This is a genomic window from Mesorhizobium sp. LNJC391B00 (assembly GCF_000502535.1).
GTDB lineage: Bacteria > Pseudomonadota > Alphaproteobacteria > Rhizobiales > Rhizobiaceae > Mesorhizobium.
Genome location: NZ_AYWI01000020.1, coordinates 1 through 56,998, shown reverse-complemented (window position 1 = coordinate 56,998; position 56,998 = coordinate 1). Strand labels below are relative to the sequence as shown.

55 protein-coding genes, 1 tRNA gene and 1 pseudogene (1 of these 57 cut by a window edge) are annotated in these 56,998 nt (G+C 62.3%); 29 read left to right on the top strand and 28 right to left on the bottom strand.

Going from position 1 to position 56,998, the window contains the following annotated elements; translation table 11 throughout:
* The 3 genes from X750_RS135825 to X750_RS135835 all read right to left on the bottom strand — a co-directional run.
* Positions 1–203 carry the 5' portion of an SMP-30/gluconolactonase/LRE family protein gene (locus X750_RS135825; RefSeq protein WP_023748842.1) on the bottom strand. Its footprint begins 703 nt before the window's first position, so 203 of the gene's 906 nt are visible here — the first part of the coding sequence; its start codon is at positions 201–203; its stop codon lies beyond the left edge, outside the window.
* Between the two features lie 142 nt (positions 204–345).
* Complete coding sequence (locus X750_RS135830) at positions 346–750, bottom strand: MAPEG family protein (protein ID WP_023748841.1); 405 nt, start codon at positions 748–750, stop codon at positions 346–348.
* Positions 751–944: 194 nt separating this feature from the next.
* Positions 945–1,877 carry a LysR family transcriptional regulator gene (locus X750_RS135835; RefSeq protein ID WP_023742812.1) on the bottom strand — a complete coding sequence of 311 codons (933 nt, stop codon included), beginning with the start codon at positions 1,875–1,877 and terminating at the stop codon, positions 945–947.
* Between the two features lie 91 nt (positions 1,878–1,968).
* Between X750_RS135835 and X750_RS135840 the strand changes: the two genes are divergently transcribed.
* Positions 1,969–2,982: an NADP-dependent oxidoreductase gene (locus X750_RS135840; RefSeq protein ID WP_023748840.1), complete on the top strand. Its 1,014-nt coding sequence runs from the start codon at positions 1,969–1,971 to the stop codon at positions 2,980–2,982.
* Between the two features lie 61 nt (positions 2,983–3,043).
* Here X750_RS135840 and X750_RS135845 read toward each other — a convergent pair whose 3' ends face one another.
* From X750_RS135845 to ugpC, 5 genes are all read right to left on the bottom strand, one after another.
* On the bottom strand, positions 3,044–3,679 hold the full coding sequence (locus tag X750_RS135845; RefSeq protein WP_023748839.1) for an SGNH/GDSL hydrolase family protein: 636 nt from the start codon (positions 3,677–3,679) through the stop codon (positions 3,044–3,046).
* 130 nt (positions 3,680–3,809) lie between these two features.
* Complete coding sequence (locus X750_RS1000000167215; RefSeq protein WP_198023180.1) at positions 3,810–4,406, bottom strand: alpha/beta hydrolase; 597 nt, start codon at positions 4,404–4,406, stop codon at positions 3,810–3,812.
* Positions 4,407–4,886: 480 nt separating this feature from the next.
* Positions 4,887–5,816, bottom strand: coding sequence for a ribokinase (rbsK, locus tag X750_RS135850; RefSeq protein WP_023705028.1), 930 nt, complete (start codon positions 5,814–5,816; stop codon positions 4,887–4,889).
* Positions 5,817–5,820: 4 nt separating this feature from the next.
* The gene (locus tag X750_RS135855; protein WP_023705029.1) at positions 5,821–6,273 is read right to left on the bottom strand and encodes an RbsD/FucU family protein; all 453 of its coding nucleotides are present in this window, start codon (positions 6,271–6,273) and stop codon (positions 5,821–5,823) included.
* Between the two features lie 42 nt (positions 6,274–6,315).
* Positions 6,316–7,368, bottom strand: a complete 1,053-nt coding sequence (gene ugpC, locus X750_RS135860) for a sn-glycerol-3-phosphate ABC transporter ATP-binding protein UgpC (protein WP_023705030.1) — start codon at positions 7,366–7,368, stop codon at positions 6,316–6,318.
* 273 nt (positions 7,369–7,641) lie between these two features.
* Here ugpC and X750_RS135865 point away from each other — a divergent pair, with 273 nt between their 5' ends.
* The 3 genes from X750_RS135865 to X750_RS135875 all read left to right on the top strand — a co-directional run bounded on the left by X750_RS135865 (position 7,642) and on the right by X750_RS135875 (position 11,447).
* Entirely contained in the window at positions 7,642–9,306 is a 1,665-nt protein-coding gene (locus X750_RS135865) for a sugar ABC transporter substrate-binding protein (protein ID WP_023705031.1), read from the top strand.
* A 98-nt stretch (positions 9,307–9,404) separates the two neighbouring features.
* Positions 9,405–10,520, top strand: a complete 1,116-nt coding sequence (locus X750_RS135870; RefSeq protein ID WP_023705032.1) for a sugar ABC transporter permease — start codon at positions 9,405–9,407, stop codon at positions 10,518–10,520.
* A 9-nt stretch (positions 10,521–10,529) separates the two neighbouring features.
* The gene (locus X750_RS135875) at positions 10,530–11,447 is read left to right on the top strand and encodes a carbohydrate ABC transporter permease (RefSeq protein WP_023669427.1); all 918 of its coding nucleotides are present in this window, start codon (positions 10,530–10,532) and stop codon (positions 11,445–11,447) included.
* A gap of 112 nt (positions 11,448–11,559) precedes the next feature.
* Here X750_RS135875 and X750_RS135880 read toward each other — a convergent pair whose 3' ends face one another.
* A complete protein-coding gene (locus X750_RS135880; protein ID WP_023748838.1) occupies positions 11,560–12,303 on the bottom strand; it encodes a creatininase family protein in 744 nt (247 codons plus the stop codon).
* Between the two features lie 3 nt (positions 12,304–12,306).
* On the bottom strand, positions 12,307–12,873 hold the full coding sequence (locus tag X750_RS135885) for an SIS domain-containing protein (RefSeq protein WP_023669425.1): 567 nt from the start codon (positions 12,871–12,873) through the stop codon (positions 12,307–12,309).
* A gap of 184 nt (positions 12,874–13,057) precedes the next feature.
* On the opposite strand from X750_RS135885, the gene X750_RS135890 reads away from it, so the two are divergent.
* Positions 13,058–14,080 carry an aldo/keto reductase gene (locus tag X750_RS135890; RefSeq protein ID WP_023705034.1) on the top strand — a complete coding sequence of 341 codons (1,023 nt, stop codon included), beginning with the start codon at positions 13,058–13,060 and terminating at the stop codon, positions 14,078–14,080.
* Positions 14,081–14,171: 91 nt separating this feature from the next.
* On the opposite strand, the gene X750_RS135895 is transcribed toward X750_RS135890, so the two are convergent.
* From X750_RS135895 to clpP, 4 genes are all read right to left on the bottom strand, one after another.
* On the bottom strand, positions 14,172–14,444 hold the full coding sequence (locus tag X750_RS135895) for an HU family DNA-binding protein (protein WP_023669423.1): 273 nt from the start codon (positions 14,442–14,444) through the stop codon (positions 14,172–14,174).
* Positions 14,445–14,640: 196 nt separating this feature from the next.
* Complete coding sequence (gene lon, locus X750_RS135900; protein WP_023748837.1) at positions 14,641–17,052, bottom strand: endopeptidase La; 2,412 nt, start codon at positions 17,050–17,052, stop codon at positions 14,641–14,643.
* A 274-nt stretch (positions 17,053–17,326) separates the two neighbouring features.
* Entirely contained in the window at positions 17,327–18,601 is a 1,275-nt protein-coding gene (clpX, locus tag X750_RS135905; protein ID WP_023682305.1) for an ATP-dependent Clp protease ATP-binding subunit ClpX, read from the bottom strand.
* 295 nt (positions 18,602–18,896) lie between these two features.
* Complete coding sequence (gene clpP, locus X750_RS135910) at positions 18,897–19,526, bottom strand: ATP-dependent Clp endopeptidase proteolytic subunit ClpP (protein ID WP_023682306.1); 630 nt, start codon at positions 19,524–19,526, stop codon at positions 18,897–18,899.
* Between the two features lie 310 nt (positions 19,527–19,836).
* Here clpP and X750_RS135915 point away from each other — a divergent pair, with 310 nt between their 5' ends.
* The 3 genes from X750_RS135915 to X750_RS135925 all read left to right on the top strand — a co-directional run bounded on the left by X750_RS135915 (position 19,837) and on the right by X750_RS135925 (position 22,517).
* A complete protein-coding gene (locus X750_RS135915) occupies positions 19,837–20,427 on the top strand; it encodes a hypothetical protein (RefSeq protein ID WP_023705035.1) in 591 nt (196 codons plus the stop codon).
* A gap of 107 nt (positions 20,428–20,534) precedes the next feature.
* Positions 20,535–21,782 (top strand): cytochrome P450, encoded by a 1,248-nt coding sequence (locus tag X750_RS135920; RefSeq protein WP_023708655.1) that lies wholly within the window; start codon positions 20,535–20,537, stop codon positions 21,780–21,782.
* Positions 21,783–21,800: 18 nt separating this feature from the next.
* Positions 21,801–22,517, top strand: coding sequence for a transporter substrate-binding domain-containing protein (locus X750_RS135925; RefSeq protein ID WP_023705037.1), 717 nt, complete (start codon positions 21,801–21,803; stop codon positions 22,515–22,517).
* A 20-nt stretch (positions 22,518–22,537) separates the two neighbouring features.
* On the opposite strand, the gene X750_RS135930 is transcribed toward X750_RS135925, so the two are convergent.
* The 6 genes from X750_RS135930 to X750_RS135955 form a co-directional block, all read right to left on the bottom strand.
* Entirely contained in the window at positions 22,538–22,861 is a 324-nt protein-coding gene (locus tag X750_RS135930) for a cupin domain-containing protein (protein ID WP_245260450.1), read from the bottom strand.
* A 183-nt stretch (positions 22,862–23,044) separates the two neighbouring features.
* The gene (locus tag X750_RS135935; protein WP_023708656.1) at positions 23,045–24,325 is read right to left on the bottom strand and encodes an O-acetylhomoserine aminocarboxypropyltransferase; all 1,281 of its coding nucleotides are present in this window, start codon (positions 24,323–24,325) and stop codon (positions 23,045–23,047) included.
* Positions 24,326–24,499: 174 nt separating this feature from the next.
* Complete coding sequence (locus X750_RS135940) at positions 24,500–25,021, bottom strand: CoA-binding protein (protein ID WP_023705040.1); 522 nt, start codon at positions 25,019–25,021, stop codon at positions 24,500–24,502.
* A complete protein-coding gene (locus X750_RS135945; protein WP_023689471.1) occupies positions 25,018–25,800 on the bottom strand; it encodes an AAA family ATPase in 783 nt (260 codons plus the stop codon). The genes X750_RS135940 and X750_RS135945 overlap by 4 nt, the downstream gene beginning before the upstream one ends.
* Positions 25,801–25,808: 8 nt before the next feature.
* Positions 25,809–26,231: a VOC family protein gene (locus tag X750_RS135950; RefSeq protein WP_023705041.1), complete on the bottom strand. Its 423-nt coding sequence runs from the start codon at positions 26,229–26,231 to the stop codon at positions 25,809–25,811.
* A gap of 11 nt (positions 26,232–26,242) precedes the next feature.
* Positions 26,243–27,064, bottom strand: a complete 822-nt coding sequence (locus X750_RS135955) for an enoyl-CoA hydratase (RefSeq protein WP_023689473.1) — start codon at positions 27,062–27,064, stop codon at positions 26,243–26,245.
* Between the two features lie 145 nt (positions 27,065–27,209).
* Here X750_RS135955 and X750_RS135960 point away from each other — a divergent pair, with 145 nt between their 5' ends.
* The 3 genes from X750_RS135960 to rpsI all read left to right on the top strand — a co-directional run bounded on the left by X750_RS135960 (position 27,210) and on the right by rpsI (position 28,838).
* Positions 27,210–27,674 carry a PaaI family thioesterase gene (locus X750_RS135960; RefSeq protein WP_023689474.1) on the top strand — a complete coding sequence of 155 codons (465 nt, stop codon included), beginning with the start codon at positions 27,210–27,212 and terminating at the stop codon, positions 27,672–27,674.
* A 215-nt stretch (positions 27,675–27,889) separates the two neighbouring features.
* Positions 27,890–28,354, top strand: coding sequence for a 50S ribosomal protein L13 (rplM, locus tag X750_RS135965; RefSeq protein WP_023669409.1), 465 nt, complete (start codon positions 27,890–27,892; stop codon positions 28,352–28,354).
* Between the two features lies 1 nt (position 28,355).
* The gene (gene rpsI, locus X750_RS135970) at positions 28,356–28,838 is read left to right on the top strand and encodes a 30S ribosomal protein S9 (protein ID WP_023669408.1); all 483 of its coding nucleotides are present in this window, start codon (positions 28,356–28,358) and stop codon (positions 28,836–28,838) included.
* A gap of 267 nt (positions 28,839–29,105) precedes the next feature.
* Here the strand turns inward: rpsI and X750_RS135975 are convergent, their stop codons facing one another.
* Positions 29,106–30,005 (bottom strand): LysR family transcriptional regulator, encoded by a 900-nt coding sequence (locus X750_RS135975; protein WP_023693291.1) that lies wholly within the window; start codon positions 30,003–30,005, stop codon positions 29,106–29,108.
* Between the two features lie 91 nt (positions 30,006–30,096).
* On the opposite strand from X750_RS135975, the gene X750_RS135980 reads away from it, so the two are divergent.
* Positions 30,097–30,969: an aldo/keto reductase family oxidoreductase gene (locus tag X750_RS135980; RefSeq protein ID WP_023705042.1), complete on the top strand. Its 873-nt coding sequence runs from the start codon at positions 30,097–30,099 to the stop codon at positions 30,967–30,969.
* Between the two features lie 200 nt (positions 30,970–31,169).
* Here the strand turns inward: X750_RS135980 and X750_RS1000000167210 are convergent.
* Positions 31,170–31,389: pseudogene (locus X750_RS1000000167210) on the bottom strand (glycerophosphodiester phosphodiesterase); the annotation flags it as partial.
* 98 nt (positions 31,390–31,487) lie between these two features.
* On the opposite strand from X750_RS1000000167210, the gene speB reads away from it, so the two are divergent.
* The 3 genes from speB to X750_RS01000000163435 are packed head-to-tail and all read left to right on the top strand — an operon-like array spanning position 31,488 to position 34,345.
* Positions 31,488–32,489: an agmatinase gene (gene speB / locus X750_RS135985; RefSeq protein WP_023669405.1), complete on the top strand. Its 1,002-nt coding sequence runs from the start codon at positions 31,488–31,490 to the stop codon at positions 32,487–32,489.
* A 29-nt stretch (positions 32,490–32,518) separates the two neighbouring features.
* Complete coding sequence (argC, locus tag X750_RS135990) at positions 32,519–33,445, top strand: N-acetyl-gamma-glutamyl-phosphate reductase (RefSeq protein ID WP_023669404.1); 927 nt, start codon at positions 32,519–32,521, stop codon at positions 33,443–33,445.
* A 57-nt stretch (positions 33,446–33,502) separates the two neighbouring features.
* Complete coding sequence (locus X750_RS01000000163435; protein ID WP_156932475.1) at positions 33,503–34,345, top strand: aminoglycoside phosphotransferase family protein; 843 nt, start codon at positions 33,503–33,505, stop codon at positions 34,343–34,345.
* Positions 34,346–34,398: 53 nt separating this feature from the next.
* Here the strand turns inward: X750_RS01000000163435 and X750_RS135995 are convergent, their stop codons facing one another.
* On the bottom strand, positions 34,399–35,523 hold the full coding sequence (locus X750_RS135995) for a COX15/CtaA family protein (RefSeq protein WP_023748836.1): 1,125 nt from the start codon (positions 35,521–35,523) through the stop codon (positions 34,399–34,401).
* A 151-nt stretch (positions 35,524–35,674) separates the two neighbouring features.
* Here X750_RS135995 and X750_RS136000 point away from each other — a divergent pair, with 151 nt between their 5' ends.
* Entirely contained in the window at positions 35,675–35,890 is a 216-nt protein-coding gene (locus X750_RS136000) for a DUF2842 domain-containing protein (protein WP_023669401.1), read from the top strand.
* A 15-nt stretch (positions 35,891–35,905) separates the two neighbouring features.
* Here the strand turns inward: X750_RS136000 and X750_RS136005 are convergent, their stop codons facing one another.
* Positions 35,906–36,964: a polysaccharide deacetylase family protein gene (locus X750_RS136005; protein WP_023748835.1), complete on the bottom strand. Its 1,059-nt coding sequence runs from the start codon at positions 36,962–36,964 to the stop codon at positions 35,906–35,908.
* 91 nt (positions 36,965–37,055) lie between these two features.
* Here X750_RS136005 and X750_RS136010 point away from each other — a divergent pair, with 91 nt between their 5' ends.
* Entirely contained in the window at positions 37,056–38,285 is a 1,230-nt protein-coding gene (locus tag X750_RS136010; RefSeq protein ID WP_023669399.1) for a GNAT family N-acetyltransferase, read from the top strand.
* A 3-nt stretch (positions 38,286–38,288) separates the two neighbouring features.
* Here the strand turns inward: X750_RS136010 and X750_RS136015 are convergent, their stop codons facing one another.
* On the bottom strand, positions 38,289–38,999 hold the full coding sequence (locus X750_RS136015; RefSeq protein ID WP_023697427.1) for a GntR family transcriptional regulator: 711 nt from the start codon (positions 38,997–38,999) through the stop codon (positions 38,289–38,291).
* Between the two features lie 264 nt (positions 39,000–39,263).
* Between X750_RS136015 and X750_RS136020 the strand changes: the two genes are divergently transcribed.
* From X750_RS136020 to X750_RS136045, 6 genes are all read left to right on the top strand, one after another.
* Positions 39,264–40,364: an ABC transporter ATP-binding protein gene (locus X750_RS136020; protein WP_023689478.1), complete on the top strand. Its 1,101-nt coding sequence runs from the start codon at positions 39,264–39,266 to the stop codon at positions 40,362–40,364.
* 34 nt (positions 40,365–40,398) lie between these two features.
* A complete protein-coding gene (locus X750_RS136025) occupies positions 40,399–41,688 on the top strand; it encodes a PotD/PotF family extracellular solute-binding protein (protein WP_023689479.1) in 1,290 nt (429 codons plus the stop codon).
* 237 nt (positions 41,689–41,925) lie between these two features.
* Positions 41,926–42,837 carry an ABC transporter permease gene (locus X750_RS136030; RefSeq protein ID WP_023697429.1) on the top strand — a complete coding sequence of 304 codons (912 nt, stop codon included), beginning with the start codon at positions 41,926–41,928 and terminating at the stop codon, positions 42,835–42,837.
* A 1-nt stretch (position 42,838) separates the two neighbouring features.
* Positions 42,839–43,657: an ABC transporter permease gene (locus X750_RS136035; RefSeq protein ID WP_023669394.1), complete on the top strand. Its 819-nt coding sequence runs from the start codon at positions 42,839–42,841 to the stop codon at positions 43,655–43,657.
* A 2-nt stretch (positions 43,658–43,659) separates the two neighbouring features.
* Positions 43,660–44,406 (top strand): aspartate/glutamate racemase family protein, encoded by a 747-nt coding sequence (locus tag X750_RS136040; protein WP_023748834.1) that lies wholly within the window; start codon positions 43,660–43,662, stop codon positions 44,404–44,406.
* A 5-nt stretch (positions 44,407–44,411) separates the two neighbouring features.
* On the top strand, positions 44,412–45,248 hold the full coding sequence (locus X750_RS136045; RefSeq protein WP_023748833.1) for a GNAT family N-acetyltransferase: 837 nt from the start codon (positions 44,412–44,414) through the stop codon (positions 45,246–45,248).
* A 98-nt stretch (positions 45,249–45,346) separates the two neighbouring features.
* Here X750_RS136045 and X750_RS136050 read toward each other — a convergent pair whose 3' ends face one another.
* Positions 45,347–47,572: an exopolysaccharide transport family protein gene (locus X750_RS136050; protein ID WP_023748832.1), complete on the bottom strand. Its 2,226-nt coding sequence runs from the start codon at positions 47,570–47,572 to the stop codon at positions 45,347–45,349.
* A gap of 264 nt (positions 47,573–47,836) precedes the next feature.
* Here X750_RS136050 and X750_RS136055 point away from each other — a divergent pair, with 264 nt between their 5' ends.
* From X750_RS136055 to X750_RS136070, 4 genes are all read left to right on the top strand, one after another.
* Positions 47,837–48,400 (top strand): polysaccharide biosynthesis/export family protein, encoded by a 564-nt coding sequence (locus X750_RS136055; protein WP_023682330.1) that lies wholly within the window; start codon positions 47,837–47,839, stop codon positions 48,398–48,400.
* A 7-nt stretch (positions 48,401–48,407) separates the two neighbouring features.
* The gene (locus X750_RS136060; RefSeq protein WP_023748831.1) at positions 48,408–49,538 is read left to right on the top strand and encodes a glycosyltransferase; all 1,131 of its coding nucleotides are present in this window, start codon (positions 48,408–48,410) and stop codon (positions 49,536–49,538) included.
* A gap of 85 nt (positions 49,539–49,623) precedes the next feature.
* Positions 49,624–51,159 carry an undecaprenyl-phosphate glucose phosphotransferase gene (locus X750_RS136065; RefSeq protein WP_023748830.1) on the top strand — a complete coding sequence of 512 codons (1,536 nt, stop codon included), beginning with the start codon at positions 49,624–49,626 and terminating at the stop codon, positions 51,157–51,159.
* Positions 51,156–52,397, top strand: a complete 1,242-nt coding sequence (locus tag X750_RS136070) for an O-antigen ligase family protein (RefSeq protein ID WP_023748829.1) — start codon at positions 51,156–51,158, stop codon at positions 52,395–52,397. Before X750_RS136065 ends, X750_RS136070 begins: the two co-directional genes overlap by 4 nt.
* Positions 52,398–52,460: 63 nt before the next feature.
* On the opposite strand, the gene X750_RS136075 is transcribed toward X750_RS136070, so the two are convergent.
* Positions 52,461–53,444, bottom strand: a complete 984-nt coding sequence (locus tag X750_RS136075; protein ID WP_023705052.1) for a glycosyltransferase — start codon at positions 53,442–53,444, stop codon at positions 52,461–52,463.
* A 48-nt stretch (positions 53,445–53,492) separates the two neighbouring features.
* Positions 53,493–54,461 (bottom strand): glycosyltransferase, encoded by a 969-nt coding sequence (locus X750_RS1000000165230; RefSeq protein ID WP_084013644.1) that lies wholly within the window; start codon positions 54,459–54,461, stop codon positions 53,493–53,495.
* Between the two features lie 170 nt (positions 54,462–54,631).
* On the opposite strand from X750_RS1000000165230, the gene X750_RS136090 reads away from it, so the two are divergent.
* Positions 54,632–54,708 (top strand) — tRNA-Pro (locus tag X750_RS136090).
* A gap of 449 nt (positions 54,709–55,157) precedes the next feature.
* The gene (locus X750_RS0133925) at positions 55,158–56,819 is read left to right on the top strand and encodes an AAA family ATPase (protein ID WP_023748827.1); all 1,662 of its coding nucleotides are present in this window, start codon (positions 55,158–55,160) and stop codon (positions 56,817–56,819) included.
* Positions 56,820–56,998 lie beyond the last annotated feature (179 nt).

The window sequence follows — 56,998 nt, the reverse complement described above, 5'->3', positions numbered from 1 at the left end:
TCATCCGATCCAAGAACACAGGCGTTGGGCGCTCCGGCAACATACGCTAATTGGCGAGCACTTCCGTCGCGATCTATGGCCGTCAGCTGGCTTCGATAGCTTTCGACGATGACAATTCGGCCATCGGGCAGCACCGTCGGGCCCTCGGGCCAGCCAAGGCCGGTCGCGACAACCTCGACGGCCATCTTTTCAACCTCGTTCATCGTGCGACCCCCAGAACGGCAGCCTATCAAGATTTGTTGAGCATAATCCAGCCTGGCGGTCACATGACCCGGCGACTCGAAAGATAACTAGACTGACGTGCGCGTTAGGTGGCCCACTTTTGCGTCGGGGCTCCGCCACTCTTCAGATCAACAGCAACCAGCACCAATACGCACCAATCACCATTTGCACAGCGAACGCGGTGAACCTGAGACTGACCGCGAGTTGGCTGGTTGAGACGAGGTGGATCACCGACTGCACCATACGTGCGCCTAACATCGTGGAGGCCAAGGGATCCGTGACATCTGTCTTTGAAATGATGATCGCGACTCCGAGCAGACCTCCGAAGATTGGAAGCCCTTCAATGCAGTTGGCGTGGGCACGGGCTAACCTCCGCATAAACGGGGAGAGGGCTCCGTTATCTGGCGTAAAGCCGTTTGCCGGGACTTGCCCAGAGATCACCAGGTAGCTCCGGATAACTTCCATCACGATCAGCAGGGCCAGCGCCCACGAGATGAAGCCAGTCAATGCGTAAGCACTCGCCGACATGTGCCCTCCCCGTTGCTAGCACTCTAGGTCGTTGTAGCCGATCAACTAGTCTAATGCTATTCGACGAGGAGGGGCGGCCTGTAGTGGGGCCGAAACGGAATAGCAGCTTTTGGACGTTGTGCCCGGAATAGCTGCCGTTCAGCCAATCAGCAGGATTGACCGCTTTCGCCCTTTAGCGACCCTTCCGCGCCAGATCAGTCGATGCTTGAAGCTGCCATTCGCAGAGTGAAAGCGGCGTCGAGCATGGTCAGAAAGGCGCGCACGGCGGGGTTGGCGCGTCGGCTTGCCGGCCAGAGCACGGTGACATTGTTTCGCTCGACCGCGAACGTGGACAGCACTGGGACCAGTTCGCCGCGCTTCACATAGGGAGCCGCCATGAAGGAGGCGCCTATGCCTATCCCACCGCCGGCTGCCAGCATGATGAGCACGGCATCGCTGGCATCGGCGACCACACCGGAATTGGGCACGATCTCGATTTCACGGTCGCCAATCCGGAAGGGCCAGCGAAAGGCCTGGCCTGTGCTCTGATATCGAAGGTTGACGGTGTCGTGCCCTTCCAGGTGATCGGGATGGGTCGGTGTGCCGCGTTCCTCGAGATAGGCTGGCGAGGCGAAGCAGCAAAGCCGATGGGGTGCGATCTTGCGTGATAGTAGCCGGGTGTCAGCCAGATCACCGATGCGTATGGCGACATCGATCCCTTCCTCGATCATGTCCACCATCTGGTCACCCAGCCTGAGATCGACGATCAGGTTCGGATGGAGCCGACGGAAAGCCGGCAAAGCCGGAGCGATCAGATGCAGTCCGATCGGCAGCGACGCGGCCACGCGCAACGTGCCCGATGGTTCGGAGCGCGCGGTCATTGCCGCCTGCTCTATTTCCTCCGCCTCGCGTAGCAGACGCAGCGCGCGCTCATGCAGGTCGCGCCCTTCGGGCGTGAAGGTGAGCGAGCGCGTTGTACGGGTAAACAGCGACACTCCTAAATGCCGCTCGAGCCGCTGGACGCTCTTGCTGACCGCCGACGGGGAAATCGACAGCGCGCGCGCCGCTGCCGTGTAGCTGCCCAGCGATCCCGCACGCGCGAAGGCGATGATGCCAGTGAGCCGATCCAAAGTGATATGTTCCGCCATGGCATTACTTAACCGCCATCGGCACCGATTATCAACCGGCGGTCATGCCGCTAGATTCGCTCCAATGACATGGATGAGCGGAGATTTCACCATGAGCGATAAGATGAAGGCAGTCCGTCTGCACGCATTCGGTGGTCCCGAGATGCTGGTGTACGAAGACGCGCCTAGGCCGGGTGTGAAGCCCGGCGAGGTGCTTGTCCGAGTCCAGGCGGCCGGGCTTAATCCGCCCGACTGGTATCTGCGGGATGGCTATCGCGCACTGCCGCCAGAATGGCGACCCAACGCGTCCTTCCCACTGATTCTCGGCACGGACGTGTCGGGCGTCATTGAAGCGGTTGGCGCTGACGTCGCTGAGTTCAGCATCGGTGACGAGGTCTACGCAATGGTTCACTTCCCCGATAACTTGATGACGGGTAGCAATGCCTACGCGCATTATGTCAGTGTGCCGGCATCGCATGTTGCGTTGAAACCAGCCGGCATCGACCATATTCATGCGGCTGGTGCGCCGATGTCGCTTCTGACGGCATGGCAGTTCTTGATCGAACTTGGCCACGACGAGCCGAATCCGTTCCAGCCCTTACCGCATGAGCCGGTGCCCCTCGACGGCAAGACGGTGCTCATCAATGGTGCCGGAGGCGGTGTCGGGCATCTGGCCGTCCAGTTGGCGAAATGGCGGGGCGCGCGCGTCATCGCGGTGACATCGGCCAAGAACGAGGCGCTGATGCGCGATCTTGGCGTGGATCAATTCATCGACTACAAGACAACCGCGGCGGAAGATGTCGTTCGAGACGTCGACCTTGTCCTCGACGCGGTGGGCGGCGCGGACATGGAGCGCTTCTTCCATGTTCTGAAGCCGGGCGGCGCGCTGTTCCTGGTCAACCCACTGGGCTTCGCTGGTCACGAAGAGACAGAGAGGCTGGGGATCACGGTCTCATCCACACAGGTTCGATCCAATGGCGCGCAGTTGGCAAAAGCCGCCCGCCTGCTCGACGACGGCCTTGTGCGTGTCGTCATCGACAGCACATTCCCGCTGGCCGAGGCATCGCGCGCACACGAGCGCGCCGCCGACGGCAGTATTCAAGGCAAGATCGTGCTGGCCGTCTGAATTGTTGCTTTCAGTCCGACCGACCATCGGGAGTGCAGACGATCGGGCGCAATTACGCCGTTTAGCCGACGAAGACCACCGACCGACGTCCGGCTGAATCGTGCTCGACTACAAGTGCCGCGATGGCTGCCGCGATCTTCGCGCTGCCTTGCACTGACGGTTCGATAGGATTGGCGAAGTCCGCGTCATCATTCGATACCAAGCGCAGGTCGACGAGCGGCAAACCGCGCGAGAACGCCGCCCGGGTGATGACGTCGTTGAGGACCGTCAGGGCAGTTGCGGCAAGTCTACGACGCTGTGGGTCGGGAAAGCGCGCCTCGTAGATCGTGCAGACAGCGGTGGGTAGGTTTTGGCCCAGCGCCCCCTCGAGCATCGTACAGTAGTCGTGCTCGAATTCCTCCCGGATATCGCTGATCCTGTCCAGAACCTCGGCCACCGAACAGGCCCCCTGCTCCAGAATCCCTGCATGACGAAGAGCATCATTGCCACCGACGCTGACGACAAGATGGCTAGCATCCTGGGGGAGCCGTTCAAGCTGCCGCTCGACGCCGCTTGTGACGGCGCCGTCGACGGCGTTTAGCGTTGCACGCCACCCCTCCGGCAACCGCTCCCGCAGCTGCCGCACTACGTCGGGCCCGTGCGCGACATAGGCAGCGTTGTCAAAGATCGAATCCCCGAGAAGGACGACGTGTGGCATCGGATGCTCCGTTGAGGCCTCTGCCAATGCTGCATCAGCAGAGGAGGTAAGGTGGTGGGTTGTGACCGCGGCAGCGAGCACGGTCAGGAGATCACGGCGAGTCAGGCCACCTACAGAACGGAACGGCATCTCAGCCGTCCAGGAACGCCAGAAGCGCGGCATTCACCGCGCTGGCCTCTTCGCGCTGTTCCCAATGCGTCGCCTTCTCGAACGTCTGCAGGCCCCGATCGTTGCAAAGGGCCAGACTGCGCTCGGCCAGGCCATATTCCAGAGCTTGGTCCTGCATCCCCCACAGTACAAGGGTCGGCGTCGTGATCCGCTCATTCAGGCTTGGGCGGAAGCGCAGCGCCCGATACCAGTTGAGCATGCCTGTCAGCGCCCCCGGCCGTTCCCAGGCCTGCCGATACTCTGCGATTTCCTCCGCCGTGAAGGCATCTGTTCGGCTGGATTTGATGAGCGCCCGTGCCAGCAGAGCCGAGCGCCCCGCCCCCAGAAAAGCCTCCGGCAGCAAGGGGAACTGGAAGAAGGCCGCATAGCTGCTCCGCAGGAACTGGGTCGGAGATCGCAAGGAATGGGCAAGCAGCACCTCGGGATGGGGCGCGTTCAGGATGACGAGCCTTTCCAGGCGGTGCGGCAGCTTTGCGCCTGCGGCCCAGGCGACGATACCGCCCCAGTAAATGACCGACGAGGTGAAACCTTCCGATGCCGAGCGCGTCGGCGATGGCAACGACATCGCCGACGAGCTTGGGGAGCGTGTATTCACGGATGGCTTTCGGCTTGTCACTGGTGTTGTAGCCCCTCTGGTCGGGAACGATGACCCGGAACCGGCGGTAGCGAGCGCATCGATCTGCCGTCTCCAGCCGATCCAGAAGTCGCCGGGAGCAGTCTGTCCCGGTCCAGCCGCTAGGCTGGCAGCAGCGGAGGCGTCGATCAAAGTGAATACCTCGCGGAGTTGACGAGGAGTTCTGATAGGCAAGTTTCAATTTCGCGCTTTTTCCCGAAAATTCGAGAGCGTGAGGAATTGAAACCATTCGTTGATTAATCAGGGGTTTTCGCCGGCCTGTCACGCCGGAGGTCGCGGGTTCGCGCCCCGTCACTCGCGCCATTTCTCCTCAGGAGAAATGTGACATAATCGTCTAGAATCATGGTCTTGCATGTGGAAATTCAGATCCGGTCGGATCTGAATTCGGTCTCTCCCGCAACGACGTCACCCCTTGGCCAGCAGCGCCTCGACCTCCTGCAGCGTCGGCATGGATGGCGCCGTACCCGGCCTTGTCACCGAAATGCCGGCGACGGCGCAGGCGAAGCGGACGGCTTGCAGCGGCTCCACGCCTTTGGCGAGTGCTGCGGCCAGGCCACCATTGAAGGCATCACCCGCACCAGTGGTTTCAACCACCGGGCCAGCACTGACCACGGGAACATGGTCGGAACGGTTCGCCGTGTGCAGCAGCGCGCCTTTTTCGCCGAGCGTGATGATGACCGAGCCGACGCCCTTTTTGAGCAGGCTGTCGGCGGCGCGGCGAGCCTCGTCGATCGAAGAAACCTTGATGCCGGTCAGCTCTTCGGCCTCGGTCTCGTTGGGGGTGACATAGTCGCAAAGCGTATAGATGCGGTCCGGCAGCTTGGCCGCCGGCGCCGGATTGAGGATGGTGGTCACCCCTGCACCGCGCGCGATTTCGAGTGCGCGCAGTGCCGCGTCGATCGGCTGTTCGAGCTGGGTGACGAAGACGCCGGCGCCGCCGATCAGGCCGGCGTTGGCCTCGATGTCTTCAGGCGAGATCAGCATCGCCGCACCCGGGCTGACGATGATGGCGTTGTTGCCGGTTGTCTCCTCGATGAAGATATAGGCCGCGCCGGTATAGCTTTGCGGCGTCTCGATGACGGCGGATTTGACGCTCGCCTCTGCCCAGGTCGCCTTGGCCATGTCGGCGAAAGCATCGACGCCAAGCCGGGTCAGGAAGGTGACGTCCGCGCCGAGCTTGCCTGCCGCCACCGCCTGGTTCGAGCCCTTGCCGCCCGGTCCCAGCTTGAAGGAATTACCAAGAATGGTTTCACCCATGCGCGGCTGTCGATCGGCGCGGTAGGCGGTGTCGGCGACGAAAACGCCCAGAATGACGACAGGTTTGCCCGACGCCATGGCCCTACTCGGCGTCGGGCGGCACGACGCCCTTGCGAAAGGCGAAGCAGCCATAGAAGCGGCGCTCGCCGGTCTGGATGACGCAATAGGCTTTCTTGGCGCGCTCGTAGAAGGCATAGCGCTCGACCGAGATCATCGGCCAGGCCTTGCCTTCCGCCTTGTCGATCTCCTTCTGCACCTCTTTTTGCACCGGCGGGATCTCCTCCGGCTTGCCGACGATCTCCATGCGCGCGGCCGCATCGTCGACGAAAGTGTCCAGCGGATAGAGCGACAGCACCGCCTTGACCACATCGGCCGCCGAGGCGTCGATGTGCAGCAGCTTGCCGAGCACGGTCTGCTTTGCCACCGAATCGGCGGGGAAATTGGTGTCGGCGATGACCAGATCGTCGCCGTGTCCCATTGCCCTGAGCGCCTGGAGCACATCGGCATTGAGCAATGGGTTGATCCCTTTGAGCATGGCAGTCCTCGTCAAACAGGTTTGGTCAAAGTCGATTGGAAATCAGAGCCGGTTGCCGGTCTCGGCGTCGAAGAGATGGACCTGGTCGAGGCGCGGCTTGAGATTGAGCGTGTCGCCGGGCTTGAAGTCGTGGCGCTCGCGAAACAGCGCCACCATCTCGCCCTCGCCGAAACGCACGAAGACCAGCGTTTCGGAACCGGTCGGCTCGACCACCGAGATCTTTGCTGGCACGCCGTCGGCATGGATTTCGAGATGCTCGGGCCGCACGCCATAGACCACGGCCTGGCCCTCCTTGGCGGCGCTGCCGGCCGCGATCGGGAACAGCGTGCCCGCTACCTCGACCTTGTCGCCCTTGCGCACCACGCCCTTGAGCAGGTTCATCGACGGCGAGCCGATGAAGCCGGCGACAAACAGATTGGCCGGCCGGTCGAACAATTCCAATGGCGCGCCGACTTGCTCGATGCGGCCGTCGCGCATGACGACGATCTTGTCGGCCATGGTCATGGCCTCGATCTGATCGTGGGTGACGTAGATGGTGGTGGTCTTCAGCCGCTGGTGCAGTTCCTTGATCTCGGTGCGCATCTGCACGCGCAGCTTGGCGTCGAGATTGGAGAGCGGCTCATCGAACAGGAAGACCTGCGGGTTGCGCACGATGGCGCGGCCCATGGCGACGCGCTGGCGCTGGCCGCCGGAGAGCTGGCGCGGATAGCGTTTCAGGTACGGATTGAGGTCGAGAATGTCGGCGGCGCGCTTGACCCGCTCGGCGACCACGGCCGGATCGGTCTTGCGCAGCTTCAGCGCAAACGCCATGTTCTGCTCCACCGTCTTGTGCGGATAGAGCGCGTAGTTCTGGAACACCATGGCGATGTCGCGCTTGGCCGGCGGCAGATTGTTGACGATGCGCTCGCCAATGGCGATCGTGCCGCCGGAGACGGTCTCCAGCCCGGCCACCATCCTGAGCAGCGTGGACTTGCCGCAGCCCGACGGGCCGACCAGCACCACGAACTGGCCATCGGCGATGTCGACGCTGACCTCGTGCAGGACCTTGACGGTTCCGAACGCCTTGGCCACATTGCTGATCGCGACTTGAGCCATCGTCCCCCCTTTTCTCGCGGTGAAGCTAGCCATTGCCAACGGCAAGGGCAAGTCGGTATGTTATCGATAAAAAGCCATTCGTGTTGACAAGGTAATCGATTACGCAAATATTAGCTGTTGCCAATCCGGCAGTCGGATTTTTATCCGAAAATCGGAGCTCCAGGCGACGCAGGGTGGGGTCCCACGTCCCCGTATGATAAAGGAGAACCGCCGACGTTTCGGCGTCGGAGGGATTGGCATTTCAATTCACGACTGTTGTTCTGGGAGGAATAGATGAGAGTCGGTCTTTACGAAAAACTCGTCCGCGCGGGTGCCACCCGGCGTGACATACTCAAGGGCGCGGCCTCAATGGCCGCGATCGCCGCCGCATCGGGCGCTGGGCTCGGCGCTTTCACCCGCCCGGCTGAAGCCGCCAGCGAGCTACGCTCCAAAATTCTGCAGATCCCCGGCGTCGGCAAGGGTCAGCCGACGGATGCCGATTTCCAGAAGGTCGGCGAACTCTGCCTGGAAGCCACCAAGGCCAACGTCAAGGAAGGCGAATTCGCCGGCGTCGAGCTCACCTTCATGGGCCTCAACAACCAGAACCTGCACAATGTGCTGTTCCGCGGCTTCCTGAAGCCGTGGGAGGCCTATACCGGCGCCAAGATCAGCTGGATCGACCTGGCGCAGGCCGACTACAATGCCCGCCTGCAGCAGTCGATCGCCACCGGCACCGTCGACTTCGACATCATCGAGATGGGCGCGCCCTTCGAAGGCGATGTCTGCGGCAAGGGCCTGACCTCCGAGATGCCCGACTGGGTCAAAGAGCAGATCGACATGAAGGATGTCGTGGCCTACCTGCAGCCGCCAGTCGGCACCTGGGACGGCAAGCAGTACCGGATCACCGTCGATGGCGATGCGCACAACTTCAACTACCGCACCGACGTTTTTGCCGATGCCGACCTCGCCAAGGCGTGGAAGGACGGCGGTGCGACCACCGAATGGGGTGTGCCGAAGACCTGGCAGGAAGTCCAGGCCGTCACAAAATTCCTCAAGGGCAAGAAGTTCAAGGACCAGGACGTCTTCGGCTATCTCGATGCGCCCAAGGCCTGGGGCGGTTTCGGCTTCTACTTCCTCGGCAGCCGCGCCACCGCCTATGCCAAGCATCCCGACGACAAGGCCTGGCTGTTCGATGCCGACACGATGAAGCCGCGCATCAACAATCCGGCCTGGGTGCGCGCCATCCAGGACGTCATCGACGCGCTGCCGTCGGAGCCCGCCGACCAGATCAACGCCGACCCGAACACGACAGCCTTCCAGCAGTTCCTGGCCGGCACCGGTTCAATGGTCACCTGGTGGGGCGACGTCGGCTCCAACGTCAAGACCAACGATAGCTCGGTCATCGGCGACGTCACCGGCTTCTCGATCCTGCCGGGATCCGACGACGTCTACAATGCCAAGACCGGCGCCTGGGACAAACTCGCCAGCGGCCCGAACTATGCGCCAAACTGTGCCTATCTCGGCTGGGGCGTCTATGTCATGGCCCGCGTCGATACGGACGAAAAGAAGAAAAAAGCGGCATGGTCGGCCGCCGCTCATCTCGGCGGCAAGGACCTGTCAATCTGGACGGCGATGTATCCGTCCGGCTTCCAGCCCTACCGCAACTCGCATTTCGACATTCCCGAATGGGTGGCGGCAGGCTACGACGAGGCGTTCATCACCTCGTATCTGAAGTCGGAAGCCGACAGCTACAACCATCCGAACGCGGCGATCGAACCGCGCATCCCCGGCATCTTCCAGTACTATTCGGCTGCCGAGGACATTCTGGCCAACACATTCGCCGGCAAGATGAAGGCGCAGGAAGGCGCCGACGCCATTGCCGCGGCCTGGGAGAAGCTGACCGACCAGATCGGCCGCGAAAACCAGATCAAGCTCTACAAGGCCTCGCTCGGCGTGTAGGCTGATCCTATCGTGACAACAGGTCCGGCGGTGCAAGCCGCCGGACCTGACCGGCTCGGGCCGGTCGCAGGCTTGATTTTTTAAACGGACGGGGACGCGTGGCTGACCAGACCACCAATGTATGGCCGGCCAACGCCGGCCCAGCCGATCTGATCTCGCCGGCCCGCAAGCGGGCGGGTTTTGCCCTGATGGCGGCCGCCACGCTTGGCCTGCTGGCGGTGATCGCGTTTGAGATCCTCTACAAGAACGAGATCACCACGCTCGGCTTCGAGACCTGGCGTCCGATCGTCTACGCCTATGTTCTGTGGGGCGTGACGCTTGGCATCGGCCAGGTGCTGACGCGCGGCGAGGACGGCCAGCGCGCGCTGTTCCTGCTGCCGGCGCTGCTGTTCACCATCGCCATGGTGATCTTCCCGACGCTGTTCGGCTTCTATATCGCGCTGACCGACTGGAACCTGTCGTCCTTTTCCGGCCGCAAGTTCAACGGGCTCGACAATTTCTGGCAGATGCTGGCCGATCCCTACTACCGCAACGCGCTGTTCAACATGGTGCTTTATGTGCTCGCCGTGCTGGTTGAGTATGTGATTGCCTTCGGCCTGGCGCTGCTGCTCAACGCGCAGATCCGGGCGCGCAAATTCTTCCGAGTCGTCTTCCTGATGCCGCTGATGCTGTCGCCGGTCGCGGTGTCGTGGATGATCGGCAAATCGCTGATGGAGTACCGTTTCGGGCCGGCGGCGACGCTGGCGCGCCATTTCGGCTGGGAAAACCCCGCCTTCTTCTCCAACCCGATCACCGCCCGCATCTCGATCATGGTGCTCGACGCCTGGACCTTCATCCCGTTCATGATGATCATGCTGCTTGCCGGCCTGCAGGCGATGTCGCGCGACGTGCTGGAAGCGGCGCGCGTCGATGGCGCCACGCCCTGGCAGACTTTCTGGCAGGTCACCTTCCCGCTGATGCTGCCGGTGTCGGTCACGGCGGTGATCCTGCGCATCATCTTCAAGCTGAAGCTTGCCGACATCATCATTACCGTCACCTCCGGCGGCCCCGGCGGCGCCACGGATTCAGTGTCGAGCTTCATCTACCGCGAATACCGCGACCGTTCGAATGTCGGCTACGGCACCATGCTGGCGATGGCCTATCTCGTCATCATCGTCGTGTTCGTGACCTGGCTGTTGAAATTCGCCAATCGCTTCGTGCGCAACGTGAACTGACGAGGCACAATGAGCGTCCAGACCACCGACTATGCTGCCTCGGAAATCCGCTCACCGCTGGGTTTTCTGGCCAATCGCATCTTCATCTATGGCGCGCTGGCGTTCTGGGCCTTCATCTGCCTGTTCCCGATCTACTGGACCATCACCACCTCGTTCAAGACCGCGGTCGACGTCACGCAAGGACACCTCATCCCGTTCGTCGACTTCCAGCCGGACTGGAAGGGCTGGCGCTCGCTCGGCCTGTCGCCGGATTCGATCTTCCAGACCTCGACGGTGCGGGAGGAGTTTTTCAAGCGCTTCATGAATTCGGTCATCACCTCGGTCGGTGCGTCGAGCCTCGCCATCGTCATTGGCAGCCTCGCCGCCTATGGGCTGACCCGCTACCGCTATCAGTTCGCCTGGTTCAAGAACGAGGACATCTCCTTCTTCTTCCTGTCGCAGCTGATCCTACCGCCGGTGGTGCTGGCCCTGCCCTTCCTGGTGCTCTACCGCGAGGTCGGCCTGCTCGACACACGCATCGGCCTGATCCTGCTCTACACGCTGATGGTGCTGCCGATCGTCATCTGGATCATGCGCGACCAGTTCAACTCGATCCCGGTCGAGCTCGAGGAGGCAGCGCTGGTCGACGGCCTGTCGATCTGGGGCGCTTTTTTCCGCATCGTCATGCCGATTGCGCTGCCGGGCATGGTCGCCGCTTTCATCCTGGCGATGGTGCTGTGCTGGAACGAGTATTTTTTCGCCGCGCTGCTGACCTCGACCGACGCCAAGACCATCCCGGTCATGGTGGCGAGCCAGACCGGCTCGCAAGGCATCAACTGGTGGTCGATGGCGGCTCTTGCCACCGCCGCGATCGCACCGCTGGCGGTCATCGGGATTGCGCTTGAGCGGTATCTGATCATGGGCATGACGGCTGGGGCGGTGAAGTAGGCGAGAGGCAGCCCCCCATCGCTTCGTCATCCTAGGGCGAAGCAAGGAGCGAAGCGACGCGGCGCACACCCTAAGATAACGAAAATACGAAAGCCGCCCGACAGTCTCGTAGCTAGCGCCTCAGGATTTCCGTGAGATGATCCATGATCATCGCGACGCCCTTCTGCCCAAGCTCCGCCGAGGCGTCCTTGGCACTCGCCGTGTACCAGCTTGTATTGTCCGCAAAACGCCCGGGATCGACCGCTTCCGGACACAGCGCCAGCATCAGCGACGTCTCGCCGATGCCGGCATGATCGAACGGATACTTCCCGTTCATGGCAGCCGACATTAGCGGGTGCACCTGCACCCAGTTGAAGAAATTCTCGCCGGCGGCGTGCCCGGCATAATAATCGGCCATCCCGTCTGAGCCCCACCAGCCCTCGCCGCGCTGCTTCTCGAGGAAGCGGAAGATCGCCTGGCGGCCGGCGGCCTTGAAGGCGAGATCGGTCGGCATGCCGGCGGCAAAGTTCTCGGTCTGGTGGTGGATGATGGCGTTGATGTTACGAAAGCCGATGCGCAGCAGGCTGTAGAACAATTCTTCGGCGAACGGCGCCAGCTGGTTGCCGCCGACCTGCACCGAGCCGTTGCCTTCGGGTGCTGCCACCACATAGCTCGCCGCACCGTAGTAGAAAGCCGGCAGGATGACGATGTCGGCCTCCTTCTCGTAGAGCTCCAGCGTCTTGATGACGGCCAGCGTGTCCATGCCGACAGCCATGTGCTCGCCGTGATATTCGAGCACGCCGAGCGGGAGAGCGACCGGCCAGTTCTCGGCGATCGCCTTGCGGATCTGGTGCGGCAGCATCAGTTCGTAGCGCATGATCTATTCCATGTTGGTGTGGCGGGCGCGCATGGCCTCGGACGACTGGCCGGTCAGCGCCTTGAGCTTCAGCACCATGACCTCGAACAGCAGGAACAGCGCCCCTTCGAAGACCGAGCCCATCGGCAGCAGCGATGTCTTTTGCGGCCCCTGGTCGCGCGCCATGGTCTGCGCCGGGATAAGCAAGGTGAAGTCGGCAAGCGCGACCGCACTGCTGCCTGCCTCGGCGGTGAGCAAAAGCACGGTGGCGCCGGCCTTGCGGGCGACTTGCATCAAGGTGAGCACCGTCGTCGTCTCGCCCGGGCCGGAACTGACCAGGAAGACATCGGCTGCGCCAAGCGGTGGCGTGTTCATGTCGCCGACCACCGACACCTCAAGCCCGAGGTGATAGAGGCGCATGGCGAAACCCTTGAGCTGCAAGGCCTCGCGGCCGCAGCCATAGACGACGATCTTTTGCGCGCGGGCCAGGGTTTCGCAGGCGGTGTCGATGCCGGCTTCGTCGACGCGCGCCAGTACGGCGCCCAGCTCTTGCAGGGCGGTCGAAAACATATCCGAGCCGGCATTCGTCATGAGAGTCCCATCTGTCCGGCTGGGTTTGTGGCCGGTGATTTCGGTTGCGCGCTTTCGGAGAAAGGCTTGTTTTTGTTCATGCTATCACCGCGAAAATGCCTGTCCAACGGCCATGGCGGCTTTTGCTGAGCCAGCGGCGTGATAGTGTCATGTCAGACAAATCAATCCAGGAAATCAGCACGACATGAAGACACGGCATTTCGACCGCATCGGCAATGGCGGCCTCGACTTCACCGAGCTTGGCTTCGGCAGCGCGCCGCTCGGCAACCTTTACCGCGCCGTCCCTGACGCGGATGCCAACGCAACGCTGGAGGCGGCGTGGGCGACCGGCTGCCGTTACTACGACACCGCGCCGCTCTATGGCCTGGGTCTCGCCGAAACGCGGCTCAATGCTTTCCTGCGCGGCAAAAGCCGGGACGACTACGTGCTGTCGAGCAAGGTCGGCCGGCTGCTGCGCGCCTGCCCGCCGGAGGAGCGAACCGGCATCGGCAAGTTCTTCGACACACCGACGCGCAAGGAGGTCTACGACTACAGCTATGACGGCGTCATGCGCTCGTTCGAGGCGTCGCTGGAACGGCTTGGCGTCGACCGCATCGACATCCTTTTCGTCCATGACCTCGACATCTTCACCCATGGCAGCAAGGAGGCGTCAGACCAGCGCATCGAGGAATTCATGGCCTCGGGCTACAACGGACTGGTTGCGCTGCGCGACCAGGGCGTGATCAAGGCCTTCGGCGGCGGCATCAACGAATGGGAGGTTTGCCAGACGCTGGCGGAGCGTGGCGACTTCGACCTGTTCCTGCTGGCCGGGCGCTACACGCTGCTGGAACAGGAAGCGCTTGCCACCTTCCTGCCGCTCTGTGAGCAACGCGGCATCGGCATCGTTCTCGGCGGTCCTTACAATTCCGGCATCCTGGCGACCGGGCCGAAGCCAGGCGCCTATTACAATTACTCCGAGGCGCCAAGGGACATCATGGATCGCGTCGGGCGCATCGAGGCCGTCTGCGAGCGCCATGGCGTCAGGCTGATCGAGGCGGCGCTGCAGTTTCCGCTGCTGCACCCTTCCGTGGTGTCGGTCATCCCCGGCGGCCAGCGGCCGAGCGAAGTCGAAAGCAACCGCGCCCTGCTCGATGCCAAGCTGCCCGCGGCGCTGTGGGCGGACCTCAAGCAGGAAGGCCTGATGCGCGCGGATGCGCCGGTGGGCTGAAGGCGCGCCTCAGCGGGCTGACGGCTTGCCGCGATCGAGGCAAAAGAAAAGCCGGGCGAACCCGGCTTTCCAACATTCTCTGAAAAAATTTTTAGTTGACCGCGTCCTTGAGGCCTTTGCCGGCCGAGAACTTCGGCACGGTACGCGCCGGAATCTTCACTTCCGCGCCAGTCTGCGGGTTGCGGCCAGTCGATGCCGCACGCTTGGAGACGGTGAAATTTCCGAAGCCGACGAGCCGTACATCGCCGCCCTTCTTCAGTTCGCCAGTGATGACGGAGAACACCGCCTCAACCGCCGACTGTGCGTCACCCTTCGAAATGCTCGCGGATTCAGCGACAGCCGAAACCAGTTCGTTCTTGTTCATAAAAATTCCCTTCCATGAGAAAACCGGAACTTTCGACTCATCCGGCAGGAGAGGGACTTTAGAAAGAAGCGCTCGCAAACCCAAGTCAAAAAGCCGGAAATAAGTTGAAAAAAGCCCGGAAAAGGTGGGTTTTTCACATGAAAAAGCCGGGCTCAAGGCCCGGCTCTCTCTTTGTGCACTGCAACTTTAGTAGTTTCTAATGTGCAAGCGACTTTCCAGCATCGTCAACGGTATCGGTGGAAGCCGGCGGATTGACCGGCTCGACCCACTCGATCGGCTCCGGCATGCGCACCAGCGCGTGCCTCAGAACCTCGCCGACACGTGAGACCGGAATGATCTCCATACCGTTCTTCACATTGTCCGGAATCTCCGCCAGATCCTTGGCATTGTCTTCCGGGATCAGCACCTTCTTGATGCCGCCGCGCAATGCGGCGAGCAGCTTCTCCTTGAGGCCGCCGATCGGCAAGATGCGGCCGCGAAGCGTTATCTCGCCAGTCATCGCCACATCGGCCCGGACCGGAATCCCCGTCATGACAGACACGATGGCTGTCGCCATGGCAGCACCTGCAGACGGACCGTCCTTCGGCGTGGCGCCTTCGGGCAAGTGGACGTGGATGTCACGCTTGTCGAACAGCGGCGGCTCGATGCCGAAATCGATGGCCCGCGAGCGGACATAAGAGGCCGCCGCCGAGATCGATTCCTTCATCACGTCGCGCAGATTGCCGGTCACCGTCATGCGGCCCTTGCCGGGCATCATGACGCCTTCGACCGTCAGCAGCTCGCCGCCGACTTCCGTCCAGGCAAGACCGGTGACGACACCGACCTGATCGTCAGCCTCGACCTGGCCGAAGCGGAAGCGCGGAACACCGAGGTAATCGGCGAGGTTCGCCGCCGTGATGCTCACCGTCTTCTTCTTCGTCTTCAGGATCTCGGTCACCGCCTTGCGCCCGAGCTTCATCAGCTCGCGCTCCAGGCTTCTGACGCCCGCTTCACGGGTGTAGGTCTGGATGATGCCGCGGATCGCGTCTTCGCCGACGGAGAATTCCTTCGGCTGCAGGGCATGGTCGCGGATCACCTTGGGCATCAGGTGACGCTTGGCGATCTCGATCTTCTCGTCCTCGGTGTAGCCGGCGATGCGGATGATCTCCATGCGGTCCATCAGGGGCGCAGGGATGTTCAGCGTGTTCGCCGTCGTCACGAACATCACGCTCGACAGGTCGTATTCGACCTCGAGGTAATGGTCCATGAACGTCGAGTTCTGCTCGGGATCGAGCACCTCGAGCAAGGCCGATGACGGATCGCCGCGGAAGTCCTGGCCCATCTTGTCGATCTCGTCGAGCAGGAAGAGCGGGTTGGACTTCTTGGCCTTCTTCATCGACTGGATGACCTTGCCGGGCATCGAACCGATATAGGTGCGGCGGTGGCCACGGATCTCGGCCTCGTCACGCACGCCGCCAAGCGCCATGCGGATGAATTCGCGGCCGGTCGCCTTGGCGATCGATTTGCCGAGCGAGGTCTTGCCGACGCCGGGAGGGCCGACGAGGCACAGGATCGGCCCCTTCAGCTTCTTCTGGCGGCTTTGCACGGCGAGATACTCGACGATGCGGTCCTTGACCTTGTCGAGGCCGAAATGATCGGTGTCGAGCACGTTCTGCGCAAACGCCAGGTCCTGCTTGACCTTGGAGTTCTTGCCCCACGGGATCGACAGGATCCAGTCGAGGTAGTTGCGCACCACGGTCGATTCCGCCGACATCGGCGACATCGTCCGCAGCTTCTTCAACTCGGCTTCCGCCTTTTCGCGGGCCTCCTTGGAGAGCTTGGTCTTCTTGATGCGCGCCTCGATCTCGGCGGCCTCGTCGCGGCCGTCCTCGCCTTCGCCGAGCTCCTTCTGGATCGCCTTCATCTGCTCGTTGAGGTAGTATTCGCGCTGCGTCTTCTCCATCTGGCGCTTGACGCGCGAGCGGATGCGCTTCTCCACCTGCAGGACGGAGATTTCGGCCTCCATGAAGCCCATCGCCTTTTCCAGCCGTTCCTTGACGGACAGCGTGGCAAGCATCTCCTGCTTCTCGGGGATCTTGATGGCGAGGTGCGAAGCAACCGTATCGGCGAGCTTGGAATAGTCGTCGATCTGGCTGGCGGCGCCCACCACTTCAGGCGAGATCTTCTTGTTCAGCTTGACGTAGTTTTCGAAGTCGGTGACGACCGAACGGGCGAGCGCCTCGACCTCGACCTCTTCCTCCTCCGGCTCGACCAGCGCCGTGGCGGTAGCTTCGTGGAAGTCCGGACGGTCGGTGAACGAGACGATCTTGGCACGCGAAGCGCCTTCGACCAGCACCTTGACGGTGCCGTCGGGCAGCTTCAGCAATTGCAGCACATTGGCGAGCGTGCCGATGTCGAAGATCGCATCGGGCTCGGGATCGTCATCGGCGGCATTCATCTGGGTGGCAAGCAGGATCTGCTTTTCCTGACCCATAACCTCTTCCAGCGCCTTGATCGACTTTTCACGCCCGACAAAGAGCGGAACGATCATGTGCGGGAACACCACGATGTCGCGCAGTGGGAGGACTGCGAAGACGCCGTCGCTGGGAGCCTTGGATATTTCGGCCATTGTCCAACCTTTCATGTCGCGGCCGCTAATCGAGCCAACCGCGAATCTCATATTAACGACCGGGGATCGTTCCGCCTACCACCGTTTGTGACGGGAGTTTTACAGCACAGAATTCGGCACCTCGGCCTTCCAGTGTTAGTTGGATGCACGGTGGGCAAAGATCAAGGGTCAACACGGTCCGTTCATCCACTCCGTTACAAGGATCGGTACCTCACCACAGCAAAACGGCGCCCCGCGGGCGCCGTTCCATAAAAAGGTTAGGCCAGATGCCAGATCAGGCGCTGACGTTGCCCTTCTTTTCCTTCTGCTCGGAATAGATGTAGAGCGGCCGGGCGCTGCCGGTCACCACTTCTTCCGAAATCACCACTTCGCGCACGCCTTCCAGGGCGGGCAGTTCGAACATGGTGTCGAGCAGGATCGCTTCCATGATCGAGCGGAGGCCACGGGCGCCGGTCTTCCGCTCGATGGCGCGCTTGGCGATCGCCGACAGCGCATTCTCATGGAAGGTCAGGTCGACACTCTCCATCTCGAACAGCCGCTGATACTGCTTGACCAGCGCGTTTTTCGGCTCGGTCAGGATCTGGATCAGCGCTGGCTCGTCGAGGTCTTCCAGCGTCGCCAGGACCGGCAGACGGCCGACAAACTCGGGGATGAGGCCGAACTTCAAGAGATCCTCGGGCTCGACCAGGCGGAACACGTCACCGGTGCGGCGATCCTCGGGCGAAGCGACGATGGCGCCGAAGCCGATGGAAGTCTTCCTGCCGCGATCCGAGATGATCTTGTCCAGCCCGGCGAAGGCGCCGCCGCAGATGAACAGGATGTTGGCGGTGTCGACCTGCAGGAACTCCTGCTGCGGATGCTTGCGGCCGCCCTGCGGCGGCACGGAGGCAACGGTGCCTTCCATGATCTTCAGAAGCGCCTGCTGCACGCCCTCGCCCGACACGTCGCGGGTGATCGATGGGTTGTCGGACTTGCGCGAGATCTTGTCGATTTCATCGATGTAGACGATGCCGCGCTGGGCGCGCTCGACATTGTAGTCGGCCGACTGCAGCAACTTCAGGATGATGTTTTCGACGTCCTCGCCGACGTAACCGGCTTCGGTCAGCGTCGTCGCGTCGGCCATGGTGAAGGGCACGTCGATGATGCGGGCCAGCGTCTGGGCAAGCAGCGTCTTGCCGCAGCCGGTCGGGCCGATCAGCAGGATGTTGGACTTCGCCAATTCGACGTCGTTGTTCTTGCCGGCATGCGCGAGGCGCTTGTAGTGGTTGTGGACAGCCACCGACAGCACGCGCTTGGCGTAGGGCTGGCCGATGACATAGTCGTCGAGAACCTTCAGGATCTCCTGCGGGGTCGGCACGCCCTCGCGCGACTTCACCATCGAGGTCTTGTTCTCCTCGCGGATGATGTCCATGCACAACTCGACGCACTCGTCGCAGATGAACACCGTTGGGCCGGCGATCAGCTTGCGCACCTCATGCTGGCTTTTGCCGCAAAACGAGCAATAAAGCGTGTTCTTCGAATCACCGCTGTTGTTGCCGACTTTGCTCATTTTCCTGTCCTTTCATGGCCGCCCGCCGATGGTCTGGCTGAAAGGGCGCATATTCTATCTATCGCGGGAATTCGCCGCCGCCAGTGTCCCGGCTCCCGCAACGCATTCCGTACGAAACACAAATCAGAAAACGTCGCAATGATTCGCGCCAACCCTGCACAAAGCTAAGCCGTCGAAAATCAACATAGCCTTAACGTAGGCAATCCCATCCACCGAGGGAACAGCCAATTGTGGCCGAAATGCCGCAAATCCCAGCAAAAGCGCGTTATCCCGCCATCCAACTGCCATGCAGCGCTTATGCCGCAGCGCCTTCGACCGGCTCGCGCGACGAAATGACCTTGTCGATGAGGCCGAAATCCTTGGCTTCGTCGGCGGTCATGAAATGGTCGCGGTCAAGCGTCTTTTCAATGTCTTCGTAGCTCTTGCCGGTGTGTTTGACGTAGACCTCGTTGAGGCGGCGCTTCAGCTTGATGATGTCCTGCGCGTGCCGCTCGATGTCGGAGGCCTGGCCCTGGAAACCGCCGGAAGGCTGGTGAACCATGATACGGGCGTTCGGCGTGGCAAAACGCATGTCCTTGTGGCCGGCGGTCAGAAGCAGCGAGCCCATCGACGCCGCCTGGCCGATGCACAGCGTCGACACTGCCGGCTTGATGAACTGCATGGTGTCGTAGATCGCCATGCCCGAGGTCACCACGCCGCCCGGCGAGTTGATGTAGAGATTGATCTCTTTCTTCGGGTTCTCGGCCTCGAGGAACAAAAGCTGTGCACAAACCAGCGTCGCCATACCGTCTTCGACCGGGCCGGTGATGAAAATGATGCGCTCTTTCAGCAGGCGCGAGAAAATGTCGTAGGCCCGCTCGCCGCGATTGGTCTGCTCGACCACCATCGGAACGAGGTTCATGTAGGTTTCGACGGGGTTCTTCATGGACTACCCTTTTTGGAGATGGGGATTCCGGCGCCGGGAAATCGGGCAGAATCGGTTCTTGATGGTTAGAATGTAAATAGGATGCCGGCTCACCCTAGCGCAAGGCCGCCTCTCCTAGCCATCTGGTTAAGTCGAATCAAGGTTTCCGCGCAAGGGAAAGTCCGAACGCGGCCAGCGGCGTTTTTGCGGTGTAGCAATTCCTTAACCGCGTCGCTTAACGAAATGCGGCGAAACCGCTTTCCCCCGGAGAACCTTCCCCTACAGTTCAACGTTGAACCTCACCTTCTCGCGTTCAAACAGGGGGAGTGCCATGATCAGGAAAACTGTTTGCCTCGCCATTTCCGGCCTTGCCGGTCTCGGCATCGTGTCCGATGCGGTTGCCGGCGGCCGGGCCGCCGAATGCTATGAGCCGGTGCACAGGCCGGCGCTCTATGACACCGTCTATGAAGACGTCATGGTCAGTCCCGGCGGGCAGCTGGTCGACTATGATCCGCCGATCTATGGCACCATGGAGCGCGTCGAGCAGATCGCGCCGCCCCGAGTCACCTATGACATCGTACCGGCGAGAACCCGCACCGTTTACCGCACGGTCCAGGTCGACGATGGCGGCTATGCCTGGGAATGGCGCGTCATCCACGGCCGCAAGGTGCTGTGCAAGGTGTGGCGCAAGGCCCGCTACGCGCGTGTGGCCGAAACGGTGGTGGTTGAACCGGAGCGCACCCGCCGGGTTGTGCTGCCGGCCGAATATGAGAGCGTCGCCCATGAAGTGCTGGTGCGGCCCGAGCGGCGGCACGTCACCCAGATAGCGCCGTCATACCAGAGGATGGCGCGCCGGGTGGTGGTGCAGGAAGGCTCGACCAGCTGGCGCCGCGTGCATATTGCCAGGCATTGCGAGGATTAGACTTCGGTACTTCGCCGAGGTCCGCCTCGGTTGGCTCAATCCATAGGGCCGTCGGGTGCCAACATCCGGTCTGGCACCAAGCCGGCAAGCCGCGGTAATGGTCTGGCATGACCACATCCATGCCGCCCTACCTCGCCTTTGATCCAGCCACGCGCCGCCTGCGGCTCGATCCGCACGAACCGGCGTTTTTCCAGAACCCCTACGACGCCTATGCCGTCCTGCATGGCGCATCGAATGCCTTCTTCTGGGAGGAATTCGGCTTCTGGTGCTTTGGCGGCTTCGACGACGTCAACCGGCTGTTGCGCGACCGCCGCTTCGGCCGCCAGAACCCGGCCGGCATTCCCGACAGCCGCGGCATCGGCGAGGATCGCTCGCATTTGGCCGCTTTCGACGGCATCGAGAGCAATTCGATGCTGGAGCTGGAGCCGCCGGTGCACACCAGGCTCAGAACCCTGGTCAACCGCGCCTTCGTCTCGCGCCAGGTCGAGCGGCTGCGGCCGCGCGTGGAGGCGCTGGCCAATGAGCTGATCGACCGTTTCGAGCCGCGCCAGGTCGATCTATTGCCCAGCTTCGCCGCACCTTTGCCGATCACCATCATTGCCGAAATGCTCGGTGTGCCGGTCGAAATGGGGCCGCAACTGCTCGACTGGTCGCACCGGATGGTGGCCATGTACATGCATGGCCGGACGCGCGAGACCGAGGAAGCGGCCAATCGCGCCGCGCGCGATTTTTCCGACTTTTTGCGCGGCTATGTCACCGAGCGGCGCAAGAAGCCTGGCGACGACCTGCTGTCGCTGCTGATCGCGGCGCAGGAGGATGGCCAGAAGCTGTCGGAAGACGAGTTGGTCTCGTCCGCCATCCTGTTGCTCAATGCCGGCCACGAGGCGACCGTCCATCAAACCGGCAACGCCGTGCGCACGCTGCTGGCGCAAGGCGGCGACCCCGGCCGTTTCTTCACCTCGCCGGAAGCAACCGCTGCGACGGTCGAGGAGTGCCTGCGCTTCGACGCGCCGCTGCACATGTTCACCCGCTACGCCTACGAGGAGGTCGAGGTGACATCCGGGGTTGTCGTACAGCCGGGCGAGACGATCGGCCTGCTGCTCGGCATGGCCAATCATGATCCGCTTGCCTTTGCCGAACCTGGCGCCTTCCGGCCCGGTCGACCAGACCAGAAGAATGTCTCGTTCGGCGCCGGTATCCATTTCTGCATCGGTGCGCCGCTGGCGCGGCTGGAGTTGCAGGTGTCGCTGAAAACCCTGTTCGAGCGGCAGCCGCAACTCCATCTTGCGGAGGAGCCGCGCTTCCGCGACACCTATCATTTCCATGGGCTGGAAAAGCTCATTGTGAGCTTGTGAGGACGGCGGAGCCGACGCATGCCCGAGAAAATGAGATTCGCCTTTCTACAGGAACCACCCTTCTGCTTTATCGACGGATCGGCACGTCTGGGCGGCAGCGATGCCCAACTGGCCACGAGGGTCTGCCTGACGCTCGGGCTGGAACTTTTGCCCATCGAGACCGAGTTTGCCGAGCTGCTGCCTGGGCTTGCCGAACATCGGTGGGACATAACCACCGGCCTGTTCATTTCCGACGGCCGCCGGAAGCTGGTCGACTTCACAAGGCCGATCTGGATGCTGGCGGATGGATTGCTGGTCGCGAAAGACAATCCCCGCGCCTTCGATGGCTATCGGTCCGTCGCCAATGATCGGACGGCGCTGATCGGCGTCATATCCGGCCAGATCCAGCACCGGACGGCCCTGCAAAACGCTATTCAGCCCGAACGGCTAAGGATATTTGCCACTCAGGCCGAAGCAGCTAACGCCGTCGCGGCCGGCGTGGTGCATGCCTATGCGAGTGTAGCGCTCGCGCATCGCGGCTATCTGAGCCGGCGACCCGACGCGCCTCTCGACGTCGTCGACGTCCCGGCAGTCGAAAAACAGCCAGCGCCCGGCGCTTTCGCTCTCGCCAAAGGCACTGCCACCCTGCTCCAGCGCATCGATTTATGTCTCAGTGATTTGCTTGGAAGTCCCTGGCACAGGGAGATGATGAGCGGATACGGCTTTTCCGACACTGACATCGATCGGCTTTTGTGAAGTCCAAGCGCGACCGAGCGTCAGAGCTTGATCACATACTCCTTGCGGGTCGTTTCAAGCACTTCCCAGCTGCCCCTGAAGCCTGGCCTGAGCACGAAGCTGTCGCCGGCGCGCACCGTGCGGGCCTCGCCACCGTCCTCGGCAACCACCGAGACGCCGGACAGGATGTGGCAGAACTCCCATTCGTCATATTCGATGCGCCATTTGCCCGGCGTCGCTTCCCAGATGCCGGCATAAAGGCGGCCATCGCGCTCCTCGACATTCCAGGTGCGGAACTTCGGATCGCCCGCAATCAGACGATCCGGCGCCGGGGCGCCATGTTCGGCGTCGACGCTGTCGGTCAATATGGCCAGGTAATGCGCGGACAGGGTTTGCCTCCAACAGATTAGTGACTAGTGAGTAGTGCAGTGAGTAGTGAGTAGTGAGTAGTGAGCGGAAAGCGCTCCCTCGAGCGGGTGGCTGATCACTAATCACTGCTAACTAGTGAATACCGACTACTACTCACTACTCACTACTCACTAAAAAAATCAAACCTTGGCCAAAGCCTGTTCCAGATCGGCGACGATGTCGTTGACATCCTCGATGCCAACCGACAGCCGGACCGTGTCCGGTCCCGCACCCGCCTTGACCTTCTGCTCGTCGGAAAGCTGGCGATGCGTGGTCGATGCCGGATGGATGACCAGCGACTTGGTGTCGCCGACATTGGCGAGGTGCGAGAACAGTTCGAGCGCCTCGACGAACTTGATGCCGGCCTCGTAGCCGCCCTTCAGGCCGAAGGTGAAGACAGCACCGGCGCCTTGCGGCGAGTATTTCTTCTGCAGCGCGTTGTTCTTGTCGCTGGGCAGGCCGGGATAGTTGACCCAGGCGACCTTGGGGTGGTTGGACAGCCAGCCGGCGACGGTGACCGCATTATCGCAATGGCGCTGCATCCTGAGCGGCAAGGTCTCCAGCCCGGTCAGGATCAGGAAGGCATTGAACGGCGAAATTGCCGGGCCGATGTCGCGCAGGCCGAGCACGCGCGCGGCGATGGCGAAGGCGAAATTGCCGAAGGTTTCGTGCAGGACAAGCCCGCCATATTCGGGGCGCGGCTCCGACAGCATCGGATATTTGCCGGATTTCGACCAGTCGAACGTGCCGCCATCGACGATGGCGCCGCCGATCGAATTGCCGTGGCCGCCGATGAACTTGGTCAGCGAATGGACGACGATGTCGGCGCCATGCTCGATCGGCCGCACCAGATAGGGCGAGGCCAGTGTGTTGTCGACGATGAGCGGCAAGCCGTGCTTGCGGGCGATGTCGCCGATCTTCTCGATGTCGACGAAGGTGCCGCCGGGATTGGCCAGGCTCTCGATGAAGATCGCCTTGGTCTTATCGTCGATCTGGCTTTCGAAAGTGGAGATGTCGTTGGTGTCGGCCCAACGCACCTCCCAGCCGAAATTCTTGAAGGCATGGCCGAACTGATTGATCGAACCACCGTAAAGCCTTGTGGCGGCGACGAAATTATCGCCAGGCCGCATGAGATTGTGGAACACGATCACCTGTGCGGCATGGCCGGAAGCAACGGCAAGTGCAGCCGTGCCGCCTTCGAGCGCCGCGATCCGCTCTTCCAGCACCGCCTGGGTCGGGTTCATGATGCGGGTGTAGATGTTGCCGAAGGCCTTCAGCCCGAACAGCGAGGCGGCATGGTCGGCATCGTCGAACACAAAGGAGGTCGTCTGGTAGATCGGCGTGGCGCGTGCGCCCGTTGCCGGGTCGGGCTTGGCGCCGGCATGGACGGCGAGCGTGTTGAAACCGGGCGTGCGGGTCATCGAAAACCTCCCTGAGCGGTAAACGTGTGAATGGTGAAATGATGAATGGTGAGCGATAAATGGTGGTCGCAAAGTCGGCCAGTCCCACCTTGATTGCAAGCCGCTCATATGCGGCTTTACCCGGCTTCCAGGAAAATCCTTCTATTCACCATTCACCATTCACCATTCACTGCCTTACTTCTGGCGCACACCGAAACTCTGGAATCCCGACCGCATCAGCGGCTTCTTCGACGACAGCACACCGGAGTTGACGCCGGTCCAGCCAATCTCGCCCGACAGCTTGCCATATTCGATCTTCGGGCAGCGGTTCATCACCACCTTGATACCGGCCGCCTCGGCACGCGTCGCCGCCTCGTCATCGCGCACGCCAAGCTGCATCCAGACGACTTTCGGCAAGGGGTCGAGCTTCAGCACCTCATCGACAATGCCGGGCACCGCTGCGGAGGCGCGAAAGATGTCGACCATGTCAACCGGCTCCGGCAGATCGGCAAGGCTGGCATAGGTCATGCGGCCGAGGATTTCCTTGCCGGCCTGCCCAGGATTGATCGGAAACACCGAAAAGCCCTTGGCCAGCAGATATTTCAGCACGAAAAAGCTCGGCCTGACATCGTTGGCCGACGCGCCGACCATGGCGATGGTCTTCACAGAATTGAGGATGCCGCCGATATAGGCATTGTCGTAGCTATCGTGATTCACTCGTCGGTCTCCCTCAGTGCTTCCTCCATAAAGGACTGCGGGTCCGTGCAGAAGTCGCGCATCATGCGAAAATGATCGGTATCGGTGAAATCTGTGGGGTCGAGGCCGAAACGGCTGATGCGGAAGAGCCGCGCGCCGGGACAAGCCATCAGCAGCGGCGAATGCGTCGCCATGATCACTTGCGCCGTGCCTGACCGGTCCATGCGCCGCAGCATCTTCAACAATTCGATCTGCCGCGACGGCGACAGCGCGCTTTCGGGCTCGTCGAGGATGTAGATGCCTTGCCGGCGGCAGCGCTCCTCGAAAAAGCGAATGAACCCTTCGCCATGCGACCACGATAGAAAGTCCGGCGGCGGCGGTCCGAACGGGTCTTCGAGTGCCGCCTGGTCGAGATAGCGCGCGACCGAGTAAAAAGATTCGGCACGAAAGAACCAGCCGGCGGTGACTTTTGGCAGCCAGTGGCCGCGGAATGTATTCGCCAGTGCCGCACCGCTCTTGTCGATGGCGATGGAATGATCGACCGGACGATAGCCCTTGCCGCCGCCGGCCTCGTCGTAACCGGCCAGCGCGCCGATGGCTTCCAGCAGTGTCGATTTGCCGGTGCCGTTTTCACCGACAATGATGGTGATCGGCGTGGTGAATTCGATCTCGAATTCACGGCCGCGAAACAGCGGCAGGTTCCATGGATATTTTTCCCAATCTTCCACGCGCTCGGGGTCAATCAGGATGCGTTTGAGATAAGGCGCCTTAAGCCGGGTCAGTTGCTTGCGATAGCCCATGCGGACGCTCAGTCCGGCAGCGAGATGGTGCCGTCATCCGCGATCGGGAAGGCCGGATTGTGTGCGACTTCCCAGACATGGCCGTCGGCATCGGCGAAATATCCATACCAGCCGCCCCAGAAGGCGCGGCCTGCCGGCTTGACGATCCTGCCGCCGGCCTTCTCGGCGGCCGCCAGCACGTCGTCGACTTCGGCATCGGAGCGGGCGTTGTAGGCGAGGTAGACCGCCGACGGTGCTGCGGCGAAGGCAATGCCTGAATCCTCCTCGGCGCTTGGCCTCGGGAACAGGCCGAGAATGGCGCCGCCCATCTGGAAGAAGGCGACGCCATCGGTGATGCCGGCGTGGCGCTTCAAGCCCATGCCTTCGTAAAAGCGCACGGCGCGCTCGAGATCGTCGGTGGCGATGGTGATGATGGAGATGCGCGGTTCCATGGATCGAAAACCTATTCGTCCGTCCATTCCGGTTTGCGCTTGCCGATGAAGGCGCCGATGCCTTCCTCGGCGTCGCGGGCCAGCATGTTCTCGACCATGACGCGGCCGGTATAGGCATACGCGTCCGCCAACCCCATCTCGGCCTGCGCGTAAAAGGCTTCCTTGCCGGTCTTGACCACCAGAGATGATTTGGAGGCAATGGTTTGCGCGTATTTGGTGACGATCTGATTCAGGTATTCGCGCGGCACGACGCGGTTGACCAGGCCGAATTCCTTGGCGGTTGCGGCATCGATGGTCTCGCCGGTGAGCAGCATTTCCATGGCGTGCTTGTGAGACACGTTGCGTGACAGCGCCACCATCGGCGTCGAACAAAACAGGCCGATATTGACGCCCGGCGTGCAGAAGGTCGCTTCATGCGAGGCAATGGCGAGGTCGCAACTGCAAACCAGTTGCAGCCCCGCAGCGGTGGCTAGGCCATCGACTTCGGCGATGATCGGGAGCGGATGGCGCACGATCTGCTGCATCAACGCCGCGCAAGCCGAAAATGTCTGCTCGAAAAACCCCTTGCCCTTGTCGGCGTCGGCGCGGCGCGCGGTCATTTCCTTGAGATCGTGACCGGCGCAGAAGACTTTCCCGGCGGCCGCCAAGACGATGACGCGGACCGATTTGTTGGCCTTGGCACGGTCGAGCTCGGCGCTCAATGCCGCCATGACGGAAAGCGACAAGGCATTGGCGGGCGGATTGGCGAGCGTCAGGCGCAGCACGCCCTTGTCCAGCCCGGCGATGACCGGCCCGTCTATGGCAACAGGTTTGATCGAAAGGATTTCGGCCATGACAAGGGTCTCCGCGATTCCGCCGGGCGCCGCCAGACTATCTAATATCGGATCGAGTTTCATCAACACCCATCGCTTGCGCCAAGGTGTTGCCAGAAGCGCATCATTGCGTTCATACAGGCCCGGCATAGAACGAGAGACCGACATGCCCGCCCAGGATAATCTCAAGCCGGTGCTGACGGCGGCTGAAGTCAATGCGCTGATGGCCAGCGTCTACCCGCAGCTCAACGACGAGTTCACGTCGTATGAGGCGCTCGACGTTTTCCCTGGCGGCTGCACTGTGCGGCTCAACGCCAACGAACGGCATTTGCGTCCCGGCGGCACGGTATCGGGTCCGTCGCTGTTCACGCTGGCCGACATTGGCGGCTATGTCTGCGTGCTCAGCCATGCCGGGCCGGATGCGCTTTCGGTTACCGTCAACCTCAACATCAATTTCGTCCGCAAGGCCGAGGCCGGCCCGATCGACGGCCATTGCCGCATCCTAAAGCTGGGCAAGAGCCTGATGGTGTTCGATATCGACATCGTCGGCGGACCGAGGGAACACACGGTAGCGCATGCGACCGGCACCTATTCGATCCCGCCGAAGCGCGCCGCCGATGTGGTAAAATAATACCTTTTGGTCAAACCTTTGTTTTTATTACACTTTGCGAGCAGACGTGCGTTTCCTGCGCCTTGACGTGCCCACTCCCCTCGCCTATAAGCCGTCACGAAGCAGCGGCCCGCAAAGGCCGCCGTTTTGTTATTGGCGGCGGGCAAGTGCCTTGTCGCCAATCCAAGCAACAAGAAACGCCTTCTTCGGAAGGTCAAAATTGAAAGCAGAAATCCATGGCAACCTTTTCGCAGAAGCCTGCGGATGTGGTGAAGAAGTGGGTGCTGATCGACGCCGAGGGTCTCGTCGTCGGCCGTCTCGCCACTGTCATCGCCAATCATCTTCGCGGCAAGCACAAGCCCACCTTCACCCCGCATGTCGACGACGGCGATAACGTCATCGTCATCAATGCCGACAAGGTGGTGTTCACCGGCAAGAAGTTCACCGACAAGGTCTATTACTGGCACACCGGTCACCCCGGCGGCATCAAGGAGCGCACCGCGCGCCAGCTGCTCGAGGGCCGTTTCCCCGAGCGTGTCGTCGAGAAGGCCGTCGAACGCATGATCCCGCGCGGGCCGCTCGGCCGTCGCCAGATGAAGAACCTCCGCGTCTATGCAGGCACGGAACATCCGCATGTCGCCCAGCAGCCCGTCACCCTCGACGTCGGCGCGCTGAACGCCAAGAACAAGAAGGTTGCATAAGATGGCTGAGCTTTCCTCGCTCGCAGAATTGGGCGCCGCCACCGGCAACACCAACACCCAGCCGGCAGCACCCGTCCATGTCCAGAAGCTCGACAAGTCGGGCCGCGCCTATGCCACCGGCAAGCGCAAGAACGCCATCGCCCGCGTCTGGGTGAAGCCGGGTTCGGGCAAGATCGTCGTCAACGACAAGGAATTCGCGACCTATTTCGCGCGTCCGGTCCTGCAGATGATCCTCAACCAGCCGATCATCGCTTCCAACCGCGCCGGCCAGTACGACATCGTCGCCACCGTCATCGGCGGCGGCCTCTCCGGCCAAGCCGGTGCCGTTCGTCACGGCATTTCCAAGGCGCTGACCTACTACGAGCCGGCACTGCGCGCCGTGCTCAAGAAGGGCGGCTTCCTGACCCGCGACAGCCGCGTCGTCGAGCGCAAGAAGTACGGCAAGGCGAAGGCCCGTCGTTCCTTCCAGTTCTCGAAGCGCTAAGCGCTGCGACGTTCCAGACATCGAAAGGCCGCCTCCGGGCGGCCTTTTCTTTTGGGTCTCGGCAGTCACCCCACCCGGCGCTTCGCGCCGACCTCCCCATCGAGGGGAGGTAGGAGGTCGCGGCAGTTTTGCCGCCCGGACAATCCACGATGGTCCAGCGGCTAGCAAACCAGTTCGACCATAAAAACGCGGCACCCTACCTCCCCTCGATGGGGAGGTCGGCGCGAAGCGCCGGGTGGGGTGATGGCGCCGGCCTCGGTTCAAGTCTCAGAACTTGCCGGCCTTGATGTAATCGATAAACGCCCGTAGCGGCGCTGGAACCAGACGCCGTCCGGGATAGTACAGAAATGGTCCGGGAAAACTCTGCCACCACGGTTCGAGCACGGGCTCCAGGGCGCCGCTTTCGAAGTGAGGGCGAAGCCAGCCCTCGAAGAGAGCGACGATGCCGCTGCCGGCAATGGCCGCATGGACGGCAAGATCGCTCGCCCCGCCGATCCGCACGATCAACGGCCCCGTCGTGTCGACACGCACCACCTCGCCGTCGCGCTCGAATTCCCACGGCAGCATCGCACCGCTGGCAAAACGACCGCGCAGACAAGCATGGCCAAGCAGGTCGCTCGGGTGCTGCGGCCGCCCATGGCGCTCGAGATAGGCGGGGCTGGCGCCAGTGGCGAAGCGCTGGACGCGCGGTCCGATCGGCACCGCGATCATGTCCTGCTCCAGTCGCTCGTCATAGCGGATGCCGGCGTCGCAGCCCGCCGCCAGCACGTCGACGAAGTTCTCATCGGCGATGACCTCCAGCCGAATGCCGGGATAGGCGGCGAGGAAGCCCGGAACGATGTCGGGCAATATCAGCCGCGCGGCGCTGACCGGGACGTTGAGGCGCAGCGAACCAGCCGGCCTGTCGCGAAAGCCATTGACCACGTCGAGGGCCGCCTCCACCTCCGACAGCGCCGGGCCAAGCCGTCCGAGCAGGCTGAGACCTGCGTCGGTCGGAACGACGCTGCGTGTCGTGCGGTTGAACAGCCTGACGCCGAGCTGCGTCTCCAGGCGGCGCACCGCTTCGCTCAGGCCCGACGCGCTGCCGCCGCCGGCGCGAGCCCCTTCGCGAAAGCCGCCGGCACGCGCCACCGTCACGAAAGCGTTCAGATCGCCAAGGTCCATCATTGTTCGCCATTCCGCACAAGCTGTACGGATTGTACCTTATTATCCCGAGGTTGAGCAGCGTCTATCTTCGCCTCCTCAAAGGAGACCGACCATGTCCACCATCCAAAAATCCGGCACATTCACCCTCGGCAGCCACACCGTGAAACGGCTCGGCTACGGCGCCATGCAACTTGCCGGCCCGCACGTTTTCGGTCCGCCGAAGAATCATGACGCGGCCATTGCAGTGCTGCGCGAAGCGGTGGCCTCCGGGGTCAACCACATCGACACCAGCGACTATTATGGCCCGCATGTCACCAACCAGCTGATCCGCGAAGCGCTGGCGCCCTATCCGCAAGACCTCGTCATCGTCACAAAGATCGGGGCGCGGCGCGGCAGCGACGGCTCATGGCTGCCTGCCTATTCCGCCAAGGAACTTGAGCAGGCCGTGCACGATAATCTCAGGAATCTCGGTCTTCAGGTGCTGGATGTCGTCAATCTGCGCATCATGTTCGGGGTGATGGGTCCCGCCGAGGGCTCGATCGAGCCGCAGTTGACCGCGCTTGCCGAACTGCAGCGCAAGGGTCTGGTGCGCCATATCGGCCTGAGCAACGTCACCCCAGCGCAGGTCGAGGAAGGCCGTGGGATCGCCGAGATCGTCTGCGTGCAGAACCAGTACAATCTGGCACATCGCGACGACGACGGGTTGATCGATGAACTGGCGCGCGCCGGTATCGCCTACACGCCGTTCTTCCCGCTCGGCGGTTTCAGCCCGCTGCAGTCGTCGACCTTGTCGGATGTGGCCGCGCGGCTCGGCGCCACACCCTTGCAGGTTGCGCTCGCCTGGCTGCTGCGCCGCTCGCCGAACATCCTGCTGATCCCGGGGACGTCGTCGATCGGGCATTTGAGAGAGAACCTGGCGGCGGCGGAACTGGAGCTGTCGGCCGATGTGCTAAGGGAATTGGATGGGGTGGCGAAAGCGGCGTGAAGATTTTGCGGGCGGCGCTGTCACCCCACCCGCGCCTTCGGCGCGACCTCCCCATCGAGGGGAGGTAGGAGGTCGCGGCAGCCTTGCATGCCTCGCAATCGCTACGACTGTCGGAATCTAAAGCGCCAACGCCCTACCTCCCCTCGATGGGGAGGTCGGCGCGCAGCGCCGGGTGGGGTGATGGCGCCGACGTACGATTTCTAATTGATACTCGCCGTATTCGCGGCTCGGCCGGCTTCGCCTCATCCACATAAGGCACCCTAAACCCGTTGGCCCCCAGCCAGCCAATGGCAGCCTTCGGTTCGTCGGTCTGGATGATGGTGGCGCCGCGTTCGGCCCAGAAACCGTGGTCTCGGCCGGCATGCCGGCCTGCACCGCCAGTTCATCGCCGCAGCCGCCGGAGAGGAAGCCGCCGGGCCTTGCACCTTGGCGATACAAGTCCTTCGCCAAGCTGTGACTGGCATCTTGCGTGCCGGTTCTGTAGTTGTGGCAGCCCGATGAACAAAGAAGGACCCGTAATGGCGAACCAGACCATCGACAACGCGTTCACCGCCCGCTCCAAGACGGGGCCTTCCTTCGAGCCGACCTATGCCGGCGCGCTGTCGTTCATGCGGCGCAAATACACCAAGGATGCAAAGGGCGCGGACGCCGTCGTGTGGGGCATTCCGTTCGATGCCGCCGTCACCAACCGGCCGGGCGCGCGCTTCGGGCCGCAGGCGATCCGCCGCGCCTCGGCGATCCTCGACAACGACCCGCAATATCCGTTCTCGCGCGACCTGTTCGAACATCTCGCCGTCATCGACTATGGCGATTGCCTGCTCGATTCGGGCAATCACCAGAAGACACCAGGCACGATCGAGCGCGAGGCGGCGAAGATCCTGAAATCGGGTGCCTTCCTGTTGTCGCTCGGCGGCGACCATTTCGTCACCTGGCCGCTGCTCAAGGCGCATGCCGCCATCCATGGGCCGCTGGCGCTGGTGCAGTTCGACGCGCATCAGGACACCTGGCCTGACGATGGCAAGCGCATCGACCACGGTTCGTTCGTCGGGCGCGCCGTCAATGAGGGCATCATCGATCCTGATCGTTCGATCCAGATCGGCATCCGCACGCATGCCCCCGATACGTTCGGCATCAAGATCCTTTACGGTCACGAGATCGAGGAGATGCGGGCTTCCGACATCGCCTATGCGATCGTCGACCGCACCGGCGGCAGGAAGACCTATCTCACCTTCGACATCGACTGCCTCGACCCGGCCTTTGCGCCCGGCACCGGCACGCCGGTTGCCGGCGGACCGTCCTCGGCGAAAATCCTGTCGACGCTGCGCCAGCTCGGCCAAGTCGATATTGTCGGCGCCGACGTCGTCGAGGTTGCGCCGGCCTATGATCACGCCGATATAACGGCGATCGCCGGCTCGATGGTGGCCATGCACTATCTCGGCCTGGTGGCCGAGCGAAAAGCGCGGGCGGAAGAGCTGAACAGCGGCAACCATGGCGCGGCAAACCATGGCCAGGGCATATAGGCCTGAATTAGCAGGGAATTGACGGGCACATGAAACCGAAAATCTTCATCGATGGCGAACACGGCACCACCGGCCTGCAGATCCGGGCGCTGCTGGCCGAGCGCGGCGACCTCGAGATCATCTCGATCCCGGCCGAGCGCCGCAAGGAAACGGCGGCGCGCGCCGAGTTCCTCAATGCAGCCGATGTCGCCATCCTGTGCCTGCCGGATGCGGCTGCCAAGGAAAGCGTATCGCTGATTGCCAACGACACCACCAAGGTGATCGACGCCTCCACGGCGCATCGCGTAGCCGAGGGCTGGGAATATGGCTTTGCCGAGATGGAAAAGGGCCAGGCCAAGATCATCGCCAATGCAAAACGCGTCGCCAATCCCGGCTGCTGGCCGCAAGGACCGATCGCGACACTGCGGCCGCTGGTCGCCGCCGGCCTGCTGCCGGCGGATTTCCCGATCACCGTCAATGGCATTTCGGGCTATTCGGGCGGCGGCCGGCCGATGATCGAGGACTATGTCGCCAAGGGCGAGGATGCCTCTGAATTCCAGGTCTATGGGCTGACCCTGCAGCACAAGCATGTGCCGGAGCTGCGCACCTATGCGAAGCTGTCGCACGATCCGATCATGCAGCCGGCGGTCGGCAATTTCGCCCAAGGCATGATCACAGTGGTGCCGCTGCAGCTCGGCGGGCTCGACCATGTGCCGGCCGGCGCCGAACTGCACGCGGCAATCGCCGACCATTTTGCCGCCATCAAGGGCGGCGTGGTCGAGGTAGCTCCTTACGAGCACGTGGAGCGCCTGCCCGAGATCAATCCCGAGGTCTATAACGGCACCAACCGCATGAAGGTCTATGTCTTTGCCAATGACGACAGGGCGCAGGCGCTGCTGATTGCGGTCTATGACAATCTCGGAAAGGGCGCCTCGGGTGCTGCCGTTCAGAACATGGATCTGATGCTCGGCCTTTAATTCAGTTGGAGAGAGCATGTTGCCCGAAAACCGCTTAACACTTTTCGGCATCACGCTCTGAATGGACGCGCCTGCATTTCCAAGCGCTGGAAGATCAGCGCGCCCGAGCTCATTGCGGAGACGTTTTCGAGCCGCATCTGGAAGGTGCGGCGTGAGGACGGCTCGCCGGCCATCGTCAAGGCGCTCAAACCATTCGACGATGTCGAGGACGAGTTGCGCGGCGAGCACTATCTCGCATGGCGGCGCGGCGAAGGCGCGGTGCGGCTGCTTGGCCGGGACGGCCACCGCATGCTGCTCGAATATGCCGGCGACACCCTGCTTTCCGACGTTCTGGCCAAAGAAGGCGACAACGCCGCGACCGCAATCGCGGCCGAGTTGATGGGGAGACTGTTCTCGCCCTCAAGACACCCTGCCCCGCCGGACCTGCAGCCGCTGCGGACACGGTTTGCCAGCCTGTTCAAAAAGGCCGGAGCCGATCGCGACGCCGGAGAGCACAGCCTCTATATCGAGGCCGCCGAAATCGCGGACCGGCTGCTCGATGCCCCGCATGCGGTCAAGCCGCTGCATGGCGACCTGCATCACGACAACATTTTGCACGGTGCGCGCGGCTGGCTGGCGATCGACCCGAAGGGCGTGCTCGGCGATCCCGGCTTCGACGCCGCCAATCTGTTCTACAACCCACTGGGGCGCGACGACCTCTGCCTCGATCCCGAGCGCATCGCGCATATGGCTGAGATCTTCGCCAGGACACTCGGCCAGACGCCGGCTGCCATTCTCGACCATGCCATCGCCTATGGCTGCCTGTCGGCCGCATGGCATCATGAGGACGAGAATGCGGTCGACGAGAACCGCGAGCTGTCGGTTGCGGGAGTGATCCGAAAGGTGCGGCTCAGCTTCTGACCGGCGCAGCCTCGCGCTTTAGACGTAGCGAGGCAGTTCGTTCGCGAAATAGATTATTGCGACGGCCAAGACACCGTAGACGATGTACCTGCGTTCATGGGCGGCCGCGTTGGCAGTGGATAGGCGCCCTTGTTGCCGCGCCAGTGGGCGGCGGCAAATCCCAGCAGGACCAGCGCGAAGGCCTGATGGGTCAGCGCCATGTGCAGCGGCACCTGCATCAGCAGCGTGCCGATGCCGATCGAGGCCTGCACCAGCACCAGCAGAAACAGCAGCGTTGCGCGGCGTGCGTGTGTCGTGCCCGGCAGCCGCCGGCGCGTCGCTATCATATGCCAGAGCGCGATGGCAAAGACCGTATAGGCGCCGAGCCGGTGGACGAACTGCACCGTCTTCGGGTTCTCGAACAAGTTGCGCCAGGCCGGCTCGAGCAGAAGCAAATCTGACGGGATCACCTTGCCGTCCATCAGCGGCCAGGTGTTGTAGCTCAGGCCGGCGTCGAGCCCTGCGACCAGGCCGCCGAGATAGATCTGGACCAGCACCAGCAGCACGATGAAGCCGGCCAGCCTTTGTGTCGGCCGGTCGGCGGCAGGCTCCGAATGCGGCGCCAGCCCGCGCGCGACCACCATGGTGGCGGTGAAGATCAGGGCGGCAAGCGTCAAATGCGTGGCCAGGCGGTACTGGCTGACGGAGATCCGGTCGATCAGGCCGGAGGCCACCATCCACCAGCCGATGGCGCCTTGAAGGCCACCAAGCAGCAGAATACCGACCAGCTTTGGCCCAAGGCCGCGCTCGATGCGGCGCGTCGCCCACAAGACCAGCAGCGGCAGGCCGAAGACCAGGCCGACACTGCGCGCCAGGATACGGTGCGCCCACTCCCACCAGAAGATCGATTTGAAGGCGTCCAGGCTCATGCCCTTGTTGAGCTCGGCATATTGCGGAATCTTCTGGTAGAGCTGGAACTCCTCCTGCCACTCGGCGTCGTTGAGCGGCGGTATCACGCCGTGGATCGGCTTCCACTGCGTGATCGACAGGCCGGAATTGGTGAGCCTGGTGGCGCCGCCGACCAGCACCAGCGCAAACAGCACCAGAAGCACGACATAAAGCCAGCCGCGCAGCAGAGCCCGGTTTTGCAGATCGCGATCGCGGTCAATGTAAGGCGCGGCGGCTGATATGGCGGCCATGGGTTGGTCCCGGCAGGTTGACGTGGCGGATTGGTGAACCATCGCAACCCGGCTGACAAGACCGGACGGCGCGGCACGCCGTCGCGCCGCAAGTCACGGGTTGCACGCGCCCCCGGTTGGGCCTAAGCGGAGGCGATCAACGAGAACGCTCATGCCCATCCGCCTGAAAAAGCTGATCGGAACCTTCCTGCTGGTGGCGCTTGTCATCATCTATGCGCTGGTCGCGTCGATCATAGCGGTCGCGCAGCTGTCGCAATCCAGCCCGCTGGTGCACTTCCTGTTCTTCCTGTTCAGCGGCCTGTTCTGGGTGCTGCCTGCGATGGGCATCATCAAATGGCTGATCCTGGAGCCGCCGCCGAAAGGCTGAAGAGCCCGCCCCAGGTTAGATGGTGACGACCATTTTGCCGGCATTGGCCAGCGGCGTCGTTACGCCCGACAACATGGTGCGGATATGGGCGACGCTCTGGTAGCGGCCGTTGATCGAAATGCGCGGCAGCGCGTGCAGGAAGCCGGCGTGCTCGGCGTGCAGCACGCCGTGGCGAGTGGTCACCGCCGAGGCGTAGCCGGCGTCGCGGGCAAAGCCCACTTCGCGGCAGCCGACAGCGCTGGCGTAACCATAGGGGTAAGCGAGATGACGGGGATCTTCGCCGAGCTGCGCCTGCAACTGGCGCCTGACGTCGACGATTTCATGGCGCGCATCGGCTTCGTCGAGCCGCTTCAGATTGCGGTGGTTGACCGTATGCGCGCCGATCGTCACCAGCCTGTGCCCGGCCACGGCGCGGATATCGTCCCAGGTCATTAGCGTGCTTGGGCGCAAGCCATCGAGGTCGATGCCGTTCGAGTGCGCCAGATCGCGCAGCACGGCGCGCTGATCCTCCTCGCGCACCTCGAGCGTCAGATAGGCATGCAGACGCGCATTGGCGTGGAGTTTCTTGCCGTGGGTCGAGCAGTCTATGGTCACCGGCCCCTTCGGCGTCGCCAGCGTCAAACGCTCCCGCGCGTTGACGATATCCTCGACCACGTCCCACCATAAATCGGCGCTGCCGTCGATCAGACCCGGCGCGACATAGATGGTGATCGGCGCGTCGTGCTTTTCGAGCACTGGCAGCGCTTCGGTCATGTTGTCGCGATAGGCGTCGTCGGCGGTGATGGTGGCGAACTGGCCGTCCTTGCCGCCGGCCTTGATGCGCTCGATCGCCTCGTCGAGGGTGACGAAGGCATAGCCCCTCGACTTCATGTCGGCGACGAGAGCGTCGAGGAATCGCGGGGCGATGTTGAGGTGGCGGTTAACGCCGTCCGGCTTCTCCGGCGTGGCGGTGACCCGATGCAACATAAGGATGGCGCCAATGCCGCCGACAAACGGCTTGGCCAGCGGTGCAAGGCCGGTAAAGCGGGCGATATTAAGCGCCAGTTTCCGAACTGCCTCACCACCGTCGATCATTCATTCACCTTTTGCGCCTAGGCTCGATCCAAGCACGGAACGCGCCGACGCGAACTCCTGATCGCGACGAATACGCCTTAAGGATTGAGGTATGGTTGACGCCACCGCGTCATTTGACGGCAATCGGCTCGCCGCAAGCAAGGCGTCTGCGCGCACGCCGGCTGCCGACCAGACCAGTCTGTCGGTGTCGATCGCAGATGCTGCCGCGCTCGCCTCTTACGGCGAATTCTGCCGTTCGGCGCTGTTTGCGCCGGCGCAAAGCGCGGACTGGGTTCGTGCCTGGACGGCGCAGGCTAATCCCGATGCCGTCATTGCCACGCTGACAATCGAGGACAGGCCGGTCTTTGCACTGGCACTGGAAATCACGCGAACTGGTCCATTCCGCGTCGCCCGCTTCATGGGCGGGCGCCATGCCAACGGCAATTTCGCCGCCGCCGATCCGGCATGGCTGGCAAAGGCAGATGCCGGGGGGATCCGCAGGCTGGTGACGGCGATCGGCAAGGCGCGTCCCGACATCGATCTCGTTGCCTTGGAAAGGCTTCTGCCCGACCTCGATGGCGTTGCCAATCCGCTGGTGGCGTTCTCCAACTTTCCGAGCCCAAACCTGTCGCTCGCCGTCAATCTCGACGGTGGTTTCGATGCGCTGCTGTCGCGTGTGGGCGGCAAGCGCAAGCGCAAGAAGCACCGTTCGCAGACACGCAAATTCGAGGCGGTCGGCGTTCATCGCCGCATCGAGGCGCAGACACCCGAAGACGTGAACCGGCTGCTCGACGCTTTCTTCGAGATGAAGGAGTTCCGTTTCGCCAAGATGGGCATCGCCAATGTCTTCGGCGAGCCGGAGGTGCGGGCTTTCTTCCGTGCCCTCTTCGCCGGCGCGCTGGCCGAGGAGAAACCGGCCTTTGTGCTGCATGGGCTCGAAGTGGCCGGCAAGCTGCGCGCAATCACCGGCTCGAGCCGCTCGGGCAAACGCCTGATCTGCGAATTCGGCGCCATCGCCGAGGACGATCTCGGCCACACCAGCCCCGGCGATTTCCTTTTCTTCGACATCATCGAGGAAGCGTGCCAAACAGGCTTCGATGTCTATGATTTCTCGGTCGGCGACGAGCCCTACAAGCGGCTCTGGTGCGATATCGAGACCCAGCATTTCGAGGTGCTGGCGCCCCTGACGCTGAAGGGACGCGCCCTGGCGTCGGCGCTGCGGCAGGGCGCACGGGCGAAAGCCTTCATCAAGAACAACCCGACGGTCTGGAAGCTGACCAAGATGCTGCGCCGCAAGGCCGCCGGACAGGCAGCGCCCGCTCCCACGGACGACGAAAACTAGCGTTCAGAAATTCAGCGCTTCGCGGAGCGCCGGGCCGGCCCTGACCCGCAGGTCGAGATCCGCCTCGATGTGGTCGATATGGTGCAGCATCAGCCGGCTCACCAACCCGCAATCGCCGCTTTCCAGCGCGCCGACCATTTCCGTGTGCTCACTGTGTCCGCAGGCCGACACGCCGGATCGTCCGTAAAGGGCGATCACCAGCGACGAACGCGCCACCAGCTCCTCCATGAAGCGCTGCAGGATGGCATTGCCGGCGACGGAGGCGAGCAGCAGGTGGAAATCGCCTGATGCCTTGATTTCGGAGCGCCGCGCGGTTGGGCCGCGCTCGGCGATGAAGCGGCCTTCTTCGTCGAGCTGCGCGCGGAACGCAGCGATATCGGTGGCTGTGACCCGCCCGCAGGCGGCAATGGCGATGCCCGGCTCGATCAGCCGGCGCGATGCGAACACCTGGCGCGCTTCCTCGGGCGTAGGGTTGGCGACGAAGGCGCCACGGTTGCGCTCGGTACGCACCAGCCCCTCGAAGGACAGCATCTGCAGCGCCGCGCGCGCGACCGTGCGCGAGACGTCGAACAGCGTGCCGACCTCGCCTTCCGACAGCTTGGTGCCGGGCGTCAGCCGACGGTCGACGATGGCGTCCCGCAGATTGTCGCGAATCGCCTGGGCGCGATCCTGGTTGGCGCTGTCGGCGGAATGGATCTGATCGGCAATGTTCATGGCGATGATGGTTCCCAGCCTCTTTCTAGCGCAACTCGTCGCCTGCGCACGAGAGGCAAAGTGGACACGAAGCCAAAAAAGATTGCATACGATTCTTGCGCGGATCGCGCACAATCGCCCATAATTTGTGCAATGCACAAGATAGCCCACCGGCTAGGCAGTGGGCACGAATTCCGATTTTGCTGATGATTCAAACGCTTGGCCGAATCTCGCCGATTGGCACGCATAATGCATTGGTTGACGCGACCAAACGGGGAAGCCTGAATGTCCAAAGCCGCCGAGATCGACATCGTCTCCGTTTCGAAAGTGTACGGAACGACGACTGCCGTCGAGGCCATCAGCCTGAAGATACCGGCAGGCACCTATTGCTGCCTGCTTGGCCCCTCCGGCTGCGGCAAGACCTCGACGCTGCGCATGATCGCCGGCCACGAAAGCATTTCGTCGGGCGATGTCCGCCTCGGCAACATCGTCGTCACCGACTTGCCGCCGGCAAAGCGTGGCACGGCGATGATGTTCCAGTCCTATGCGCTGTTTCCGCATCTCGACCTTGTCGACAATGTCGCCTTCAGCCTGAAGATGAAGGGCGTCGACAAGGAGCAGCGCCGTGCCAAGGCGCTCGACATGCTCAAGCTGATGCAGATGGAGGCCTATGCGACGCGCCGGCCGGCGCAGCTTTCCGGCGGCCAGCAGCAGCGTGTTGCACTCGCCCGCGCTCTGATCACCGATCCCGAGGCGCTGCTGCTCGACGAGCCGCTGTCGGCACTCGACCCGTTCCTGAAGATACGCATGCGCGCCGAGCTGAAGAAATTGCAGACCTCGCTTGGCATCACTTTCGTCCACGTCACCCACAGCCAGGAAGAGGCCATGGCCTTGGCGGACCTGATCGTGGTGATGAATGACGGCCGCATCGAACAGGCGGCGCCGCCGCGAGATGTGTTCGAAAGGCCGGCCACCGCCTTCGTCGCGCGCTTCATGGGTGACCACAATGTCATCTCCGGCCGGGTTACCGGCGCGCGCGACGGCATGGTCGTCTTCGACGTCAATGGTGGCGCCTCGCTCGCCGCCCGCGGGCAAGGCCGGGAGGCGGGCCAGGAGGTGGGCACGCCGATCGACATCGCCATCCGCACCGACCATGTGCGCATCGGCGAAGCACCCTCTCCCGGCCTCGGCTTCACCGGCATCGTCTCCAACATCGAATATCGCGGCGCCACGGTGAAGCTGTCGGTCACCGGCGGCGGCATCGACGATTTCACCGTTATCATCGACGATTCCGACTTCTTCGCCAAACCCGTCGCCCTTGGCGACGCCGTACCGCTCGCCTGGGATTCCGAGGACGCCATCGTCCTCGGCCGCCTTCATTCATGAATTCAACGAAGCAAAACAAAACAGGGGAATAGGAATGACAAAAACAGTAGAAACAAAGACCGGAATTTCGCGACGTTCGTTGCTCAAGACAGGTGCGGCCGCCGTCGGCCTCGCCGCAGGCTCGGGCGCCATTACAGGCTTCCCGACCATCTGGGCGCAGTCCAACATCACGCTGCGCCAGTTCGGCACCGGCGTGTCGAACCTGAACGCGATCGCCGACAAGTGCAAGGCCGACCTCGGCATCACGCTGGAAATGACGGCGACCGATTCGGACGCGGCCGCCCAGCGCGCCGTGACCCAGCCCGACAGCTATGACATCGCCGACATCGAATACTGGATCTGCAAGAAGGTGTTCCCGAGCGGCGTGCTGCAGCCGATGGATGTCAGTAAGCTGAAATACTACGACGAGCTGGTGCCGTTGTTCAAAACCGGCAAGCTGACGCCCGACAGCATCATTGCCCAGGGCACCGCGCCGCACACGGTCGGCTATGTCGAAGCGCAGGACTCAAAGACCTTCGCCAAGGCGCCGACCAAGTGGTTCACCATGGTGCCGACGATCTACAACGCCGATACGCTAGGCATCCGGCCCGACCTCGTCGGCCGCGACATCACCACCTGGGCCGACATCATGGATCCGGCCTTCAAGGGCAAGACCGCGATCCTTAACATCCCGTCCATCGGTATCATGGATGCGGCCATGATCATGGAGGCCACAGGCAACATCAAATATGCCGACAAGGGCAACATGACCAAGGAAGAGATCGACAAGACGATCGACTTCCTCATCAAGGCCAAGCAGGCCGGCCAGTTCCGCGCCTTCTGGAAGTCGTTCGACGAGAGCGTCAACCTGATGGCATCGGGCGAAGTGGTCATCCAGTCTATGTGGTCGCCGGCCGTCGCTGCCGTGCGCTCCAAAGGCATCGCATGCCGCTTCCAGCCGCTCAAGGAGGGCTATCGCTCATGGGGCGGCGGCCTTGGCCTTGCCGCCCATCTCAAGGGCGCCGAGCTCGACGCCGCCTACGAATACATCAACTGGTATACGTCGGGCTGGGTCGGCGGCTATCTCAACCGCCAGGGCTACTATTCCGCCAATATGGTCTCGGCCAAGAAGTTCATGTCCGAGGACGAATGGGGCTACTGGATCGAAGGCAAGCCGGCCAAGGGCGAGATCAAGGCGCCGGACGGCACCGTCATGGAAAAGGCCGGCGCCGTGCGCGACGGCGGCTCGTTCGAAGAGCGTATGGGCAAGGTCGCCTGCTGGAACTCGGTCATGGACGAGGACCGCTACATGGTGAAGCGCTGGAACGAATTCATCGCGGCGTAGAGCGGACGCGTTCACTGTGATGTTGCGATCCTTCGCGCCCCCCTCTGTCCTGCCGGACATCTCCCCCACTTGGGGGGAGATTGGCAGCGTCATGGCCGGCTCTTCGTTAGCAACGTTGGAGTTTGGCGAAGGCCGTTATGAGAGTTCGATCTCCCCGCTCGTGGGGGAGATGTCCGGCAGGACAGAGGGGGGCGCGAAGGATCGCAAGTCATCGCGATCACGCGGAGGATTTTCCCAATGACAGTCGCGCTCGAACGCCCCGCCATCGCAGCAGCCAAGCCCGCCAGACGCCGCCGCGTCTCCCTTGGCGCCGTCACGCCCTATTTGCAATCGGCGCCGCTGGCGCTCATCCTCGGTGCGTTCCTGCTCTTGCCAATCATCATGATCGTCGTCGTCTCCTTCTGGGATTATGACTTCGCCGCCATGTATCCGGATTTCCTGACGACGAACTATTCCGACGTGCTGGGATCATGGGTCACCTGGAAGACCTATCTCAACACCATCAAATTCGCTGCCATCGTCTGGGCTCTGACCTTGTTCATCGGCTTCTGGGTCGCCTATTTCCTCGCCTTCCATATCCGCACCACCGCCATGCAGATGGTGCTGTTCCTTGTCTGCACGGTGCCGTTCCTGACCTCCAACATCATCCGCATGATCTCGTGGATCCCGGTGCTTGGCCGCAACGGGTTGATCAACTCGACGCTGGTGCAATTGGGGCTGGTGCCAAAACCCATCGAATGGCTGCTCTATTCGGAATTCGCCGTGGTGCTGGCCATGGTGCATCTCTACACGCTGTTCATGGTAACGCCGATCTTCAACACGTTGATGCGCATCGACCGCTCGCTGGTCGAGGCCGCGCGCGATGCCGGCGCGTCCGGCTGGCAGGTCTTGTGGAACGTCGTCATCCCGCTGGCCAAGCCCGGCATGGCGATCGGCACCATCTTCGTCGTCACGCTGGTGATGGCCGATTTCTCCACTGTGCAGGTGATGTCGGGCGGCCAGAGCGCGTCGGTCGCACTGATGATGAAGAACCAGATGTCGCTGCTGCAGTATCCCGCAGCCGCCGCCAATGCCGTAGTGTTGCTGGTGTTGGTACTGTTGATGGTCGCGGGCATCCTGCGCATCGTCGACATCCGCAAGGAGCTTTGAGGTGAGCCACGAAAAACGCACCCTCGAATTCTATGTGCTTGCGGTCTTCTTCACTCTGTTCGTGCTGTTCCTCTACGGCCCGCTGTCGGCGATCCTGATCCTTTCTTTCCAAGGCGAGACCGGCGGCCTCACCTTCCCGCTCAATGGCGTGTCGCTGCACTGGTTCGCCAATCTGTTCGAGCGCCAGGCGGTCGGCGATTTCGGCGGCAGCTTCAAGCGCTCGCTCGTGCTCGGCCTTATGGTGATGATCGTCACCGTCGTCGTGTCGCTGCTGGCAGGGCTCGCTTTCCGGCAAAAATTTCGTGGCGCCACCGCTTTGTTCTACCTGGCGGTCGCCAGCCTCGTAGTACCCTCGATCATCATTTCGCTCGGCATCGGCGTCGTCTTCCAGCAGGTCGGCTTCCGCCCAGCCTGGTACACATCGGCCTTCGGCGCGCACCTGACCTGGACCTTGCCCTTCGGCGTGCTCATCATGTTCGCCGTCTTCAACCGCTTCTCGCCCGCCTATGAGGAAGCCGCGCGTGACCTGGGCGCCAACTCCTGGCAGACCTTCGCCCATGTCGTGCTGCCGATGATCGCGCCGAGCCTGATCGGCGTCGGCCTGTTCGGCTTCACGCTGTCCTATGACGAGTTCGCCCGCACGCTGATGACGTCGGGCACCTTCAACACGCTGCCGCTCGAGATCTACGGCATGACCACCAATGTCACGACGCCGGTGCTCTACGCGCTGGGCACGGTGACCACCGTGTTCTCCTTCCTGGTGATCCTGGCCACACTGGGCGCCATCCTCTATGTTGGCCGCAGGCGGGCCAGGGTTTGATTGTGCAGATACTGGTGGTGAACCCCAACACGACGGCGAGCATGACCGAGACGATCGCGGCGGCGGCGCGCGGCGTTGCCGGCGCCGGGACCGAGGTGATCGCGGTCACCTCCTCGATGGGCCCGGCCTCGATCGAGGGCTATTATGACGAGGCATTGGCCGTGCCCGGCCTTTTGATGGAGATCGCCGCCGGCGAACGTGCCGGGGCTCAGGCCGCCATCATCGCCTGCTTCGACGATACCGGCCTGGATGCGGCACGCGCCATGGCCTCCATTCCGGTCATCGGCATCTGCGAGGCCGCACTCAGTGTCGCCTCCTACATTGCCCAGCGCTTCACAGTGGTGACGACCACCGAACGCTCGCGTGTCCCTGTCGAGGGGCTGGTGCAGCGCTATGGCATGGCCGGGCGTACCCGCGTGCGCGCCGCCGACATTCCCGTACTCTCGCTTGAAGACGCTGCTTCCGGCGCTGTCGAGAAACTGCGCGCCGAGATCGCCCGCGCCATAGCGGAAGACCGCGCCGAGGCCATCGTGCTCGGCTGCGCCGGCATGGCCGACCTGGCACACCGGTTGCAGCAAGAGTTCGACCTGCCCGTCATCGACGGCGTCGGCGCCGCCCTCAAACAGGCCGAGGCGCTGATCGCATTGGGCCTGTCGACCTCGAAGCGCGGCTCCTATGCCAGTCCGCTGGCCAAGCCCTATCGCGGCGTGCTGAAATCCTTCTCGCCGGGGGTGGTCGCCGCGGAGTGAACGCTATGAAGCCTACCGTCCGCGCATTGTCTCCGCCGGAACTGACCGTTCTCATCGACTGGGCGGCGGCTGAAGGCTGGAACCCTGGCCTTGACGATGCCGCCGCGTTCCGGCCAACCGATCCTGAAGGGTTCATCGGCGCTTTTGTCGACAACGAGATGACCGCCGCCATCTCGGCTGTCGCCTATGGCGGCAACTTCGGTTTCATCGGTCTCTACATCTGCCGACCAGACATGCGCGGCAAAGGCCATGGCAAAGCAGTCTGGAATGCGGGCATGGCCAGGCTGGCCGGCCGAACGGTCGGCCTCGACGGGGTCGCCGCGCAGCTGGCGAATTATCGCCGCACGGGATTCAGCTCGGCGTACGAAACCATCCGCTTCAGCGGCCGTATCGCGACCCCGCCCGTCCGAAGCGAAGGGGTGCGCATGATAACCACGCAACTCGTGCCCGACATCATCGTCTATGACGCCCGCTGTTTCCCCGCGCCTCGACGAGCCTTCCTGCACCGCTGGGCGCAGCCGCCGCATTGCGGGTTCGCCGCGATCAGTTCACTCGGCACCATAGGCTACGCCGTGGCTCGTCCCTGCCGTTCGGGTTACAAGATCGGCCCGCTGTTTGCCGACGACACCGAGACGGCGATGCATCTCATGGGCAGTCTGGCTGCCGCATGCGAAGGTGGCGACCTGCATATCGACGTTCCTGCCGAAAATTTCGATTTCACCAAGGCGCTTGCAGCGATTGGTTTCAGGCCGACCTTCACCACCACGCGCATGTACAAGGGCCCGCCTCCGAAGGTCGACTCGCGCCGAATATTTGGCGTGACGACCCTGGAGTTGGGGTAGATCCCGGCGCCGGCTGACAGGCTTGGTTTTTCGGGAGCCGGCGGGCGATGGACGAGCCGATCCGTAGTAGCGCCGCCTAAGTCGAATTGTCTGATGTCTCAGGCGGCGCTACGTCGTCCCGGCACGGGGTTACCCGGCGTCTCGTGGCCGATCGGCGTCACCAGAGTGAGGTCGGGATAGCCGCTTTCGATCAGCTCGACGGCGGCCTGCGCCACCTCATCGTCCGCCTGCAGCATGGACATGAAGACCTCGGTGCTGTCGCCGACCAGTCGGCTGATGCCTTGCGCATCGGCCGGTCCGCATTCGACGATGACCAGATCATAGGCGGTGGTCAGCGACTGCATGATGATTGGCAGCCGGTCGGCGGCGCGCATGGCGCGAACCGGATCGGCGGTGCCGACGGGAACGACATGGCAGTCGGAATAGAGGTCAGCGTGAATGACGTCGCTGAACTGCGCTTCCGAAGCCAGCAGATTGGTGATGCCGGGGAAAAGTCCGCTGTCCAGCATCGGCCGCGAGGCGGCACCTGACGCCGTGAGATCGAGCAGCAGCACGCGCAGGCCGGCGTCGGAGACTTCGCGCGCTACCAGCACTGCCGAGGCGGCGGCCTCATCGCCTTCGGGCGAGACGAAGATGGCGCGCGCAGCACCGCTGGCGATCAGCTTTTCCGCCGCCTTCTCGACATCGATCTCGCCAAGGCTGGAGCGTACCCGCTCGGGTTCGGATTGCGGTTCTGGATCGGCAGCCGCTGCTCCTTCCAGCACTGAAGGAGCCGGCTCCTGCTCCGGCTCGGGCGCCAGTTCAGACTCCATGGCCGTCCGCTGATCGACCACCTCCTCGGCCACGACTGCGGCCGGTTCCGGGTCGACGACCGGCGCCGACATTGCCGGCATCGCAACCTGTTCGATGCGGTCCAAGCGGGCGCCGGGCGCCGGGCGCATGGCGCGGCCGGAAAACAGCTCCTGCAGAAGCGTGATGACCGACATCAGCAGCAGCGAGCCGACGAAGGCAGCGCCGACGATCGGCACGAGCTTGGGGAAATAGGGTTCCGACGGCACGCGCGCCTCGGAAAACACGCTGGCATCGACCGGCAGATAGTTTTTGCGCGAGGACACTTCGCGGAAGCTCGCCATATAGGATTCAAGCTGCTGGCGCCGGACGTTCGCCTCACGCTGCAGCGCATCCAGCTGGACTTGCTCCTCGCCGGCGCGCGACGACGCCGCTTTCAGCTTGTTGACGTCCGATATCAGCTGGTTTTCGCGCGCCTGGGCGGTCTGCGCCTGCGTCAGCAACCCGCGCATGATCTTTTGCGCCTCGTTGCGGATCTGACCGTCAAGATCGGCTAGCTGCGACCTCATCGCCCGCAGGCGCGGATGGTTGTCGAGCAAAGTGGTGGAAAGATCGGCGATGTTGGTTCTGAGCTCGATCTGACGCTCGCGCAGCCGCTGGATCAGATCGGAAGACAGCACTTCGGGTACAGCGTCCAGCGAACCGCCATTCTGCAGGGCCTGGCGCACCCTTTCGGCCGTTGCCTCAGCCGAGGCGCGGCTGGCGCGCACACGCGACAGCTCGCTCGATAGTTCGGACAATTGCTGTGTCGCCAGCACCGAATTGTTGCCAGCCATCAACAGGTCCGACTGAGCGGAGCGGAAGGCCGCGACCTTGGCCTCTGCATCCCTGACCTGCTTCTGCAGCTCCTCGATCTCCGGCCCGAGGAAGGCGGTCGCGGCCGCGTTCGACGTGGTCTTGGCATCCGCCTGATAGGCCATGTAGGCCTTGGCGATGGCATTCGGAATATCGGCGGCAAGCTGGCGGTCTTCCGAGGAAAATTCGACGGCGATGGCACGCGTCTTCTCCACGCCATAGACGTTTAGCTTGTCGCGCATTTTAGTCAGCACGCGCTCTTCGAGCGGAATCTCTGCCGGATCACTTTTCAGTCCGGCAATGACAAGAAGTCGGGCTACCGGCGACATGCCGAGCGCATCGTTGAACTCGGGCTTGTCGCCCAGATGCAGATTGCCAGCCACCTTATTGAGAATGTCGGACGAGGAAATGACCTGAACCTCGGTTGCTACACCTTCCGCATCGAGCACAGGTTTGTCGTCTTCATTGGTACCGGCAGGCCGCGTATAGGCCGATTCGCTCAACTGGATTTTCAGCTGCGTCGTCGCCTTGTAATGCGGCGTGGCAAGCCACGCGAACGCGAAGGCGAGACCAGTGACGAGAAGCGTGATCACAAGAATGCGCAGCCAGTTCCGCGCCAGGCTGGCGAAGAGCTGTCTCAGGTCGACATCGACATCTGCGGCCGCGGACTGGTCGGACATGCATTCCTGCTCCGGACATGAGGCTAGATGGTAGCGTAAACAACTATGGTAACTCAGCCGTTAAGATCGCGGTAAGCAGCTGTTAGGGTTTGCTGACATCCGGTAAACAAAGCCAGCAAAACTATACGGCTTTTTGTCGATTGCCGCCAAATCGGCCGCGTCCCTTTACCGGCCATTAACCCTAACAGGATGATAACGAACCCAGATCCTTAAGGTTTGCCGCCGTGTCCTGGCGGCCATAGCGACGAAGGTGTGTGTCCGATCATGAAAAGCGCTGCTGGTCTGTTTCGCGCTCTGCTGGCCGTGTCGATCCTCGCCGGCTGCTCCAGCTACCGGCCGACGCCGGCGGCCTTCCACGAGGTACTCGACCAGCCCTATCGGCTCGGCGCCGGCGACCGTGTCCGCGTCACCGTGTTCGAACAGGACGGTCTGACCAACACCTACAGTGTCGATCAGTCCGGCTACATGTCCTTCCCGCTGGTCGGCGCGGTGCCGGCGCGCGGCCACACGGCCCAGCAGCTGGAAAAAGCGCTCGCCGACAAACTGCGCCAAGGCTATCTGCGCGACCCCGACGTGTCGGTCGAGATCGATCGCTACCGGCCGATCTTCGTCATGGGCGAAGTGGGCGCCGCCGGCCAGTATTCCTACGTGCCGGGCCTCACCGTGCAGAAGGCCATCGCGATTGCCGGCGGTTTCTCGCCGCGCGCCAACCAGGAAAGCGTCGACATCACCCGCGACATCAACGGCAAGGTGATGACAGGCCGGGTGGTTACCTCCGATCCGCTGCTGCCGGGCGACACGGTCTACGTTCGCGAACGCCTGTTCTGACATCAACGTGGCGGACCAGCTCAGGATCGTCCACTGCTTTCGCTCACCCGTCGGCGGAATCTTCCGGCATGTGCGCGACCTGACGGAGGCCCAGCTCGCCGCCGGACATGTTGTCGGCATCGTCTGCGATTCGACCACCGGCGGCGAATACGAGGAACGCCTGTTCGACCAGATGAAGGACAGCCTGGCGCTCGGCATCCATCGCACGCCGATGCAGCGCCATGTCGGGCCGGGCGACTTCGCCTCGGCCTGGCGCACTTACAGGATCATCAAGGAATTGCAGCCGGACGTGTTGCACGGACATGGCGCCAAAGGTGGCGCCTATGCCCGTCTGTTCGGCTCATTGTTGCGGGTATCTAGGTCTCGCGTAGCCCGCCTCTATTCGCCGCATGGCGGCTCCCTCCACTATGACGAAACGACGACCACCGGAAAGCTGTTCTTCGCGCTGGAGCGCTTCATGGCGCGCTTCACCGATTGCCTGCTGTTCGTCTCCGACTATGAGCGGCGCACCTATCGCAGGAAGGTCGGCGAGCCGCCGGTCCCGAACACGCTGGTCTATAACGGCCTGCGCGCCGCCGAATTCGAGCCGGTGGTCGCACAGCCCGACGCAGCCGACCTGCTCTACATCGGCATGATGCGCGACCTCAAAGGGCCTGACATTTTCATCGACGCGCTGGTGCTAGCCGGGTCCCACCTTGAGCGCCGCTTGACCGCGGTCATGGTCGGCGATGGCGACGACCTGCCGCGCTACCATGCGCAGGTGAAACGGCTGGGCCTCGGAAAACAGGTCCGCTTCTTGCCGCCTATGCCAGCCAGGGAGGCCTTTGCACTGGCCGACCTCGTGGTTGTGCCGTCGCGCGCGGAAGCCATGCCCTATATCGTGCTGGAGACGCTGGCCGCAGGCAGGCCGATGATCGCCACGGCCGTCGGCGGCATTCCCGAAATCTTCGGTGAGGGATCCCCTGCCCTGATCCGTCCCGATCCGCGCCAACTCGGCGACAAGGTGGGTGAAGCGCTGCGCGATCTCGACGCATACCGGCGCGTCATGCCCGACACCGCCAGGCTCAGGGCGCGATTCGGCGCCGATGTGATGGCCGCCGAAATCGAAAAGGCCTATTTCGCCGCGCTCAACAGATAGACGACCCTCCAAAACCACAAGTTGTCTCAAGGCTTTTTTAGCTCTCTTTCTGCTATCGTCATCGCGGAAGCTTGTGGGAAACCCGATGAACGAGACCGACCCCACGCGCCGCTTTTCGGCCGATGCGGTGCGCAAATTCGACAATCCTGCCGAGAGCCCCACGCCCGGCGGCATGAACAGTGTTGCCCGCCAGGTCGCCTCGCAATACCGGCGCGATACGATGTCGCCGGTCATGGTCAGCGGCGTATTGCGCATAGGCGAATTCGGCTTGCTGTTCCTGTCGGGGCTCGCGCTCTACTTCCACTTTGTCGGCTTCTTCAACTATCTCGCCTGGCAATATCCGCTGACCATTGCCGCGGCGTCATTCGTGGCCGTGGTGCTGCTCGACGTCAGCGATTGCTACCAGATCTCCGCCTTGATGCGACCGATCTCCAATCTCGGCCGCGTGCTGATGGTCTGGGCCGGCACCTTCGCGCTGATGGCGCTGACGGCCTTCATCATGAAAATGTCGGAGGATTATTCGCGTCTGCTGTTCGGCACCTGGTTTGTCGTCGGCCTGCTTCTGCTGTTCGGCCTCAGGCTGGTGATGTCGAAGCTGATCCGGCGCTGGGCGCGCAACGGCCGCATGGAACGCCGCGCCGTCATCGTCGGCGGCGGCAAGGCGGCCGAGATGCTGATCCGCTCGGTCGAGAAGCAGCCAGACAACGACATCCGTATCTGCGGCATCTTCGATGACCGCGGCGACAAGCGCTCGCCGCCGATCGTGGCCGGCTATCCCAAGCTCGGCACCATTTCGGAGCTGATGGAATTCGCTCGCATCGCGCGCATCGACATGCTGATCGTGTCGCTGCCGCTGACTGCCGAAACGCGCGTGCTGCAGCTGCTGAAGAAGCTCTGGGTGCTGCCGGTCGACATCCGGCTCTCGGCGCATTCGAACGCTTTGCAGTTTCGCCCGCGCGCCTATTCCTACATCGGCTCGGTGCCGATGCTCGATATCTTCGACAGGCCGATCAACGACTGGGATTCGGTCGCCAAGCGCGCCTTCGACATCGTCTTCTCGCTGATCGGCATCATCCTGTTCTCACCGGTGATGCTGGCGACTGCCATCGCCATCAAGCTCGACAGCAAGGGGCCGGTGCTATTCAAGCAGAAGCGGCACGGCTTCAACAACGAGATCGTCGAAGTCTACAAATTCCGCTCCATGTACACCGACCGCTCGGACCCGACCGCCAAGCAGACGGTGACCAAGAACGATCCGCGCGTCACCCGCGTCGGCCGCTTCATCCGCAAGAGCTCGATCGACGAGCTGCCGCAGTTCTTCAACTCGCTGTTCGGCACGCTGTCACTGGTTGGCCCGCGCCCGCATGCGATTGCCGCGCAGTCGCACAACCTTCTCTACAATGAGGTGGTCGACGGCTATTTCGCCCGCCACAAGGTCAAGCCCGGCGTCACCGGCTGGGCGCAGATCAATGGCTGGCGCGGTGAGATGGACACCAATGAGAAGATCCGCATGCGCACGGAATACGACCTCTATTACATCGAGAACTGGTCGATGCTGTTCGATCTGCGCATCCTGCTCATGACGCCGCTGCGGCTGCTCAACACGGAAAACGCCTATTGAGCGCGATTTCCCATGATGTGCCGCAGGCTGCGGTCATTGCCAAGCTGATCGCGCTGATATCCTCGGGCGCGGTGTTTTTCGGCGTCTTCCTGTCGGGCTTCGTCATCGACGAACCGGCGCCCTACGATCTTTTCATGCTCGGGCTGATCGGGGTGTGGGGGCTGTTTGGCCTGCGCATATCGCGCGCCGCCGTGCCGCTGCTCGTGCTGCTGATCACGATGAACATCGGCGGCATGATTGCCATGACGCAGATGGCCGATCTCGCCAACACACCGCTCTATCTCGCCGTCTCGCTGTTTCTCGCGTTCACCGCGGTGTTCTTCTCGTCGGTGACGGCGGTGCAGCCCGGCCTCTACCGGCTGATCTTCATCGCCTATGTCGTCTCCGCGGTGGTGACCTCGCTGCTCGGCATTGCCGGCTATTTCCACGCTTTCCCGGGCGCTGAAATCTTCACCAGATACGACCGCGCCCAGGGCGCCTTCCAGGATCCGAACGTGTTCGGACCATTCCTGGTGCTGCCCGGCATCTATCTGCTCTATCTCCTGTTGACCGGCTCGATCGCGCGCATGCCGCTTCTGGCGGTGCCGCTGCTGATCATCACCGCCGGCATTTTTTTCTCCTTCTCGCGCGGCGCCTGGGGCATGTTCGCCGTCTCGGCCATCCTGCTCACCGGCGCCCTGTTCCTGCAAAGCAACAGCGGCAAGTTCCGGCTGCGCGTCATCATCATGAGCATTGCCGCCGTCACCCTGCTGGTGGTCGCCATGGTCGTCATCCTGCAGCTGCCCGGCGTCGGCGAGATGTTTTCCAGCCGCGCCCAGCTCGAACAGAGCTACGACACGGCGCGCCTTGGCCGCTTTGCCCGCTACACGATCGGCTTCGAGATGGCGCTCGAACATCCGCTCGGCATCGGCCCGCTGGTGTTCGGCACCATTTTCGGCGAAGACACGCACGACATCTGGCTGAAGACGCTGATGGATTATGGCTGGCTCGGCTTCGTCTCGTTTCTGTCGCTGACGCTGTGGACGATCGCGGCCGGCTTCCGCATCCTTTTGCGCGACCGGCCGTGGCAGCCCTATCTGCTCTGCGCCTACGTCGCTTTCATCGGCAATATCGGGCTCGGCACATTCATCGATATCGACCACTGGCGCCATGTCTACCTGCTGCTCGGCCTGATCTGGGGCGCGATCGCGCTGGAATACAGGCATCAGCGCGGGTTGCGGGCGGTGGCGGCAAGCTAAACCGACGGGAACGCCGCCGAGTTCGGATGACCCCGCCCTGCTGACGGATTGTCGGGATTTCCTCTATCTCGCGATGCCGGCAACCCGCTCGGGGTATTGCACTGCCAGCATCGATTTGTCGGCGTGATCGGCGAAGATAGCGCTGACCTTTTCGGCGTCGAACCGCGCCCGTCGCTTGCGCTTCTCGTCGTTGAGCAAAATCCCGCTGATGGCGTCGAACTTGCGGCCGAGGTTTTTCAGTATGCCTCTCTTGATCGGCCAGCTGCTGCTGAAACGGCCGGCCCAGGGAGTGCCTTTCGCCAGATCGCGATAGATCGCCATGGCGTCGACCTCGACACCGATCGGCGGACGGTCCCAGGGCTTGCCCCAGGCGAAGTGGCGGGCGTAGCAGCGGCTGAAAGGGATCTGGCTGGTGTAGTTGGTCATCACGTTCCAGAACGGGTGCATCGTCTGCCACCTGCCCTCGAAAGCCACGTTCAACGCACCTTGATCCATCCCGTAAGCCTGCTCGGAGGCCAACTGCCGGGTACGCTCCAGAAGCCCCTCCTGCCTGACCAGCGGCATGTTGAACACCAGCACGCCGGCATTGAACTTCGGCGCCCCTGGCTGCATCGGCAAATGCTGTCGATACTTTACGTCGAAATAGGTCTGCTCGTCGTGTGCGGCCAGCAGCGGAGCGTTGAGCGGGGTGTTGCAGAGATCTGCTATCGATCGGTTGAAAAGCACATCGGCGTCTGAATAGGCGATGCGGTCGTATGGCTCGAATTGAGGCAATTGATCGGCGAACAGCCTGATGTAGGTCGCAAGCGTGGGATGCGTTCCACGATTGAAGTTCGTCGCCTCCATGAACTTCGTTACGTCGATGATGCCGATCCTCCCCTCGAGCAAACGCTCACCGGCAGACCGGTCGTCACTGGGAATGACGCCGGTGTGCAAAATAAAGCCGTCGACGGCGCCGGACAAATCCAACACACGGCGCGCCGCCAAGCAGGTGTACGGAAAATACCTTTGATCGGCGGCGAAAAAGAAGCATGGCTTTTGCGACACAGTCTAATTCTCCTGCCCTGCGCCTTACGGATCAAAGTCGCGAATATCTCAAGCGAAACCGCCGAGTATTTCAGGAAACTGCACGGCCATCGCACCGGCAAGGGCATGCTCGGCATAAATCCTATGCACCTTGCTTCCATCATACCTTGCCCGCCGCCGATACCGATCCTTGGCAGGCAACATCCCCATGATGCCGTCGAATCTGCGAGCGAATCGCCTCATGACGCCTCGCTCGAAGGGAATGCGCTGCCGGAAGGGCTGGAGCCAAGGCGTATCCCTTGCCAGACCGCGCCAGACGGCAAGCGCCTCAAGTTCCACGTCGACCTGGCTCCCCCACGGCTTGCCGCCGGCGAAATGCCGGGCATAGGCTTGGGCGAACCGAAATTCCTTCGTATCGTTGGACATCAAATTCCAGTTCGGATGCATCGTCTGCCACTTGCCCTCGAAGACGATGTTCAGCGCGTTCTGATCGTTCATCTGCCCGGCAACGGCGACATCTCTGGCGCGGTGCAAAAGTCCCTGTTCACGCACCAGCGGCATGTTGAAGACGATGATACCGGCATTGAAGTAAGGCGCTCCCGGCTGCATCGACAATTTGTGCCGGTAGCCTGGGCGGAAGTACATATAATCGTCATGGGCGGCCAACAATGGGGCATGAAGTGTCTGGCCCACCAGGTCACCTATATCCCGATTGAAGAGGACATCACAATCAACATGGGCGATGCGGTCATAGTCCGCGAACTGAGGCAGTTGGTCGGCGAAAAGCCGAACAAAAGTGCCGACATTGCTTGGCCGGAAAGTATGACCGGCCTGCGCAAACAACGCCGATACGTCCATTATGCGAAGGCGATTCTTCAGCAGGCGTTCAGCAACACGCATATCGGCATCGCGTGCGCCGAAATGCAGGATGAAGCCTGGCGTTGCGTCTCCCGAAACGTCCAGAATTCTGCGCGCCGCCAAGCATGCATATGGGAAATAGTTGGCGTCGGCCGCTAGAAAAAAACAGGAATTTGCCACGCGCAGTCCTTCTTATCGGTATTGGGCGAGCCATACCGTCTCGGTATTGGGCGAGCCATACCGTCTTGGCGTTGCGCCGACAAGGCCGGATGCCTCGCGATTTTTCCGGTCCAACGCGCCGTTTTAGCGCTTGCACCATAACCCTTGAAAATATATGGCTTTGCGCGGTCCGGAGTGTAGCGCAGCCCGGTAGCGCACTTGACTGGGGGTCAAGGGGTCGTCGGTTCGAATCCGGCCACTCCGACCATTAATTCCTTGATATCCCTAGTTTTTATTGAAGGCGCCCTGCGGCGCCTTTTTCTATTTTCGGAACGAAAGGCGCTCAAAACGCCCGTTTCGGAACCTGGAGTCCCGAAAAAGTCCCGAACTAACCGCGCGAATGTTCGCCATCCGTGCCCGTCGGTGATTCTGGAATTCGCCTACCAATCCCCTCGAAGGAACCCGAAATGCGTATCCTTTCTATTGTGCCCGCCAGTGATCCTGGCGATAGGCGCTTTCCGTGCGTCGCCAAATTCGACGCAGAGATAACTGCAGAGATCCGGATGTACGGGCTGCGGCTCCTAAGATCCCCTACTGGCAAACACCTCTCCTACTCGCCTTCGTCCGGCGGGAAGAGGTGTGCGACGTTCTCACCGAACCTCGCAGAAGCGATTACGGCTGCAGCGATTGCGGCCCTTCACGGAGGCCGTGCAGCCAATGACGAATCCTAACGCCCATGAAATGATGCCCTTCGAACTGCCTGCCGGCTTCGGCGATGGCTTTGTGGCTGCTGTGGAATTTGTCGGAGTAGATGAGCGTGAACACGCGCTCGATTGCCTGTCAGACTATGCCGACATCCTGTTCGGCGACATCGTCCTGGTACCGTTCAAAGATGGCGAGCCGGACTGGGCAAACACGACACGCGACACCATCGAAAAGTTCGCCGGCCATTGGTCTGAGATTGGGCCGGAAGACGTTCCGCGCCTCGGCATTCTGACGGATGGCTTCGCTCGATTTTTGGACGATGTTGAAGGCGTGTCCGTGGTAACACTTTGGCGCGAAGGCACCCCGATCATCCGACAGATCGAAGGCAAACCGTGCGGAGCGGCCCTCGACATCATCATGGACGCAATCGTTGATGACGAGCCGCTTACGGTGCGACCGACGGATGCGACTGGAAAAGGTCGGCAGGAGCAAGACGACGACACATATCCTAAGCCGATCAAGGCGAGCCCATTTTTGCTCGGCGACCCTTCGGCTATCCCGCCTCGCCAGTGGCTGTTCGGAAGCCATTACATCCGCAAATACCTGACGTCGACTGTTGGCGCTGGCGGCGGTGGCAAGTCTGCACATGCCGTATCGGAAGCTCTGGCCATGGCCACGGGCAGGCCGCTGCTCGGCCCGGACGGCCCCTTAGGAAGGAAGCTCGGCGTTTGGTATATCAATGTGGAGGATCCGCGCGACGAAATCGAACGCCGCTTCGCAGCTGCAGCCTTGCATTTCGGAATCACCAACGAGCAGATTGACGGACGGCTGTTCACTGATTCCGGGCGAGACCATGAGTTCGTGATTATGCGCCAGGCCGGAAAGGACTTTAAGGTTTGCGCACCGCTGGTCAACGCAATGGTCGCCGAGATCAAAGCCAATGCGATCGACGTAGTAATAGTGGATCCTTTTGTCTCAACGCATGAGGTTCCTGAGAATGACAACAGCGCCATTCAGCGAGTGGCAAAGGCATGGCAGCTTGTAGCTGAGCGCGGCGATTGTTGCGTCGAGGTAATCCACCACGTCGTAAAGGGCGCGGAGGAAATAACGGCAGATTCCGGCCGCGGGGGCGGTGCGCTCAAGGACAAGGCCCGTTCAGTCCGAACGATCAACGGTATGACGCAGGCGGAGGCCACTAAGGCGGGTGTCGAGGATCGACGCGAGTACTTCCGTATCGACCTCGGCAAGGTGAACATGACCAAATCGATGCGAAGCCAATGGCGTCGCTTCGAGTCCGTTGGCCTGGGCAACGGCGGTACGTTTAGCCAAGGCGATAGCGTCGGCGTAGTCGTGCCGTGGTGCTGGCCTTCCGCGGACACCATAGCAGAAAAGGCGGAGGCGGCCCGCGTCGCACTGGTTGCGGACGTTCCTGCCGACATGCTCGCCGGTATCAAGGTGAGGTTGCACTCCAGCCATTACAAGGAATCGCCTCAGGCTGGGAATTGGGCTGGCAAGTTGGTGGCTGAGATTTTTAGTCTCGATGCGAAGGCTGATCGAGAGCAGATCAAGGCCATGCTGGCCGCTTGGATCGATGCTGGCGAGTTGGAAATCGTTGATATCATGGACGCCTACCGCCACCTAAAACCGCACATAAAGCCGGCTGCGGCACCTTAGAAATGCGGTGCCGCAAAGGGGTGCCGCAAGTGACGCAAACACTGCGGCGCGGCACCTATACCCCTTGTGGGGATAGTGCCGCACGCTGCTGCGTGAAGAAAAATAGGGTTGTGTGCGTCAAGTTCTGCAAAATGGGCGATCATGAAACTGGTCATGCGGCTTGGCGTAGAGCGAGCTTC

Coding starts and splice junctions, on each gene's coding strand:
- clpP (WP_023682306.1), bottom strand. CDS start 19,526: ATGAAGAACCCCGTCGAAACCTACATGAACCTCGTTCCGATGGTGGTC.
- X750_RS135925 (WP_023705037.1), top strand. CDS start 21,801: ATGCCCGAGAAAATGAGATTCGCCTTTCTACAGGAACCACCCTTCTGC.
- X750_RS135980 (WP_023705042.1), top strand. CDS start 30,097: ATGTCCACCATCCAAAAATCCGGCACATTCACCCTCGGCAGCCACACC.
- X750_RS135895 (WP_023669423.1), bottom strand. CDS start 14,444: ATGAACAAGAACGAACTGGTTTCGGCTGTCGCTGAATCCGCGAGCATT.
- X750_RS136065 (WP_023748830.1), top strand. CDS start 49,624: ATGAACGAGACCGACCCCACGCGCCGCTTTTCGGCCGATGCGGTGCGC.
- X750_RS0133925 (WP_023748827.1), top strand. CDS start 55,158: ATGACGAATCCTAACGCCCATGAAATGATGCCCTTCGAACTGCCTGCC.
- X750_RS135875 (WP_023669427.1), top strand. CDS start 10,530: ATGAGCGTCCAGACCACCGACTATGCTGCCTCGGAAATCCGCTCACCG.
- X750_RS136000 (WP_023669401.1), top strand. CDS start 35,675: ATGCCCATCCGCCTGAAAAAGCTGATCGGAACCTTCCTGCTGGTGGCG.
- X750_RS135960 (WP_023689474.1), top strand. CDS start 27,210: ATGCCCGCCCAGGATAATCTCAAGCCGGTGCTGACGGCGGCTGAAGTC.
- speB (WP_023669405.1), top strand. CDS start 31,488: ATGGCGAACCAGACCATCGACAACGCGTTCACCGCCCGCTCCAAGACG.
- ugpC (WP_023705030.1), bottom strand. CDS start 7,368: ATGGCTCAAGTCGCGATCAGCAATGTGGCCAAGGCGTTCGGAACCGTC.
- X750_RS135995 (WP_023748836.1), bottom strand. CDS start 35,523: ATGGCCGCCATATCAGCCGCCGCGCCTTACATTGACCGCGATCGCGAT.
- X750_RS135865 (WP_023705031.1), top strand. CDS start 7,642: ATGAGAGTCGGTCTTTACGAAAAACTCGTCCGCGCGGGTGCCACCCGG.
- X750_RS135915 (WP_023705035.1), top strand. CDS start 19,837: ATGATCAGGAAAACTGTTTGCCTCGCCATTTCCGGCCTTGCCGGTCTC.
- X750_RS136015 (WP_023697427.1), bottom strand. CDS start 38,999: ATGAACATTGCCGATCAGATCCATTCCGCCGACAGCGCCAACCAGGAT.
- X750_RS136050 (WP_023748832.1), bottom strand. CDS start 47,572: ATGTCCGACCAGTCCGCGGCCGCAGATGTCGATGTCGACCTGAGACAG.
- X750_RS136005 (WP_023748835.1), bottom strand. CDS start 36,964: ATGATCGACGGTGGTGAGGCAGTTCGGAAACTGGCGCTTAATATCGCC.
- X750_RS135950 (WP_023705041.1), bottom strand. CDS start 26,231: ATGGAACCGCGCATCTCCATCATCACCATCGCCACCGACGATCTCGAG.
- X750_RS135955 (WP_023689473.1), bottom strand. CDS start 27,064: ATGGCCGAAATCCTTTCGATCAAACCTGTTGCCATAGACGGGCCGGTC.
- X750_RS135935 (WP_023708656.1), bottom strand. CDS start 24,325: ATGACCCGCACGCCCGGTTTCAACACGCTCGCCGTCCATGCCGGCGCC.
- X750_RS135880 (WP_023748838.1), bottom strand. CDS start 12,303: ATGCGCTACGAACTGATGCTGCCGCACCAGATCCGCAAGGCGATCGCC.
- lon (WP_023748837.1), bottom strand. CDS start 17,052: ATGGCCGAAATATCCAAGGCTCCCAGCGACGGCGTCTTCGCAGTCCTC.
- clpX (WP_023682305.1), bottom strand. CDS start 18,601: ATGAGCAAAGTCGGCAACAACAGCGGTGATTCGAAGAACACGCTTTAT.
- rbsK (WP_023705028.1), bottom strand. CDS start 5,816: ATGGCGTCGGGCAAACCTGTCGTCATTCTGGGCGTTTTCGTCGCCGAC.
- X750_RS135845 (WP_023748839.1), bottom strand. CDS start 3,679: ATGCCACACGTCGTCCTTCTCGGGGATTCGATCTTTGACAACGCTGCC.
- rpsI (WP_023669408.1), top strand. CDS start 28,356: ATGGCTGAGCTTTCCTCGCTCGCAGAATTGGGCGCCGCCACCGGCAAC.
- X750_RS136045 (WP_023748833.1), top strand. CDS start 44,412: ATGAAGCCTACCGTCCGCGCATTGTCTCCGCCGGAACTGACCGTTCTC.
- X750_RS136010 (WP_023669399.1), top strand. CDS start 37,056: ATGGTTGACGCCACCGCGTCATTTGACGGCAATCGGCTCGCCGCAAGC.
- X750_RS135835 (WP_023742812.1), bottom strand. CDS start 1,877: ATGGCGGAACATATCACTTTGGATCGGCTCACTGGCATCATCGCCTTC.
- X750_RS135975 (WP_023693291.1), bottom strand. CDS start 30,005: ATGATGGACCTTGGCGATCTGAACGCTTTCGTGACGGTGGCGCGTGCC.
- X750_RS135945 (WP_023689471.1), bottom strand. CDS start 25,800: ATGGGCTATCGCAAGCAACTGACCCGGCTTAAGGCGCCTTATCTCAAA.
- X750_RS136025 (WP_023689479.1), top strand. CDS start 40,399: ATGACAAAAACAGTAGAAACAAAGACCGGAATTTCGCGACGTTCGTTG.
- X750_RS135855 (WP_023705029.1), bottom strand. CDS start 6,273: ATGCTCAAAGGGATCAACCCATTGCTCAATGCCGATGTGCTCCAGGCG.
- X750_RS135885 (WP_023669425.1), bottom strand. CDS start 12,873: ATGACGAATGCCGGCTCGGATATGTTTTCGACCGCCCTGCAAGAGCTG.
- rplM (WP_023669409.1), top strand. CDS start 27,890: ATGGCAACCTTTTCGCAGAAGCCTGCGGATGTGGTGAAGAAGTGGGTG.
- X750_RS136020 (WP_023689478.1), top strand. CDS start 39,264: ATGTCCAAAGCCGCCGAGATCGACATCGTCTCCGTTTCGAAAGTGTAC.
- X750_RS136055 (WP_023682330.1), top strand. CDS start 47,837: ATGAAAAGCGCTGCTGGTCTGTTTCGCGCTCTGCTGGCCGTGTCGATC.
- X750_RS136030 (WP_023697429.1), top strand. CDS start 41,926: ATGACAGTCGCGCTCGAACGCCCCGCCATCGCAGCAGCCAAGCCCGCC.
- X750_RS135890 (WP_023705034.1), top strand. CDS start 13,058: ATGAAGACACGGCATTTCGACCGCATCGGCAATGGCGGCCTCGACTTC.
- X750_RS135830 (WP_023748841.1), bottom strand. CDS start 750: ATGTCGGCGAGTGCTTACGCATTGACTGGCTTCATCTCGTGGGCGCTG.
- X750_RS135920 (WP_023708655.1), top strand. CDS start 20,535: ATGACCACATCCATGCCGCCCTACCTCGCCTTTGATCCAGCCACGCGC.
- argC (WP_023669404.1), top strand. CDS start 32,519: ATGAAACCGAAAATCTTCATCGATGGCGAACACGGCACCACCGGCCTG.
- X750_RS135840 (WP_023748840.1), top strand. CDS start 1,969: ATGAGCGATAAGATGAAGGCAGTCCGTCTGCACGCATTCGGTGGTCCC.